Raw genomic sequence first — 57,049 nt, forward strand, 5'->3', positions numbered from 1 at the left:
CCACCATCGCGTCCACGATTCCAGCACCCGTATCGAGTTCGTCCCCCGCCGTCGAAGGCGGAGGACGAACTCGATACGGGTGCTGGAATCGTGGACGCGATGGTGGATGCCATGGAGGAGGAGAAATCGCCGATCGTTCCGCCGATATTGCCGGGGTGGAAATCGCCGGAGTACCAGACCGGCGCATAGGCTGCCGCTGCCGCGCCCGCAGCGGTGGCAAGCCATGCCTCGAAGGCACTCGACCAGGGCTTTTCGACGCCGAGCGCGACTGCATAGGGCAGCAGCTTTTCGAAATGCTGCGGCGACATCTGCGGTGCGCCCTGCATGTTCATCCGGTCGCGTTCGGCCAATGTCAGATATTGCCGCAGGCCATCGATACCATCCGTCATCTTGCGTCCGAGCGGCGTCGGCGCGCCCATCAGGAAGAAGAAGACAACATTCAGGGCGAAGATGCCGACGATGCCGGCCACCAGCGGCAGCAAGCCCGCCTCCCATAGTGGCACGACCGCGGCGGCAAAGCCGCTGACGCCAACGGATACGAAGACGAAGCCGAAAAAGGCGAAGATCAAGACCGAAAGAATGCGCCGAGCGAGGCCGGCATCGCGTCTGCGGAACCTGCGACCTATCGAACTGGCGAAGAGCGTCACGAAAATCGACAGCAATCCCGGCACGATGATGAGCGGCAGGGCATTCTCATGCAGGCGCCCGAAGATGACGATGGCAGCCAGGATCAGGATCGACAAGGCGATGCCGGCAATGACGTAGAGTGAATTCGCTTTGTAATATTCACCGCGATGGTCGCGCTCGATCGCGCTACGGAATTTCGAGCCGAGTGTCTGCACCGCCTCGCCGTTTTCCTTGTCGATGACAAGCGGGGAGAATGGCCCGACGGCCTGCATGAGCACTTTGTCGCCGCCGCTGAGATCACTGCCTGCCTTACCGGTTGGGCGGATGACCACTTTTTCCTTCAGGTTGTCGAGAATGACATAGCCGCGCACCGCAAGATCGATCGCCGTCGCCGACAGCGCCGTCCATCCGGAGCGGACGAAACCCCGGTTGTCGATATAATTGACCAGCGCCGGCGAAATACCTTCTGGCGGATCCCAGCGCGGGACCATGACGCCGGGTGGAGGGTCGCGGCCGACTGCAATCCAGCTCCGCATGTAATAGGCAAACAGCAGGATCAACCCGCCAATGGCGATGGTCGTATCGAGATGATCCCGAAAGAACCAGCCCCATTGCTGGCTGGCACTCGGCGGCTCGATCGCCCCCTTCGCGAGCTTGATGGCGATCGTCAGGCCTTCGGCTATGGCAAGCGGCCGGGTCGTGACGAAGGTGACGATGTTGGCCTGCGCGCTGGTGCTGGCGTTCTTGCCGTTGGCGCCGAGCGGCCCGGTGAAGACGGCTAGCTGCTGAGGCTCCACGCCATCGGGCAATGTGACGATCGCCTTGGCATTGAGGATCTGGAACTGCCAGCCATTGCCGGTGACGTTCCAATAAAGCTCGTCATGATCGTCAAAATAGCGCATCTGACGATTGGTATCATACGTGATGCGGAACGTGTGCGGACCTGGGTTAAGGCTTTGGTCGGCCTTGCCGATATAGATGCGCTCGCCGCCCTTGATGCGCTCGCTGTGCCAATCCTCCGGCTGCCCGTCGCGCTCGACGGAAACGACCTTGAAATCCACCTCGTTCTCGCGACCGTTGGCATCGGTGAATGTCAGCGGAAAATCCCGGAAGATGCCACGGCGGATGGCACGGCCTTCCGCATTCACCGAAATCGTCTCGACGACCCGCATGGAGCCGTCGCGGTGCAGGGCGATTGCCTGATCGAAATTGGTGATGAGTTCGGCCGCCGTTACTGTCGTTGCGCAAAGCAGCAGGCACAAAGCCAGGAAAAACCCGCAAAGCCGTGTCATCACTCCCCCAAGAGATACCTGCAGCGCCGTTACCGGCGCCGCTTCGCGTCAAGAATGTTTCCGCGCCCAGGCCTCTCTTGAGATGGCAGAGCGTCAGTCTTCGTAGGCAACACCCAGCGAAGCCAGCACGTTCCAATAGGACGGGAAGGTCTTGGCGACGCAATCGGGGTCGAGAATGGTGATGCCGCCGATTTTCAGACCGGCCAGGGCGAAGCTCATGGCGATGCGGTGATCCGCGAAGCTGTCGATCTCGGCCGGCAGGACTTTACCGACCAGGCTTGGATCGGAAGCGACGATAAGATCGTCCCCCTCTTCCGTGCCGAGATTCGGAACGATACGCGACAGGCCGCTCGACAGCGCCCGGATACGGTCGCATTCCTTGACGCGCAGGTTCTCGATGCCGACGAACCGCACCGGCGTCTCGTTGAAGGCGGCGAGAACGGCGAGCGTCGGGATAGCGTCCTGCATCTGCGAGCCGTCGATGACGGCAGGAAGATGCGGGAACTTCGAAATCAGATCATAGGCACGCGCATCCGGCTGCGAGAACTCCGTCGCCGGCGTGCCGAGATCGATCTTGCCGCCGCTCAGCACTTCGGCTGCCCAGAGATAGGTTGCGGCGGAGGCATCCGGCTCGATCAGGAAATCGGCCGCATGATAGCCGGTGGGCTCGACGCGCCAGGCGACCGGGCTGACACGCTCCACCTTGGCGCCGAAGGCGCGCATGGCTGCAACCGTCAGATCGATATAGCCGAGAGCGCCGATATGTTCGCCAAGCAGCTCGACATCGACCGGACGGTCGCCGCCGGCGGCCATCATCAGCAGCGCCGAGACATATTGGCTGGACAGGCCGCCATCGATCTCAACACGGCTCGCCTCGAAGCGGCCGGTGCCGTTGATGGTCACGGGTGGGCAGCCGGTTTCCGCCGAAGCATCGATACCGAGAGAGCGGAGCGCATCGACCAGCGGGCCGATCGGTCGTTTGCGCATGTGGGCGTCACCATCGACGACAACCTTGCCGTCGACCAACGCAGCAGCAGCCGTCAGGAAGCGTGTCGCCGTGCCGGCATTGCCGAGGAAAAGCGGTGCAGCCGGCGGCTGGAGCTTGCCGCTGCCGGTGACGATGAAAGTCGTGTCGTCGGGCTCATCGATCGTCACGCCCATGGCACGAAGCGCTTCGGCCATATAGCGCGTGTCGTCGCTCTTGAGCGCACCGGTCAGCCGGCTGGTTCCCTTGGCGAGGCCGGCGAGCAGCAGCGCCCGGTTGGTGATCGACTTCGATCCCGGAGGCATGGCACGTCCGGTCAAAGGCTTGCCCGGCGGGATAATCGTGAGTTTGGCTCTACCCATCATCAATCTCTTTGGTCAGTCCAGAAAGCGGCCAACGGCCTGCGGTCGGCTTCCTTTACCGCCTGGAATGCAAAACCGATAGGAGGAATTTTAGAACTTGACGGACGGAACGGCGCGATCCGCCTCGTTGGTGATTTCGAAGAAGGCGCGCTTGCTGAAACCGAAGGGGCCGGCGAGCAGATTGTTGGGAAAGCTCTCGACCTTGACGTTGAGATCGCGGGCCGCACCGTTGTAGTAGCGCCGCGACATCTGGATTTCGCCTTCGATACCTTCGAGAGAGCGCTGTAATTCGAGGAAATTCGTGTTGGCCTTCAGATCGGGATAGGCTTCGGCAAGCGCGATCACACGGCCAAGGGCCTGTGAAAGCAGGCCTTCCACCTGGCCGCGGGCTGCAATATCGCCCGACGGCACCGCCTGCGCCTTGTTGCGCAGCTCCACGACCTCATCCAACGTCTGACGCTCATGGGCGGCATAGCCCTTCACGGTTTCGATCAGATTGGGGATCAGATCGGCGCGGCGCTTCAACTGCACGTCGATACCAGACCACGCCTCCTCGGCCACCTGTCGGGCACGAACGAGGCCGTTATAAACGAAAATAGCGTAAAGTGCGGCCAGTATGATGACCGCCAAAATAATATACATGGCGAACCCCCGCTGGGACTACAATCGAGGGTACACTATGCGGCTTCGCGGATGTTGTCATCCGCTTTCGCTATTCCGCCAATGTCTTACGCTGCCTGCTTGCCCCAGTTCGCACCGCCGGCATCCGTGAGCAGGAAGGCTTCCCCACAGGCTTTCGCCAAGGTGCGGACGCGCAGGATATAGCTCTGGCGTTCGGTGACAGAGATCACGCCGCGCGCATCGAGCAGATTGAAGACGTGGCTGGCCTTGATGCACTGGTCGTAAGCCGGGAAGACACATTTGTGCAGGAGCTGATTGGCATTGTCGCCCGGCGCACCGGCAGCGAGCAGCGCCTGGCATTCCTTCTCGGCGTCGATGAAATGGCGGTGCAGCATTTCCGTGTTGGCATATTCGAAGTTATGCCGGGAGTATTCCTGCTCGGCCTGCAGGAAGACATCGCCATAGGTGATCTTCTCGTCACCTTCGAGACCGTTGAAATTCAGGTCGTAGACGCTGTCGACGCCCTGGACATAAGTGGCAAGACGCTCAAGCCCATAGGTCAGCTCGCCGGCAACCGGCGCGCATTCGATCCCGCAAATCTGCTGGAAATAGGTGAACTGCGACACTTCCATGCCATCGCACCAGCATTCCCAGCCGAGGCCCCAGGCACCGAGCGTCGGACTTTCCCAATCGTCTTCCACGAAACGGATGTCATGCAGAAGCGGATCGAGACCAATCGCCGCCAGCGAGCCGAGATAGAGCTCCTGCAGGTTCGGCGGATTGGGCTTCAGGATGACCTGATATTGGTAATAGTGCTGCATCCGGTTGGGATTTTCGCCGTAGCGTCCATCGGACGGACGGCGCGACGGCTGCACATAGGCAGCTTTCCACGGCTTCGGGCCGAGCGCGCGCAGGGTAGTCGCCGGATGAAACGTGCCGGCACCGACTTCCATGTCGTAGGGCTGCAGAACCGCACAACCCTTGTCGGCCCAATAATTGTGCAGCGTCAGGATCAACGCCTGGAACGAGCGCTTCGGATTCATGTTATCGGGCGGGGTCGCGGTCATGGAGATCAGCTACTATCTGCTTGGTGTACGTTGGCGCGACAGGTGCCACGATGGAAGACAAGGGTCAAGAGATGACGTATCGATAGGAAGTTTGCGTCCGAATGATTTCGGTTTCGCTATCATTCATCTTCCCGCTTCACCCGATACTCGCCCGTCTTCGGGTCCTTCACCAGCGTTCCGATGGCGCCCGTGCGCCGTTCGCTTTCGGCGCGGCGTGATTTCTCGGTGAGTTTTCGGGCGTCGCGCAGGAAGCGTCGATAAAGAAGCCAAATACCGCCGACAGCAACGATGAAGAAGATGATCTGCGGCATCACGCAGCGCTCCCGATTACAATCCGTACCGCCCCCACAATGCCTTTTCCTCTGCCACCTCTGCAAGTCCGGAGGCAAGGCCGGCGCCGATGCCGTCCATGCCTGAAAGGGAAATGCCCGGTGCGCGACGGCCGAAGAGGCTGCGAGGCGTGGTGACCAGCTCGAGCTTGATCTTGTCGCCGAAACGCTTCTTCAGCTCCTGGCGCATATCACCGAGCCCGTCGATGAGGCCGAGTTCCAGACCGCGACCGCCGGTCCAGAAGAGGCCGGAGAATACGACCTCATCCGCCGCCAGCTTACTTGCCCGGCGTTCGCGCACCATGTCGATGAAGACCTTGTGAATCTCCAATTGCAGGCTCTTCAGATACTCGATGTCCTTTTCCTTCTCCGGCTGGAACGGATCGAGGATCACCTTGTTTTCGCCGGCTGTATAGACGCGGCGCTCGACACCGAGCTTCTTCAAAAGCTCCGGAAAACCGAAGCCGCCGGAGACGACGCCGATGGAACCAACGATGGAGGTGGCATCGGCAATGATCTCATCGCCGGCGAGCGCGATCATATAGCCGCCGGATGCCGCCACATCCTCGACGAAAACCAGCACCTTCTTCTCTTTCTCGCGGGCAAGATCGCGGATGCGGTTATAGATCATCCGCGATTGCACCGGCGAACCGCCGGGAGAATTGATGACGAGCGCGACGGCCGGGGCTGCCTTCATGCCGAAGGCCTTTTCCAGCGCCTGAGACACGCCCGCAAGATTGAGCGATTGCCGGAGGGGGCCGCCGGAGGCGATGACACCACTCAGCCGGACGACAGGAATGACCACCTTTTCCTTGCGAAACCGCTTCGGAAGCATGCGCCTAAAAAATCCAGCCATTCGTCATCCCTGATTCATGATGTTTGCTGCAGGTGATGTATGCATGGAAACGGCAAACGCAACATCCATCATTGCATTTCGCGCCCGGTTCCCTGCCTGGCCGCCATGTTTTTTTGCCGATCAGCAGAGGGACGAAGGAAGAGAGGACGGGCTTTCGCTGCAAGAACGGCAGCCGGGAAAAACATTTCTCCGTGTCCGTCAAGATTGGGCGCCGCTCCCTCTACATTAGTCGATCAAAAAAATAGATTTATGGGACTGTGATCAGGAGTTCCGTATGTCCGGCCAGGCTGCCAACGTCATCGATTTCCAAGCTTATCGCGATGCCCGCGCCAAAAGTGCGCCGATACAGCAGGTTCCCGTTTCCGCATGGCCCGCGCAGCCTTTCCTGATGTGGATTCCTTTCATGGGTTTCGTCCCGGTGATGCCGCTTGGTAATCCAAGCTATGGCGCTTGAATCGGTCGAACCCCTGCATGTGGTCTCAAGAGCCGAGACAGTCGACGAAATCTCGGCATTGACCGGCCAGAATCTTCGCCGGTTGCGCACGCGCCGCGGCTATTCGCTGGATCGGCTGGCAAAAATCTCCGGCGTCAGCCGCGCCATGCTTGGTCAGATCGAAACCGGCAAAAGCAGCCCGACGATCAGCATCCTCTGGAAGATTGCCGCAGCGCTGGATGTCCCCTGCGGCTTCCTGATCGCTGAGCCGCACGACACCACCTCGCTGCAGGTGCTGACCCACGCCAAGACGAAGGTCCTGTCCGCCTCCGAAGGCAAATTCCAGACGCGGGCGCTCTTTCCCTATGAAAGCGAACGCAAGGTCGAATTTTACGAGCTGCGTATCGCGCCCTATCATACGGAGACCGCCGAGGCGCATCATCATGGCACGATCGAGAACCTTGTCGTCTCGCGCGGCACGGTGGAAATCGTCGCGGGCAAACACCCGCCGCAACTCCTTGGCGAAGGCGACGCCGCAATCTTCGACGCCGATGTCGCCCATAGCTACCGCAATATGACCAGCAGCGAAGCCGTGCTCTATCTTGTCACCACCTATGTCGAGGAAGTCCGGGGCTAAGATGCCGCGAATAAAAAGAGGCCGCCCTTGCGGACGGCCGGAGGCAGATGGAGGTCTGCTTGTTATTCCTGGTTGCGACCGGATGAATCAGGCCGCTTCCATCGTGCAGCACATCATCATGTTGCCGCACATCATCATCATCGGCATGCCCGACGACATCATGGACATCATGCGCTTGCAGCATTCCATGAACATGTCCTTGTCCATGCCTTCCATCGGCATCATCTCGCAAACCATGCCCTTCGGCGTCATTTTGCACGTCATCTTGCTCATCATCATCTGCATCATGGGCATCATCATGCCATTCATCATCGGCATGCCGCCCATCATGGGGTTCATCATCGGCATCATCATGCCGTTCATCATCGGGTTCATCATGCCACCCATCATCGGATTCATCATCGGCATCATGTTCATGGCGGGGTTCATATCGGTCATCTCCGGTGCTCAGCCGCGTTTCGGCTCTCGATGAGAGTTTGGATAGAAGAACCAAAAATAGCGTTCAATATAAAAAATTGTTCCTATTATCTTTCCTCCAACAGAATGGAGATGCATCCGCCGCAATATGAAACAATCGTCACTATCGCGGATTTTTCTCCGCTATTACGGATTGCAGGAATGCCACAGCCGAGGCGAATGCGAGCGGGAATGGTTTTTCCTGTTGCGAATGAATTGCATTATCATTCTAAACCGCATACCTCTCGCAGTATCGAAGCCTGCGGAAGCCCCATGGATCTTATGAAACCCAAGCCCGATGCCGGCTGGCGCCATGACCGACAAGAGGCCACTCTTTCCGATGTTTATCGCTCGGTCGAAACCGCCAAGGGCGGCTCGGTGCTGCGTCGCGTCGCCGCTTTCGCAGGTCCGGGCTATCTTGTCGCGGTCGGCTATATGGACCCCGGCAACTGGGCGACCTCGCTCGCCGGCGGATCGAAATTCGGCTATGCCCTGCTGACCGTCGCATTGCTGTCCAACATCATGGCCGTTGTGCTGCAGGCGCTCTGTGCGCGTCTCGCAATCGCCACCGGCCGCGATCTGGCTCAAGCCTGCCGGGACGCCTATCCGCGCTACGTCTCAGTGCCGCTGTGGGCAATGGCGGAGATTGCCATCATCGCGACGGATATCGCAGAAGTCGTCGGCACCGCCATCGGCCTCAATCTCGTTTTCGGCCTGCCGCTCGAACTCGGCGTGCTGGTCACCGCCTTCGACGTGTTTCTCATTCTTTTCCTTCAGCGGCTGGGCTTTCGCTGGGTAGAGGCGCTGATCATCACCCTGCTCGGCGTCATCGCCTTCTGTTTCGGCATCCAGCTCTTCCTTGCCGATCCCAATTGGGGCGAGGTCATCAAGGGCTTCTTCCCGACGACCGAGATCGTCCGGGATCCGAACATGCTCTATCTCGCGCTCGGCATCCTCGGCGCGACGGTCATGCCGCACAATCTCTATCTGCATTCCGGCATTGTGCAGACGCGTGCCTTCGGCCATACGCTGCCGGAAAAGAAAGAGGCGCTGACCTATGCCACGATCGATTCGACCGTTGCACTAACCTTCGCCCTGCTCATCAACGCTTCCATCCTCATTCTCGCCGGCGCGGCGTTTCACGCGCATGGCCACACCGATGTCGTGGAACTCGCTCAGGCGGAATCGCTGCTGGCTCCGCTTCTCGGCCTGGCGATCGCGCCGACACTGTTCGGGATCGCGCTTCTCTGTTGCGGCCTCAACTCCACGGTGACGGCAACGCTTGCCGGGCAGATCGTCATGGAAGGTTTTCTGCGGCTCAAGGTGAAACCGTGGCTGCGCCGCATCGTGACGCGCGGACTGGCGATCGCTCCGGCCGGGGTCGTCACCATATGGTACGGCGATTCCGGTACGGCGGATCTGCTGATCTTGACCCAGGTCGTGCTCAGCCTGCAACTTTCCTTTGCCGTCTTCCCGTTGGTCATGTTCACCGCCGACAAGACCAAAATGGGCGATCTCGTCGCGCCGCGCTGGCTAAGCACCGTCGCCTATATCATCGCCTTCGCCATCGCGGTCCTGAACGTCAAGCTGATCTTCGATGCGTTCCAAGGCATGGCCTGATTTCCGACGACCTGGTCGAAAACCGCGTCATGCTTGCGGGACGGCACACTACTTTCGGGAATAGGCGGCGCGGCCATTGTTGAGGTCGTCGACGAAGTCGGAGAATTTGTGCGTCCCCTCGCCATGCATGATCAGCGGCGCCCGCAGCGCCAGCCGCGCCCGTGAGCCCTTGATCGCCGTCACCAGGATGCGAACGGCGTTTTCACCGTCCCGCGGATGGATGGGCGTGATCTCGATACCGCCGAACCGACGGCCGCAAGCGGCGATGATCTCGCCGATCGATTGTGGCCGGGCGATCAACGACAGTTGACCGCCGGGAATCATGATCGCGCCTGCCGTTCGCACCCATCTTTCGAACAGGCCATCGGTCATGGCATGCGCCTGCGCTTTCAACGCATCCGGTGTCAGCCTGTCGCTGGCATCGTTGAAGGGCGGGTTCATAATGACATGATGGAAGCTGTCATCGATCAGGCCGGCGTCGTTGCGGGCCTTCGCGGTCAGGGTCACATCGGCCTCGACAACAGCGACACGGCCGGCGAAGCGGGCATTTTCCGAAAGCGCCAGGCTCTTGCGGGCGAACTCGGCCATTTCCGGCGAGCGCTCGAACAGCACCACCTCCGCCCGTTCAAGCCGGGAGGCCACGGCCATGCCGGCTGCGCCCGCCCCCGCACCGAGATCGGCCACCCTTATGCTGCGGTCATCGGCCACGAGAGCAGCGAGCAACATGGCGTCCATGCCGGAGCGATGGCCCCTGCCCTTCGGCTGGACGATATGGAACCCGCCGCGATGGAAGGCGTCGATGGTTTCGGAAAGGTCATCGGCCATGACGAACCTCAGCCGCGCGCTGGGCGCAGCTCGTCGCCGAGGCCGGCATCGATGAGAATGCGCCGGGCCTGATCGGCGCGCTCATCCTCGACCATGAAACGACGCGGCAGCATGCCGAGCGAGCCCTCGAGAACACTCATGGCCTGATCTGCGACGAAGCAATGAATCCCGGCGTCCTTCATCAGGCTCTCGGCGAAGGAGAGTAAAACGGGATCATTGGTGCGTATCAGCTCGTGCATAAGCCTTGGGTTTCCTGTCAAATTTGCGAGACGAGACAAATCGCCTCTTGCCGCCTCTTTCGCCCCTTCTTATTGTGCTTTGCAGAAAATGAACAGGAGTCCGGATCGTTGGGCGTCGTGATACCGCTTGAAGAAAGCAAGAATAAACTGGCCTCCATCAAGCCATTGGTGGACCTGACCAAGGCGGATATGGAACGCGTCAACCAGCTCATCCTGTCGAAAGCCGGCTCCGATGTGCAGATGATCCCCGAAGTTGCCGAGCACCTGATCTCTTCCGGCGGCAAGCGCCTGCGGCCGATGCTGACCATCGCCTCGGCCGCGCTCTATGGCTACCAGGGCGACAATCACATCAAGCTCGCCACCTCAGTCGAATTCCTGCACACGGCGACATTGTTGCACGATGACGTGGTGGACGAAAGCGATCTGCGCCGCGGCAAGTCCACCGCCCGCATGATCTGGGGCAACCAGGCAAGCGTCCTTGTCGGTGATTTCCTGCTCGGCCAGGCTTTCCGCATGATGGTCGAGGTCGGCTCGCTCGATGCTCTCGACGTCCTGTCCTCGGCTGCCTGCGTCATCGCCGAAGGCGAAGTGCTGCAGCTCTCCGTTTCCAAGAACATGGAAACGACGGAAGACGATTATCTCTCCGTCATCCGCGCCAAGACGGCGGCGCTGTTTGCCGCCGCCGCCGAAGTCGGACCGATCGTCGCCAATGCCGGCAAGGCCGAGCGCAATGCGCTGAAGTCCTACGGCACCAATCTCGGCCTCGCCTTCCAACTGGTCGACGACGCGCTGGACTACGGCGGCAAGGCCGCCGATCTCGGCAAGAATGTCGGCGACGATTTCCGCGAGGGCAAGATCACGCTTCCGGTCATTCTCGCCTATCGCCGCGGCACCGAAAAAGAGCGCGCTTTCTGGCGCGACGCGATCGAGACCGGCAACAACAGCGACGAGAACCTGGAAAAGGCGTTGGGTCTGATCACCAAATATGGTGCGCTCACCGACACCATCGCCCGTGCCGTTCATTACGGCACCATCGCCCGCGACGCCCTAGCGCCGCTACCGGAAACGCCGTGGAAATCCGCGCTCATGGAAGTGATCGATTTCTGCATCGAACGCGTGAACTAATCGCCGCCGGCCGAATTTCTTGCAGGAGCGCTTCAAAAAAGCCATCCTGTTGTGAATCAATTGACACGAACGCGTGCCGCCGGCGCTCTCACCGGCAAATCCCTTGATGAAAGGCTTACTAATGCGGCAGAGACTTGCCATTCGTTTCCTCTCGGGCGCAGCCCTGGCGGCGATCCTCTCGATGGCCGCGTTGAACAGCGCGCGCGCGGTGGATGCCCCGGCAACGCCGGAGGCCAGCGCCCCGGTGACCTTCGATGCGGAAAATGTCGATACCTTCGCAGGCGCCTTCCTTGCTGCCCGTACCGCCGATGTAGACCATGACTATGAGACCGCGATTTCGCTTTATAAAAAGGCGCTGATGATCGAACCGGGTAACCCGGAGATCCGCCAGCGGCTGATGATCTCTTTGCTGCTCAACGGTAATCTCGAAGAGGGTGTGAAGTACGCCAACGAACTGAAGAACGATCCCTCAGTCGAACGTGTCACCACGATCGTACGCGGCATGGATGCCATCCGCCGGCATGACTACAAGGCTGCGCAGGACATTCTCAAATATGACGGCCCGAACGATCTCGACCGCATGATGGCCGGTCTTCTGCTGGCCTGGGCCCGCGCCGGTTCCAACCATGGCAAGGAAGCGATTGCCATGATCGACAAGATGAAGGGGCCGGATTGGTTCAACATCTTCAAGAACTACCATGCCGGTGCCATTGCCATCACCATTGGCGATACGAAGTCCGCCCGCTCGCACCTGAACGACGCCATTCTCGACAAGGCGGGCGGCGCAACGGCCCCCGACACATTCATGCGCGCCGTGATGGCGCTTGCCGCGCTTGAAGCCAAAGCCGGCGACAAGCAGAAGGCGTTGGATGCCGTTTCGGTCGGCGACAATCTCATCAACAATTACGCGCCACTGAACGCGCTGCGCGACAGCATCAACAAGGGCCAAACGCCGGACCAGCAAGTGACCGACAGCACGCAGGGTGCAGCCTCGGTTCTCTTTACCGTCGGCGCGGCGCTCAACCGCGACGGCGCTGAAGATGTCGTTTCGCTTTATCTGCAGATCGCCAATACGCTCGATCCCAAGAGTGCCGACACGCTGGTTCTGCTTGGCGGACTTGCGGAAAAGCAGGAGCAGATGGACCGCGCCATCTCCTTCTACAAGAAGGTGCCCAATAACTCGCCGATGGCCCGCATCTCCGAACTGCAGCTCGGCCTTGCGCTCGCCCAGTCCGGCAAGGTCGACGATGCGCGCAAGCATCTGAAGGCGCTGATCGATTCCGACCCCAACGATATCCGCAGCTATCTCGCCTATGGCAGCGTCCTCTCGGACGCCAAGGATTTCCAGGGCATGGCGGATAATTACGATAAGGCCGCGGAAGTCATCGGCGCCGTGCCGAATCGCGGCGACTGGGCCGTGTTCTTCCAGCGCGGCATCGCCTATGAGCGGCTGAAGAAGTGGGACAAGGCCGAGCCGAATTTCAAGAAGGCGCTGGAGCTGAACCCCGACCAGCCGCAGGTTCTGAACTATCTCGGCTACTCCTGGGTCGATATGAACATGAACCTCGACCAGGGTCTGAACATGATCAAGAAGGCTGTCGATCTGAAGCCGGATGACGGCTACATCGTCGATTCGCTCGGCTGGGCCTATTTCCGCCTCAACCGCTTCGACGATGCGGTGAACGAGCTGGAGCGTGCCGCGCAGTTGAAGGCCGGCGATCCCACGATCAACGACCACCTGGGCGATGCCTATTGGCGCGTCAACCGCAAGCTGGAGGCGGTTTATCAGTGGAACCGCGCTCTGGCCTCCAAGCCCGAGGACGTGGATATTCCGAGGATCAAGGAGAAGATCGCCAACGGTCTGCCGGCGCTCGACAACGATCCAAGGACGGTCGACAAGACCAAGCAGCCTGATCCGGCTCCGGCGGTCACCCCATCGCCCAACACGACAACGCCACCACCGGCCGATAAGAAGTCCTAAGACGTTCGATGACGGTGATCTTTGCGGCTGACGATTTCGACGTCACGGAAGAGGCGCCCGCCAAAATCAATCTGGCCCTGCATGTGACGGGCCGGCGGGCCGATGGGTATCATCTGCTCGACATGCTCGTTACTTTTGCGCGGCATGGCGATTGTTTAGGTTTTCGCGCAAGCGAGCGTGACGAATTCAGCCTGTCCGGGCGCTTCTCCCCTCTTCTTACCGATGGGGATGCCGGCGGCAATCTGGTGCTGAAGGCACGCGATCTGCTGCGGCAGGCGGCTCGTGCCGCGGGTTTCGAAGCGCCGCCCGTCCACATCCATCTCGAAAAGAACCTTCCCGTCGCCTCCGGCATCGGCGGTGGCTCGGCGGATGCGGCGGCGACCCTGCGTGGGCTGATGCGGCTCTGGGGGCTCGCCTTGCCTTCCGATGAGGTGACGGCGATTGCACTGAAGCTCGGCGCCGATGTGCCAATGTGCCTGGCCAGCCGCCCGCTGATCGCACGCGGCATCGGCGAAGTGATCGAACTTCTGCCGGACTTTCCATCTTTTGCTATGGTGCTCGGCAATCCCCTCGTCGGCGTTTCGACGCCGGAGGTGTTTCGCATGCTGGCCCGAAAGGACAATCCGCCATTCGTACTCCCCTTGCAGGCAACAAATGGCCGCATGCAATGGATCGAGACCATTGAGGGGTTGCGCAACGATCTGGAGCCGCCGGCACGAATGCTCTGCAACGAAATCGCCACGCTCTCGCAATTGATCGAGAGCCAAGGGGCGCTCGCCACACGCATGTCCGGCTCAGGCGCCACCTGCTTCGGCCTGTTCGATAACCTCGAGCGGGCGACAGCGGCGGCGGCATCGCTTCACAGCTTAAGGCCGGACTGGTATTTCCAGGCGACGGAAACGATCAAGGGAGGCGCGTGATGACCGGTTCAAGTGAAGCAAGGTCCTTCATCCCCGTCGGCATCGCGGTGCTGACCGTTTCCGATACGCGCACGCTCGCCGACGACAAGTCCGGCGATACGCTGGTTGCCCGTATCGCGGAAGCCGGTCATAGGTTGGCTGCGCGCGCCATCGTTCCCGACGACAAGAAGCGTATTCGAAGCCAGGTGGAGGCCTGGACGCAGGACGAAACCATCGACGTCGTCATCACCACCGGCGGCACCGGCTTTACCGGCCGCGATGTCACGCCCGAAGCGCTGGAGCCCTTGTTCGAAAAGCGGATGGACGGGTTTTCCGAGGTGTTCCATCGCATCTCCTACGACAAGATCGGCACGGCGACGATCCAGTCGCGTGCAACCGGCGGCGTTGCCAACGCCACCTTCATCTTCGTGCTGCCGGGCTCCCCTGGCGCCTGCAAGGATGCCTGGGACGGCATTTTAAAGGCGCAACTCGACTACCGCCATATGCCCTGCAATTTCGTGGAGATCATGCCGCGGCTCGATGAACATCTAAAGCGCGGTGCCGGCTCAAAATAAGCTGGCGCTTTATGCCTTCGATCCAGGCAAGGCAGGAATTGATTCCCAATTCTGACCCGTGAGGATCACGCAGCTTCGGCCGGAGACACCGGTGATCATCATTGTCCAACTGCCGCTTTCAGCAGCGAAGACCTCGATAATATTCCTCGGATCGAGCTGACCAATGGCCGAGAGCTTTTCGGAATAGTGCGCTTCCAGGAAAGCGACCATATCGGCGCGCTCAGCGCATGCGAACATCGCTTGCGAAGCTGCAGTACTCGGATGAAGGATTGTCGTTGCCACAAGGGCCGTTCCGATGAGGCGGCAGAGCATCGTGCGTCCCATGACGCACCTCCTTTCGCCGGAAATCCGGCGGAAGAGGAGAGTTCCGCTGACCTGCTCTGCCGCATACCGGCATCTTCATGGTCGGCCGCCTGACGCGACACGCGAGACGTGCCGCCATATGAAAATTATGACAGAAATTCTCTTATTTTCAAATGGAATCTGGATTGATTACAATGCGCTACCGTGCCGCGCGTGCGACCCAAGAGGGAATCAGCTCGCTCGACAGTTGGCGGCTCTTTTGCCCCCTGGCGAATTCGGCAAGCCGCATGCCCGTTTTGGCGGCGGCGATGGCCTGTCGCTTGGAGAGGAGCAAACCCAGTTCCAGAGGCGGCAGGCTGCGACCGATGCGCTGGAACAAAGGCCGTCGATAACCCCGCGAGGCGGTGAAGCGCGCCGGCACCTTATTCAGCGAGACATATTCGGCAATCTCATCGATCCAGCCGGCTTGCGGGCGGGCGCCGGGCTCGACGAAAAGCAGCCATTCGCCGCGCGCCGAATGCAGTATGTCTTTGATATCCCACTGGGAATAGAAACGGCAGCCGGCAGCGTCGGCCACATGCGAGGTGCCATCACGCGAGCCATGATCGAGCACGACGACGTCGCACACCAAACCTTCGATCGCGCCCGCTACCAGGGCCGCCAATGTCTGCGCCAGCTCAGGTTCTTGATCCTGGCATTCGATGATTACTGTCAACATTGCCCATTTATAGAGCGCCGCACAATTTATTGCCAGCACATAACCCGTTAAACCCGAAGGTTTAGACAAGGCTTATGTGCAGGTTCACAATGCCACCGGGACCTCTGCTCGTCGGCATGGACACGCTGCGCGGCGGAGCGTAATCGCGCATTTTGTTCTTGCAATGTTCTCGTTTGTCGGATAGGAATTTAATCATCTTAGACGCGGCATGCGATGCCATGAACCGCCCCGGAGTTACCGATGAACGAGCAGTCCCTTGCAGGGCAGGTCGCATTTGCGCCTGCCAATACGGCAGATGTTGCCAATGCTTTGATCGCCGACACCGGTCTCAGAGTCGAGATCGACCGCCGGCGCGGTCGCGGCGCCGGGCTGAACCCGAGCGGCCGATTCGAACCGCTGCGACGTGAGACATTCGATGACGGCTGGCAAACACTCGAAGAACTGCCGCCCTTCAAAACCGAAGTCCAGGTGGAGAAGCCGCGTACGGCAATCACACGCAACGAATCGCCCGATATATCCTTCGATCGTTCCATCAATCCCTATCGTGGCTGCGAGCATGGCTGCATCTATTGTTTCGCACGGCCGACGCATGCCTATATGGGCCTGTCGGCGGGACTCGATTTCGAATCGAAGCTCTTCGCCAAGCCGGACGCGGCGCGGCTTCTGGAACGGGAGCTGGCCAAGCCCGGCTACAAGCCGCGCGTCATCGCCATCGGCACCAATACTGATCCCTATCAGCCGATCGAGAAGGAATGGCGCATCATGCGGCAGATTCTCGAAGTGCTGAACAAGGCAAACCATCCGGTTGCGATCGTCACCAAGTCAGCGCTGATCATGCGCGATATCGATATTCTCCAAGAGATGGCCGCCAAGAACCTGGTTCGGGTCGGTATTTCCGTGACCACGCTCGACCGCAAGCTGGCGCGCACCATGGAACCGCGCGCGGCGACGCCGCAGCGGCGGCTGGAGGCGATACGGGTGCTCAGCGAAGCCGGTATCCAGACTGCAGTCATGGTGGCGCCGATCATTCCGGCGCTCAACGACCACGAAATCGAACGCATTCTCGACGCCAGCAAGGCCGCCGGCGCCATGGAAGCAACCTATGTCATCCTGCGCCTGCCGCTGGAGGTCAGCCCGCTCTTCCGCGACTGGCTGCTGCAGAACTATCCGGATCGCTACCGCCATGTCATGTCGCTGATCCGCTCAATGCGCGGCGGCAAGGATTACGATGCCGAGTTCGGCAAACGCATGAAGGGCGCAGGCCCCTATGCCTGGCAGATCAGCCGCCGTTTCGAAATGGCGACCAAGCGGCTGGAGCTCACCCGCCGCAGTATCGCATTGCGAGACGACCTGTTTGTGCCGCCGGATGGCAGCGGCGTGCAGCTATCGCTGCTTTGAGCGGTTCAGCTTTCGCGGAATCTTAGAACCGCTCTATCTTTTTGTTTTTTCGCAATTCCGGACGGAAAGCGGCTCACGCACTTTTCCTGGAATTGCTCTGACCCTTTCCCGCGGGTTTCCCTGCCCGCCGGAAGAGCCCCCTGGTTCGCCGCCTTGATCCACCGGGGGCTTGCAGGAGATCGGATGGTGTGCGAGCTTGCCGCATGCCACGCAGCACACCATCCGATTCTCCCATGCTTTTCGACGAGGGCCCGATCGTTCCAACCTTCGAGTTGGAGCTGATTGCCCGCCGCGCTGGACACTGGCCTGTCGCAGGTGCCGATGAAGCCGGGCGCGGGCCTCTTGCAGGTCCAGTCGTCGCGGCCGCAGTCATTCTCGATCCGGAACGCATTCCCGAGGGATTGAACGATTCCAAGCAGCTTTCGGCCATCAGGCGCGAGGCGCTGTTTGTCGAAATCCTCTCGACCGCGACCGTCTCCATTGCTTCTTCGAGTGCGGCCCGTATCGATATCACTGATATTCGCAAGGCGAGCCTTGATGCCATGCGTCGTGCCATATGCAGCCTGGCCATACCGGCAAGCTACGTCCTGACGGATGGGCTGGACGTGCCTGGCGGCCTCGCTTGCCCGGGAAAAGCCGTGGTCAAGGGCGATGCCCGCTCCTTTTCCATTGCCGCAGCCTCGATCGTCGCCAAGGTGACGCGCGACCGGATGATGGCCCGCGCCGGAGATGTCTTCCCCGCATACGGCTTTGCCGCCCATGTCGGCTACGGGACGCCTGAGCACCGCGCCGGCATCGAGAAGCACGGCCCCTGCTCGCTACATCGCATGAGTTTCCGGCCGCTCCGACGGGATGAAGCCTGACAGCCGCGAGTTCTCGTTATCCTGCGAGGCAGGCCATGATCTCGCTTCGGTGCTCGCTGATATAGGCAACATCGCGCCGGTAGATATCAGCATGGCCCTCTTCAATGTTGCGGCGATATCTTTCCACACCATTGGCCGCCTCGCTTTCCATGAAGCCGACCAAGGCATTCAGACGGTCAATGATCATGCCCGGCAAGACCGATCGTTGCTCCGATGGCAAGCCGTAGGCATCAAGAAAACTGCAAGCGCGGAGGATTTGCGTATCGAGCCCGCTGAGATCTTTGACCGCGACACCGGCGGACAGAGGCGCCCAGCGATAGATGGCGTAAGCGAGATCCCAGCAACGCGGGCCGGGATGGGCCGTCTCGAAGTCGATGATACCCGTCGCCTCGCTGCCGGTGAGAACAACATTATAGGGCGCGAAATCGCCATGGCAGATCACCTCGAACGGCGGCCGCGGCGACAATTGCCATTTCTGGTCCTCCAGCATCGGCCGCATCAACAGAGCGGTGCAATCGTGATAGCGCCGCAGCAGGCGCGCCGCCGACAGCAGAGCTTCCATCGACCTCATATTCTCATTGTCGTCCAGATCACCCGTCTCTCCCGGAAGAAAGCTCACCCTCTCCCACGCCGCGTCATGTCCGGCTGATAATGGCGCATTGGTAAAGCCATGGGTTTGAAGTGCAGTGAGCAGGGCGTGAACACTCGCTGTCCACGGGCGGGTGGGCCGATAGATGAGATCACCCTGGCGAAATGGTCCCTCGCCGCTCTCCCCGTTCGGTATCACCATTTCTCCCCTAAAACGAGGTCGAAATCTAATTTAGATCCGGAGCCGCCGTCAAATGTCACCGTCGCCGAGCGATGCCTTTAAAAACAAAAAGCCCAGCCGAAGCCGGGCTTTTCCAAAGATCGATTGCTTGCGCGCTCAGTTCAACCGCGACTTCACTTCGCCAACGGCGTTGCTGAAGAGTTCGGATTGAACCTGGCCGTCGGCCTTCTTGGCGAGCACGGATTCAGCAGCAGCGATGGCCAGATCGACGGCGGCGGAACGGACCGCCTTCATCGCATCGGCTTCCGCCTGCTTGATCTTCTGCTCGGAAAGCGCCGTACGGTTGGCGACGAATTCCTCCGTCTTCTTGCGAGCTTCCGTCGTCAGCATTTCAGCTTCGCGTTCGGCGGCCGCAACGATATGGGCTGCCTCGGCTTCGGCTTCCTTCCGCTTGCGCTGGTATTCAGCCAGAAGATGCTGGGCTTCTTCACGCAGGCGCTTGGCTTCAGCCAGATCGTTACGGATCTGATCGGCGCGGTCGTCCAGCGACTTGGCCATCATGCCCGGCACCTTCAGATAGACGATGAGGCCGAGGAAGATGATGAGAGCGACGAATGCAAAGAAAGTTTCGTCGAGACCGAATTCCATGGATCAACCCTCCCGCTTGGCGGATGCTTCGGCGACAGCCGAAGCGACGTCTGCCTGGCCGGCGACGTTGCCGACGAGCTGCTCGACAACGGCAGCGGCCGTTTCTTCAGCAATGGCGCCGACATCGCCGAAGGCTTTCGCCTTGATCTCGCTGATACGGACCTCAGCGGCCTTCAGCTTTTCCGAAAGGCTTGCTTCGATCGCCTTGCGATCTTCCTCAGCCTTTGCCTTGGCGGCGTCGCGGGCGGTGGCGCCGATCGAATTTGCCTTGGCGCGCGCTGCGGCCAATTCGCTTTCGTAGGTCGCAACGGCAGCATCGGCTTCGGCCTTCAGACGCGAGGCTTCGTCGATATCCTGGGCGATGCGATCGTGCCGGCTTTCCAGAATGCCGCCGACGCGCGGAATAACGATCTTCTGCATGGCCACGTAGAAGATGACGAAGGTGATCACCAGCCAAAGGAGCTGTGACGGATACGTCGTATGGTCAAACGGCGGGAATACGCCTGCGTGATGGCCCTGATCGGGCGCACCCGTCTCCGTATGCACCGCGCCGGCTGCCGGCGGTGCTTCTTCAGCATATGCCGGGGTCACAAACATGCTCACCTCCAGGTGGTCTGCAAATACAAAGAATCACGGCCCGCTGTCCCGCGAACCGTGATCTATCATGCCGTTGATATCAGACGGCGAAGAGCAGGAGGAGAGCGATGAGCAGCGAGAAGATGCCCAGAGCTTCCGTAACGGCGAAGCCGAATACCAGACGGCCGAACTGGCTGTCAGCGGCAGACGGATTGCGAAGTGCGCCGGACAGGTAGCTGCCGAAGATGTTGCCGAGGCCGAGAGCCGTACCGGCCATACCAAAGCAAGCCAGACCTGCGCCGATGAACTTTGCTGCTTCCGCTTCCATGTTGAACTCCTTTGAAATGGTTGTTGCGGCGAATGACTGACGCCCTGCAGACGTCAATGTCGGTAATCCTTAGTGGCCACCCGGATGGATTGCGTCATTGAGGTACATGCAAGTCAGCACCGCAAAGACGTAAGCCTGGAGGAAGGCGACGAGGAACTCGAGACCGGTCAGGGCGACGGTCATGATCAGGGGAAGAATGGCGCCGCCGATGCCAAGCGCACCAAGGGCTCCGAGCGAGGCAACGAAGCCTGCGAACACCTTAAGCGTGATATGGCCTGCCAGCATGTTGGCGAAAAGACGAACAGAGAGTGAAATGGGCCGCGACAGGAAGGAGATGATTTCGATGATCACCACCAGCGGCAGAAGAATGCCGGGAACGCCCTGCGGCACGAAGAGCTTGAAAAAGCCGAAGCCATGCTTGATGACGCCGTAGAGAATGACCGTCAGGATGACCAGAAGCGCCAGTGCAAACGTGACGATGATTTGGCTGGTGACGGTGAAGAAATAGGGAACCATGCCAAGCAGGTTCGCCGTCAGCACGAACATGAAGAGTGAGAAGACCAGCGGGAAGAACTTCATCCCCTTGGTTCCCGCCCCTTCTTTCAGCATCGAGGCGATGAACTCATAAGACATCTCCGCCACCGACTGGGCGCGGCTCGGAATGACGCTGCGATGCGAGGTGGCGAAATAGAGGAAGCCGGCAGAGATAACTGCCGAGGCAACCATGAACAGCGAAGCATTGGTGAACGAAAAATCAATTCCGCCGATATCGATCGGGATAATCTTGAAGATCAGGAACTGATGGGTAGGTCCGTTTGCCACCGCTTGTTCTCTTTCATTTTCCCGCTCGTCAAAGCGGATGCCTCTCACCAGGAAACTGCACCGTAGCGCCGCTTCCGCCTCATTTCTTATCTAGCCCGTGCTTTTCAAGCATCGGTGTCGCCACCTTGCCTGCAGAGCGCAGAACATTCAGAACGCCGGCACAAAATCCGAGAAGCAGAAGAATAATCATGCCCCACGGCGTCGTGCCGACAAAACGGTCGAAGAAATAGCCCAGAACAGCGCCAACGATGATGGCAGCGATGAATTCACTAGAAAGCTTCATCGCCTCGGCATAGCCTTTGCGGCTCTCCTCGGCGCGAACCTCCCCTCGTTCATCCTCTCCCAACGCAGAACGCTTGCTCGCCAGCTCGGCTTCCAATTGCTCTCGTCGCTTTTCCAGACCTTCGTCGCGGTCATCCACCATGGTGATGTCCTCCCATTTTCGTTGCGCGCTATCCCATTACCCCGGTCAACGCATAAACGAACGGCAGGTTTCGCCACCTTTTCGGCCCGTTTGAAGTCGCGCGCAACATAGTTTTAGGAAAAAGCATAGTCAAGGCGTAGACGTCATCTGTCCAGCCATAAATTAGCCGAATTAAATCATAATCTTAGGGCGAATATGCGATGCCGGCGTAAAACTGAGCCGAAGAATCCTCTTCAGGCCGGGTTTTTCTGTGGCCTTTTTATCGCTCACTGGGCCGGATCAGTCCCGCCGCGCAATCGACCGTCAGCTCCAGCCGCCGCCATAGGTCCGATAGAAGATGTGCATGCCGATGCGGCCGACTTTCACCATCTCGGCCGCCCATTTCGGCCGGACGTAGACGGCGTGATAGTGCGTGGCGGAACCGACTTCCGGCAGCCAGATTTTGCCAGCGGTCACCGCCATGGCGACCTGGCGGGCGACTTTCCAATGTTCGGGCGAATTGACCCGATCCTTGACGTTGTCGCAGGCAAAGGAGAACTGGCATGCATTACGCCAATCGTCGTTCTGATAGACGACGCCGCAAATGGTTTTCGGATAGGCTGGGTTGCGGACGCGGTTGAGGATGACCTGCGCGACGGCCGCCTGCCCCTTCACCGATTCCCCACGCGCTTCAAAATAGATGCCGGTGGCAAGGCATTGCTGTTCGTCCGAGGAAAAGACCGAGGGCGGCAGAACATTCGCGGCCCAGGCGTGATCCTGAGGACCGATCTGCGGTACGAAACGGCCTGCGTTGTCCTGATCCTTGGCAAGAATCGAATCAAAGGGCGAGACACGGGCGTAGTCCGGTGGCGGCGACGCATAGGCGGCAGCGAGCACATCGGCATCCTGGCTTGTTACCAGGCTCGCAAGATAGGACGGCACGCTATGGTCCGGCTTCTGCGGCTCCTTTCGATAGAAGGCCGTCGCGATCTGAATTTCCTTGCCGCCGATCTTCGGCTTCAGGAAAGCGGTCTTGTCCTTGGTATCCAGTTCGGGCCGCAACAGCATGCTTTCACGCTGCAGCACGGAACCAGCGGAAAAATCCTTGGGCGGCTGCATCGGCGCGACGGCGACTATCCTGCCCTTCTTGTCCTGGCGATTGATGCGGTCTTCGTCCGGCCTGGGATCGCTGCCCTTTTCTTCCGACCGGAACGCAACGCGGCGGCCATCGGGCAGGACGAGACCGGCGTCGCCAATGGCAGCAGCGGTCGAGGCGTCGCCGAAGGCAAGCTCGGCCTGATGAGTCGAACCTGCCGGTGAATTGGTAATGACCATCCGCCAGTTGCTGCTCCCCCTGTCGATGCCCGCCAGCAGACCGGCAAGATCGGCATAGGCCGCCGTCGACGGAAAGATCAGCCATGCGCAAAGCCCGAAGACGGCTGGCGAAGTCCAGTTTTTCGGCACGAGGCCATACTTGCGGGGGACACGACTCGGACGAGACAATACCGGACTCCAAACGGCACTCGGGATAGGAGCCGAAATAATCTCGCATTAACCTTGATGGATGGTTAATTCTGACCGCCGCTCGGTGATGCATCTATTCATGAACCTACAAGCAAAAGGCCCCGCGGATATCCACGGGGCCTTCGATGCAAGCAAGCTGACTGATCCGCGTCAGATGATAACGTGCGAGCCCAATTCGACGACGCGGTTGGCCGGCAGGCGGAAATAGTCCGAGGGGTCGGTCGCGGCATTGGCGAGGGCGATGTAGAGCCGGTCCTGCCAATGCGGCATGCCCGACTTGGCGTCCGGAACCAGCTTGCGGCGGCCGAGATAGAAGGAGGTCGACATGATATCGAACTTCAATCCGGTCTTGCGCAGGGTCGCCAGCGCCTGCGAAACATTTTGCGATTCCATGAAGCCGAAGCGCAGCTCGACGCGCGAGAAGCGGTCGGAGACTTTCTCGACCGAGTAGCGGTCCTCCTGTACGACGCGCGGCTTGTTGATGGTCCGGATCGTCAGGATGACGTTCTTGTCGTGCAGGACGTGATTGTGCTTCAGATTGTGCAACAGCGCCGCCGGTGCCGATTCCGGATCGCTGGTGAGGAAGATCGCCGTTCCCGGGACATGTGCCGGCGAGTGGTCGCTCTTGCGCTCGATCGAGCTGACGAAGGACGACAACGGAATATCCGTATGTCGCGTCTTCTCCATCAGGATCGCCGTACCGCGGCGCCAGGTCCACATGATCACTGTGAAGGCGGTCGCGATCAGCACCGGAACATAGCCGCCGTCGTGAATCTTCAAAAGGTTGGCGCCCAGGAAGACGAATTCCAGCAACAGCAGCGGCGCCAGCACGCCCACCGCCATTGGCAGCGTCCAGTTCCAGCGAACACGCACGAATTCGAAGGCCATGATCGAGGTGACGACCATCGCACCGGTCACCGAGATGCCGTAGGCCGTCGCCAGCGCATCCGAGGTCTTGAAGCTCAACACCAGGAAGATGACGCCGAAGAATAGGACGGTGTTAACCGACGGCAGGAAAATCTGGCCAGTATTGGTCTCGGAGGTGATGAGGATTTCCATGCGCGGCAGGAAGCCGAGGTGAATGGCCTGCCGCGTGAGCGAGAAGGCGCCGGTGATGACAGCCTGACTGGCGATGATCGTCGCCAGGGTGGCGAGAATGACCACTGGCAGGATCGCCCAATGCGGATACATCAAGAAGAACGGGTCGGACATGGCGAGCGGCTGGCGCAGCACCAAGGCACCCTGCCCCAGATAATTCAGCGTCAACGACGGAAACACCAGGGCAAACCAGGCCCATTGGATCGGACGGCGGCCGAAATGCCCTAGATCGGCGTAAAGTGCCTCCGCGCCGGTGACGGTCAGGAAGACCGCGCCAAGCACGACGACACCGAGAAAACCCTCGTTGATCAGGAAGTTGATCGCATACCAGGGATTCAAAGCGGCCAGAATGCCGAAATCATCCGAGATATGCATGATGCCGACAGCGCCCATGACGATGAACCAGAGCGCCGTGATCGGACCGAAGAAGCGCGCGACCGCGCCGGTGCCATGCGACTGGATCGCGAAGAGCAACGCCAGGATCGCGACCGAGATCGGCACGATGTAGTCCGCCAGCCTTGGCGTCACCAATTTCAGACCTTCGACAGCCGAAAGAACCGACAGCGCCGGCGTGATCATTGCGTCGCCAAGGAAGAGCGCCGCCCCCAGCAGGCCCAACAGCATCAGAACGGCGGTGTGGCCATTCGCCGTCTTCATCAGCAGCGCCAAGAGCGACAGCGTGCCGCCTTCGCCATCATTGTCCGCTCGCAGCAGAAAAAGGACATATTTGATGGTGACGATGATGGTGAGCGCCCAGAACATCAGCGAAACGAGGCTGATGACTTCGCCGCGCGTCAGGCCATCGGCGGCTACCGGTTTCAGCGCCTCGCGAAAGGCGTAAAGCGGGCTCGTACCGATATCACCATAGACTACGCCAACCGACCCCAAGGCGAGGTAGAAGAGTTTGCGTGGATTCATTTTCCCGTCGGGAGAATGATGGGTTTCGTCAGACATTCAGGATCACTAGACTCTCAGAGCCAGCCTTTCCAGCGAAAAAAGAAAAATGGAACGACGGCAGACACCACCATCAAAAACAATGATGCCGGATACCCATAGGCAAAATGCAACTCCGGTATGAACTCGAAGTTCATGCCGTAGACCGAGGCTACAAGCGTCGGCGGCAAGAAGACTACGGAGGCAATCGAGAAAATCTTGATGATGGCGTTCTGCTCGATATTGATCAGGCCGAGCGATGCATCCAGCAGGAAGGTAATGTTACCCGCGACGAAGGACGCATGTTCGGATAGAGATTGCACATCCCGCGAGACATTGCGGCACAATTCCTTGGCCTCTCGGTCCTGCTGCATGGCGGGGATGGTTTGGAGGAAAGTCAAAACCCGCGACAATGAACTCAGGCTGTCGCGCACCTTGCTGACCGCGCGGTGATAGCCTGCAATGTCTTTCAGCTTCTCTTCCAGATAGTTCGACGGACGACGGATTTTTTTCACACGGTCGCCGAACACATGCACTGACAATATATCGATGCTGGAAACCGTCTGTTCAAGGACCTCGGCCGTGCGGTCGACAATGGTTTCCAGAAGTTTCGCCAGAAGCGCGACACCGGTGCGCCGCTCCTGCGGAATGCGCTGCAGCGCTGCAATGAACAGTGCAAAGGATTTCGGCCGCGCGTAGCGGATGGTGATGAGGCGATGACCCGTCAAAATGAAAGCGACATCGGTCAGCGTCGGCAGGTTGGTATCGGCCTTCCACAGCAGCGAAGCCGTCAGGAAAACCGCGCCATCGTCGACATAGAGCCTGCTTGAGGGCTCTATGTCCTTCATATCCTCGCGCGTCGGCACCTCGAGCCCCAGCAGGCGCTCGATGTTCGTCTCTTCTTCACGCGACGGTTCGACCATATCGATCCAGATGGCGTTGTCCGGCAATTGGGCAACGGTCGAAAGATCTGCCAATTCGAAGGACTTGCAATCGGAGCAATAGGCCGTGATCAACGGATCGTCCTCGGCACACAGGCAAAGCTATAACCACGGCGCCTTGTGCGCTCTCGCCGCAATTTTGCCGATGGCCCTTGAAAAAAATTCATAAAACTCCGGCCGTATCCCGCCGGTCCGGCCGGGAATGCGTGTCCATGCTCCATTGCGCTGCTGTACCAATCCTTCGTCCGTCATGACAAAGCCGATTGCTCAGGCGAGACGAAGTCACCATTTGGCAGATGGCCGTCATCGGATATGGCCGACCAAATTCTCACCGGCGGCGCATATGCAGCAAAGCTCGCAAAGAATCAAGTCACAACCCCTCTAATGCGCGCTTTCACCGCAGATTCACGATCCCGCGAAGTCATAGCACACGGCGCGGCCAAGGCAATCGTGCCGATCGCCGCACAGGTCACGCCATTGTGAATTATTCGAAGACGATGGAGGGTGCTGCGCGCTGAGGCGTACTGCTGACCTGCGCCCAGACTTTGGCGGCGATATCGCGATAGATGCCGGCGATCGTGCCATTGGGGTCGGAAGCAACCAGCGGCGTGCCGGCATCGGACGTCTCGCGGATGCCCATGGTCAGCGGCACTTCGCCGAGGAAGGGTACACCGATGCGCTCCGCCTCCTTGCGCGCCCCACCATGACCGAAGATATCATAACGGGTGCCGGTGTCCGGAGCGATGAAATAGCTCATGTTCTCGACAATGCCGAGAACGGGTACTTCCACCTTCCGGAACATGTTGAGGCCCTTGCGCGCGTCGATCAGCGCCAGATCCTGCGGTGTCGAAACGATGATGGCGCCGGCGAGCGGCACCTGCTGCGCCATGGTAAGCTGCGCGTCGCCGGTACCCGGCGGCATATCGACGACGAGAACGTCAAGCTCGCCCCAGGCGACTTCTCGCAGCATCTGCAGCAGCGCCGACTGTACCATCGGCCCGCGCCAGATCATCGCCGTCTCTTCTTCGACGAGGAAGCCCATGGACATGACCTTGAGGCCGTAATTCTCCATGGGGTTGATGATGCGGCCGTCGATCTGGGTCGGCCGGCCGGAAATCTTCAACAGGCGCGGCATGGAGGGGCCGTAGATATCGGCATCCAGAATACCGACGCGCAGACCATTGGCGAGCAGACCGAGCGCGAGGTTGACGGCCGTCGTCGACTTGCCGACGCCGCCCTTGCCAGAGGCGACCGCAATGATGGCGCCAATGCCGGGCACGCCGATCTTGCCGGCGCGAGGCGGTTGCTGCGGCGCATGGGCGTGGGAATGGGCATGCGGCTGAGCGGGAGCCGGGCGTGCCGGAGGCGCACCAGCGGCATTGGCCTTCTTGTCCGCGGTCAGCGCGACTAGGGCGCCTTTGACGCCGGGCAATTCCTTGATCACACGCTCGGCCGCAAGTCGCATCGGTTCCAGTTCCTTGGCACGCTCTGCAGGAACCGTGATCGAGAAATAGACCTTGTTGTCGGAGATGAAGACGTCCGACACCATGCCGAGCTCAACGATATTGTGCTCTAGGTCCGGGCCGCGAACGGTCCTCAGCGTCTCCAGAACCTGTTCCTTGGTGATGTCTGCCATTCCATCCTCACTGCACGATTTCCATCCGGATGGCGGCGCATGGGCGCCCACGCAGCAAACGCTCCGGATCTCTTGAGGCTTAAATAGTGGAGTGAGAGAACTTCGCCAAACGAAATTAAAGGGAATATCGACGCAATACTGCCGTTGCGGCCGGCAGGTCCGCCGGGCTTTATAGCCCTACCAGCCGCAACGCTCCCTTGGAGACCAAAATGTCAGCGGCCGCACATAACGCAAAGCTTTGAAAGGAGTAGGGCGAGCGCACGAAAAATCGCTCCTTAAACCCCGTTGATTTTGCGGACGTGCCAAATAAGCAACAGCCGCCACCGATACTGCCGCTGGGAGAAGCAACGACTAAAATATCAGCAGCGGCTGCCCGATCCGCGCGCGTTTATCGGCGCTGTTATCAAAGTCCCCTCTGGACCTCTTCCTATGGAAATGCAGAAAGCGTGCCAGTTTCGCGAAATTAGAAAAATTGTTATTTTTCAGTTCGTTATAGGTTTTCGCAGTCACAGCCTGAAGTCAGTGCGGGATATATCGGCAAATTTTATGTGCAGCGCACAAAATTCACGCAGAAAATTGCCTGGATTTCGCTCGCACCAGCTGCCTGGACTGAACCTCAGCCTAAGACCGCTGCGGACCGGGATGGTGTCTATTTTATCAGCCCGACACGCAGCGCCTTGGCGACTGCCTGGGTACGGTTGACGGTATCCAGCTTCTTGGTGGCTCGGTTCAGGTAGTGATTCACCGTATGTTCGGAGAGGCTCAGGATTTCCGCGATTTCGGCGCTGGTCTTGCCGGCCGCCGTCCAGTTCAGGCAATCGATCTCCCGGTCGGTCAGCGCGTCGATGACGCGCACGTCCATATTGCGGATTTCGGCGAGCCTATCGAAGACGTAGATTGCGACATAGCTGAGATCCTTGATCTCTTCCTGGGTAAATGTCTCGCGGTCGCCAGCGAGCGATATCGCGCCACGAAGACCGGATGCGTCATGGGTGGGCAGATAGACGCAGCGCGTCATACGAAAGCGTTCGAACAGGGCCGCGATGAGTTGCGCCCTGCTATCGTCGCGATTGGTGCCCACCGTTGTCTCGTGAACGAAAGGCAGCGTGGAGCTGCGCAGGCGTCGCAGCACAGGGCTGTTCGCCATCAATCCTTCCTGGTCGTAGGTCGCCAGGAGTTCGGCAGGCCAGTTGTTGATGACCGAATTGCTCTGCAGTTCGAAGGATGTCACCGGCGGCAGGTTCAAAACCATGAAAGCCCGGCAGCGATAGGCTTCAGTCAGCCGCTTCATGAAACGAAAAACATCAAACTGTGTTTTCAGACCGCTAATTTCATTAATGTAATCTTCCCCCCGAGGGGGCTTTCCCGCCTGCACCAATGCTGCCATCATTAGTCTTCTTTACATAAGGGAGGGGCACAACGCGAAAACGCCGCCTCCAGGCCTCCGGGTCACCACATGAACGCCGACAAACCGGCGTTTGATCAATATAATTTTTTAAAATCTCGCCTGCTGCGACACCATCTACTACGGCGCCGGGTGATCGGGCCGCCATTCTCCTCCGGGCATAGCAGCAGGTACCAGGGAGAACGGCAGTTGGTCCGCGATTCTCACAAGCTTCTCAGAATAAACGTGTAAGTTGGCCAAGGTCCAGCGCACGAAAGGCCAAATTGGTGAATTTCACATGACAGCCGAGAAAAACAGGCGCTTTTAGCGTCTTGGACCGAGCCGACTGTGCATGTCCTGCATGATCGCGGCCGCCGCTGCTTTTACCAAGGGCGCCCATTCCTGCAATTTTTCCGGCGTAACGCGGTAGGCCGGACCGGTCACCGAGACGCCAGCCAGCATTTCATAATCGTCCGAGTGAATCGGGGCGGCGACGCAGCATATGCCGCTCTCGTGCTCTTCTCGATCAAAAGCACAACCGCACCTCCTGATGGCATCGATATCGGCCCGGAGATCTGCCACGCTGCGATGGGTATGCTCGGTGTAAGCGTGAAACTCGAGCCCGGCGACCCGTTCTTCGAAGCTGACATCGTCGAGCGCGGACAAAGCCGCCTTGCCGACGCCGGTGCAATAAGCCGGCGAGGCATTGCCGATCTGCGAATACATCCGCACGGACTGCCGGCCTTCGACCTTGTCGAGATAGATGACTTCGGTGCCGCGCAAGACGCCGAGATGCACCGTTTCCCCGGTCTGCGCCTGCAGCAGACGTAGATGCGGTTCGGCGACAGTCCGAAATTCATTGCGCGCCCAACTGCGCGAGGCCAGGCTCAGGAGCCTGATGCCGGGCAGATAGCATCCGTCGCGATCGGTCTCCAGCAGCCCTTCTTCGACGAGGTGAGACAATTGCCTATGCAGCGTACCGCGCGGCTGATCGGAGAGAGACAGGATGTCGGTGAAACGCATTGGACGATCGGCCAGCGCCACGAGATCGATGAGCGCCATCAGTTTGCCGAGCGTGCCGGTCTCCCGGCCGCGACGGATTTCCCCCATCTCGCCCTGTCTCGAATTCATGACTGCCTCGCCCACCATTGATGTACCCTCACGTCCTTGACACGACCGCAGGGTAATCGGATAATTCCACATAGTCAAATTAAGTTCCAAATAATGGAACAAACGGCATTTTTCAATTCCGGGAGGGAAAGAACTTGACCGAGGCACAGGCACAATTTCCCGATCTTAGGGATCGCACCGTTCTCATCACCGGCGGCGGTTCCGGCATCGGCGCTGCACTCGTCGAAGGTTTTGCGCAACAGGGCGCCAAGGTCGCCTTCATCGACATAGCCGAGGAGCCGAGCAAGGCGCTTGCCGACCGGCTTTCGGTGCAATCGGCCCATCCCGTCTCCTTCTATCATGCCGATCTGCGCGACGTCGGCGCCATCAAGAGTACGGTCGCCGCCGTCGAATCCGATCTCGGCGCCATTCGCGTCCTCGTCAACAATGCTGCCTGGGACGACCGGCACGAGATCGACACCACGACCGAGGAATATTGGGACAACAACCAGGCGATCAACCTCAAGCAGGTTTTCTTCGTCTCGCAGGCGGCAGCGCCGGGCATGCGCGCGGCCGGTGGCGGGGCGATCATCAATTTCTCGTCGATCGTCTTCAAGATGAATCCGCCGCTTCTTTCCGCGTACGCGACCGCAAAGGCAGGTGTCATCGGCCTGACCAAGAGCCTTGCCGGCCGCTTTGGACCGGAAAACATCCGCGTCAACGCCGTTTTGCCGGGCATGGTCGTCACCGAACGGCAGATGGAGCTTTGGCTGACGGAAGAAGGCATCGCCAAAACGGTCGAGCGCCAATGCCTCAAGCATGTTCTCAAGGCCGCCGATCTGGTCGGCCCGACGCTTTTTCTTGCATCCAACTGCTCGGGCAGCATCACCGCACAGACCATCATTGTCGACGGAGGTATTCTCTAGTGAAAAACCAGGGGTATTTCGATTGAAAAATCAGAGGAATTTTTAAATGGCGCGGCCCGCATACATAGCAGTCGATTGGGGCACCAGCAGTTTCCGGCTGTGGCTGATCGGCGAAGATGACAGCATTCTCGGCGAGCGCCGCAGCGGCGAAGGCATGACTTCGGCGGCTCAGACGGGCTTTGCCAAGGTGCTGCAGTCGCATCTCGATGCCCTTGCGGCGCCGGAAGACCTTCCGGTCATCGTCTGCGGCATGGCCGGAGCGCGCCAGGGCTGGGTGGAAGCCGGCTATATCGATACGCCGACATCACTCTCCGCCATCCTGACCGGCGCCGTCTCCGTACCCGGTCAATCGCGCGACGTCCGCATTCTGCCGGGCCTTGCGCAACGCGACAGGCAAGCGCCCGACGTCATGCGCGGCGAAGAGACTCAATTGCTCGGCGCGATCGCTGCCGACGTCAAGGGCGAGCAAGTCGCCTGCATGCCCGGCACACATTCGAAATGGGTGCGTGTCGCCGACGGCCAAGTCACCGGTTTTTCGACCTTCATGACCGGCGAGCTCTTCGACGTCATCACCAAACACAGCATCCTGTCCCACGCCGTTGCCGGTGCGACCGACATGCCCGCGGACAGCGCCGCCTTCGCCTCCGCCATCAAAGCTGCCTTCGACAAGCCGGCCCTCGCCACGAACCTTTTGTTTACCGCCCGCGCCGGCCAGCTTCTGCATGGCCTGACGGCGGCCGGGTCGCAAGCGTTGATCTCGGGCACGCTGATCGGCGCCGAAATCGCCGGCGCTTTGTCGTCTGCTGGGCAAGGGGCCGCGATCACTCTGGTCGCCTCCGGACGCCTGCAGGCGCTTTATGAAGACGCATTCCGGATCCTCTCCCTCACCTATACGACTGTTGATGCCGATGCCGCCGTCCGCCGCGGACTCTCCGCCGCCGCGAAGGCGATCTGGCCGAATGATGAAAGAAAAAGCTGATGACGACCCGCATCCCCTTCCCTGCCATGAAGCGCCCGCTCATCGCCATTCTCCGCGGCATCAAGCCCGAGGAGACGGCTGACATTGTCGGCGCACTGATCGACGCCGGTTTGACGGCGATCGAAATCCCGCTGAACTCGCCGGAACCCTTCCGCTCCATCGAGATCGCCGCCAAAATGGCGCCCGCCGACTGCCTGATCGGCGCCGGCACGGTGCTGACCGTTGAAGATGTCGATCGGCTGGATGCCGCCGGCGGCAAGCTGCTTGTGACGCCGAATGTCGAGCCCGCCGTCATCAGCCGCGCCCGCGACAAGGGCATGGTGACAATGCCGGGCGTGTTCACCGCGACGGAAGCGCTTTCGGCCGCGCGCGCCGGTGCGACGGGGCTTAAATTTTTCCCGGCCGGCGTGCTTGGCGCCTCTGGTATCACCGCCATCCGCGCCGTCTTGCCGCCCGAACTCGTCATCGCGGCGGTCGGCGGCGTTTCGGACAAGAATTTCGCCGATTACACCAAAGCCGGCATCCTGGCTTTCGGTCTCGGCACCAGCCTTTACAAGCCGGGAATGACGACAGCAGAGGTTGCCGAACGCGCCAAGGTGACCATTTACGCCTATGATGCTGCCGTAGGAGCCTGACCATATGACCGACATTCATGATTTCCAGGGCAATATTCTCTGCAACACCGCATCTGTCCTGGGCGAAGGGCCCACCTATGATCCCGATACGGATACGGTCTGGTGGTTCAATATCCTCGGCAAGGAGCTGCATGAACTGCATTTGTCGTCGGGCAAGAAGGAAGTTCACCCTCTGCCGATGATGGCGAGCGTGCTCGCCCGCGTCGATGCAGAACGGCAATTGATCGCCACCGAAGAGGGGTTGTTTCTTCGCGATATCAAATCCGGAGAATTGACCTTTTATGCTGCGATAGAGGCGGACAAGCCGGAGAACCGCTCCAATGACGGGCGCACGCATATCTCCGGTTCGTTATGGATCAGCACGATGGGCAAGCGCGCCGAATTGCAGGCCGGCGCGATCTATCACGTCGCTGGCGGCAAGGTGACGAAGATCTTCGATCAGCTTAGCATTCCGAACTCCATCTGCTTTTCACCCGACGGCACGATCGGCTATTTCACCGATACCCGCCTCAGCCAGTTGATGCGGGTGCTGGTCGATCCGCAGACCGGACTTCCGGTCGGCGAACCGATCGTCATGGTCGACAGCATGGACGACCCAGGCGGTCTCGACGGCTCCGTCTGCGATGCCGACGGCTATATCTGGAACGCCCGCTGGGGCTCCGGTTTCGTCGATCGCTACAGCCCCGACGGCTTGCGCATCGAGCGCTACCGTGTGCCTGCCATGCAGCCCTCCTGCCCGGCCTTCATCGGTCAGAACGGTGATCGCCTCGCCGTGACCACGGCTTGGGAAGGTCTCGACGAAGACGCCCGCTCGATGCAGCCGCAAGCCGGTGCGCTTCTCGAACTTGGCCCCACGGTCAAGGGCGTCTTCGATCCGGTCTACAAGATCTGATTGTATTTTATTTTCTTCCCGCTCCGAGGGAGATAATGCGGCCGGCAAAACTCTGCCGGCCTGCTTGGAATCACGCCGTCGTCCTGCGTTGAATGCCGCCCGTTCGTCGCTGTAACCGATCTGCAGGATCAATGGCTTCGGTTGCACAAGGCGGCGTCTCCTCCCTTAATTTTTCGCGTTATTTTGGCCCGACCAAAGGCGATATGCAGCCGTTTCCCGCAACTCTTGCCGGAACTAAACCCTCGTTCGACCATTTTCCTTAACGAACCGGCACGGTGATGGTCAGCCAAAGGAGTGGCGCCGCCCGGGCTGGTGAACATGCCCATCAGAATGGAAGGTAGGTTCACGATGACCGGCAAATTGTTCACTTCCGCTGCTGTTGGCGCAATCTTTGCCACAGCATCGGTTCTTTCGCCGATGGCTTTCGCTCAACAGCAGCCGTCAACCGACAATAATACTGCGCCGATGACGAAGACCGCTCCGGCAACGCCTGACACCACCAAGCCGGCTGTCAAGACGCCGGAAAACGAAGCTAAGGCCCCGGCCCCGGCACCAACGACAAATACGGCTCAGGCCGGATATCTGACCGAGCAGTCGGCCGATCAGATGAGTGCCAAGACCTATATAGGCCAATCGGTCTATAACGGTGAGAATAAAAGCATCGGTAGCATCGACGACCTTATCCTGCAGAAGCAGGGCGGTGTTGTCGCTGCGATCGTTGGCGTGGGCGGTTTCCTTGGCCTCGGCCAGAAGAATGTAGCCGTTCCCTTCGACAAGATCACCGCGACGCAGAACGCCCAGGACGGCAGCATGAAGCTGACGACCACGGAAACGGCTGACTCGCTGAAGGCCGCGCCTGAGTTCAAGACGCTTGCTATGCAGGCTTCTGAGAAGGCCGCAAAGACCCCGGCAACGGCCGCGGTGCCTGGAACGGACACCACGACGACCTCGTCGACGACCAACAAATAACGAAGCTTATCGAGCAACCTTAAAAAAACGGCGGTCTTTACAGGCCGCCGTTTTCGTATCCGTCGCGGCGGTCACGTTCAGACGTGTTCGCGCTCACCGGCAAGTTCATAGTCGTTCTCGTGGAGATATCGCAGCGTCGCGAGACTGTCGGCGGGTTTGCCGTAGTAATAGCCCTGCCCCATGGCGCAACCGAGCGACCGAAGCTTCGCCGCCTCGGCATACTCCTCGATCCCCTCGGCAACCACCTGCAGATCAAGCCCTTCGCACATCGCAAGGATCGCCTTGATGATGTGTTCGGAGGCCCGGTCGGAATTGATGCGCGAGACGAAGGCGCGATCGATCTTCACCTTGTCGAAGATGAAATCGCGCAGGCGGCCGAGGCTGGATTGGCCGGTGCCGAAATCATCCAGCGAGATGCGCACGCCGGCCGCTCTGAGATCGGCGATGATGCGGTTTGCCGTGTCGGCGGAACTCATAACCGCCGTCTCGGTGATTTCCAGTTCCAGGCGATGCGGATCGAAGCCGACGCGGCCGAGAATGGCGAGAATGCTGCTGCTCGTGCCGGGATCCATCAATTGCACGGATGAGAGATTGAAAGAGAGGAAAAGCTCGCGCGGCCACGAGAGCGCGGCCTCCGCCGCCTTTCGCAGCAAGGTCTCGGAGAGCGCATCGATGAAACCGCGCTCCTCGGCGAGCGGCACGAAGACCGCGGGCGAGACGAAGCCGAGATCGGCGTCGTTCCAGCGCGCCAACGCTTCGAAACCGACGATCGCATTGCTGGTGAGCGAGACGATCGGCTGGAAATGCACGTCGATGGCATTGGAAATGATGGCATTGCGCAGCGCCTGTTCAAGCTGCGTCGCACGCTTCATCTCCTGGTCGATTTCCTTGGAATAGACGGTGATCTGGCCACGCCCGCGCCGCTTGGAACGATAAAGCGCCGTCTCGGCGCTTTTCAGCAGATCTTCGAATTCCTCGCCGGCGAAGGGATAGATGGCGAAGCCGAAGGAGGCGGAAAGGCGGACGTTGCGGTCGCCGAGATCATAGGGCGCCGACAGCACTTCGCGGATCATCTGCCCGAACTTTTCCGCACCGACGCGCTCAAAGACGAGCGGCAGCACGAAGGCAAATTCGTCACCGTCATGGCGGGTGACGGTGGCGCCGTCGGGAATGCAGGCCTTCAGGCGGTGTGCGACCTGGCAAAGGATCTCGTCGCCGGCTTCGACGCCGAAGAGGTCATTGATTGGCTTGAAGGAATCGAGATTGGCGATACCGATGGTGAAGGGTGCAGGATCGCTCGCGCGCTCGGCGGAAAGCACGCGCGCGCGGTCGCGCATGCGATAGCGGTTCCCCAAGCCGGTCAGCGGATCGGTATAGGCCATCGCCTGCAATTCATTGTGACTGACTGGCGCAAGCGGTATTTCAGCCGATTTCATATTCAGTCCCGACACCTTCCTCCACCCGTGAAAGAGAATGACGGCGAAGTCTTAACAAAGGATGGCGGGACGACAGTCATTCGATGGGAGGAAAATCTATTCATTAGAAGTTATACAAGTATGAAATTTATTTGATTTGAGCTTTGCGGCTGCCGCGCATGTATTTCTGAAACACAGTCTCAAGAATATCCGGGCTGACAGGCTTCATGATGATATCGTCCATACCGGCATCGAAGCATTGGTTGCGGTCACGCTCGAAAGCCTGGGTGAGCACGCCGATGATCGGGGTGTGCGATCCGCCCCCTTTCTCCGTGCGGCGGATCAGTCTTGCTGCTTCGAAGCCGTTGAGGCCCGGCAGGGAAATATCCATCAGGATCAGTTGCGGGCGGTATTCGCTCCACAGCCGCACCGCCTCGTCGCCGCTGGTGGCGATCATATAGCGATAACCGAGCCCTTCCAGGATCTGCGAGAAGACGATCTGATTGATATCATTGTCTTCGGCAACTAGGATCTGGAAGCCGCGATCCTCACCGCCGGTCGCGATCTGCCAATCCTCCGCGCTGCCTTCGAGGGGTTCGCCCGGCTTGCCGAGGATATTGCGGTTGAAGTGCCGTGCGATCAGGAAGGTGAGTTCGGTGGCAAGCTGCGAGCCGTCCAGCGACAGAGCCGGCACATTCTGCCGCTCGGCCAATTCCAGGCCACGGTTTCCAAGCTGGTTGTCGATGATGACAAGATCGATCTTTATGCCGAGTGAGCTTGCGACATCCAGAAATGCCGCCTCCTCGCTTTCATTGTGGACCGAACATGCCTCGAAGCCGTATTTGGCGAGCATCTTCAACGCCGCCGATTCCGCGGCAACATCGCTGGTGACCACGAGAATTTTCCTGCCGGAGAAATTCTCGGGAACGAAGGTCTCCATTGTCGGTGCACGACGCGAGGCGGTCTGAAGTGCTGCCATCGGGACGTAGGCGCGCCGATAGGACCGATTGCTGTTTTCCTTGATCTCCGAGACAAGAGCGAATTCGTCGAAATCCGCGCCGTCTTTCGGCAGGTCCTGGATGGTGGCGACCAGGAAATAGCGGCCGGGCTTACCGATACGCTGTTTCCTGGTGACCACATCGCGCTCTATGCCATCGCGAGCGACCTGCCGCTGGCGCGAGATCGATATTTCGCCGGTGTCAATGACATGCCGGTCGTTCTCCTCGAAGCGGTTGGCAATATCCGTGGGGAAGAGATCGATACCCTTGCGGCCCAGCACTTCATCCGCCGAAGTCTGGTATTTATCGCAGAACGCCTTGTTGACCGCGACGTATGCCATGTTGCGGTCTTTGACGAAGAGTGGAAACGGCAGGTTATCGAGAATATCCTCGGTGAGTTGCACGCGCTCCATGTCGAGGCGCCATTGCTCCTCCCGCTTCTTCACCTCCGAAATATCCGAGAGGATGCAGACGCCGAGACCCGACGGCAGCCGGCGCTTGACGAAGCGGACCCAACGATCCGCGCCGAAATGTTCCGTCGTCTCAAAACGCTCGCGCCAATGCGAGGCAATCCGCTGCGAGATCCAATCGTCGCGTGTTGATGCCGATTTCGTACGAACATCGTGATGCCGGACGCCGCTGTCGAACACAGCGCCGAGAAAATCGCGGAGCCGTGTCGACGGCTGCAGAAATTGCGGCGGAATCGGATAGAAATTCAGGACCTGGCGGCTGGCGAACAGCAGCAGATCGTTCTTGTCATAGATAAGGAAGGCACTGGAGAGCCCATCGCAGACGGCATCGAACAGCGCCGCCTGCAGATTGCCATCAGACGGCACATCTTCGGTCATTGCTGCAAAAGCTGCCTTGTCAATCTCGGCAGTCATTCGTCCGATTCCTACATCTATCCGGTGCTGCGGCACACGGGGCTTGAGAGCGGCGACAGCTCTCGCGGTAAATTTATGGAAATATCATGCTGGCCTGAACACTTGAAACAGGCGGAAGCCGGCTCCTGTACATGACGGCCGCCTGCCTGCCGCCAAAAGCCGAGACGTACGCCGAGCGCGCCACCTGCAATCATTTCAAGTTTTGTGAATGCAACCTGTCATCATTCCCTTAAGCTTTGATTAAATTTCTAAACAAAGTCCTGCTGAATCGGGTGGATGACGAAAGGCAGGCTGCGTTTTCTCTTTCCACCCGGTCACGAATCCACGAAAATGCAGATATGGCCATCAAGCAACTCTCCGAAACCCTGATCAACCAGATCGCCGCCGGCGAAGTCATCGAGCGACCGGCGAGTGCTGCCAAGGAACTGATCGAGAATGCTTTGGACGCCGGCGCGACACGAATTGAGATTGCGACCGCCGGCGGCGGCAAAGCGCTGTTGCGGGTCAGCGACAACGGCGCCGGCATGGAGCAGGCGGATCTGGAGCTGGCAGTCAGGCGGCACTGCACCTCGAAGATATCGGACACGCTGGAGGATATCCGCACGCTCGGTTTCCGCGGCGAGGCCCTGCCCTCTATCGGCTCGGTGGCGAAGTTATCGATCGCCAGCCGGAAGCCCGGCAGCGATGGCGGCGCCGAGATTGCGGTCGCCGGCGGCAGGGTCCTGCACCTGCGTCCGGTAGCGGCCAATCCCGGCACGATCGTCGAGGTGCGCGACCTGTTTTTCGCAACGCCGGCGCGGTTGAAATTCCTGAAGACGGAGAAGGCCGAGGCTGCCGCGATCAGCGAAGTCGCCAAACGTATGGCGATCGCCTTTCCGCAGGTGCGTTTCGTGCTCTCCGGCAGCGACCGTTCGACACTGGAATTTCCGGCCACCGGCGACGATCACCTCGCCCGCATGGCGCAGGTGCTCGGTCACGAGTTCAAGGACAACGCCATCGAGCTCGACGCCCTGCGCGAAGATGTGAGCTTGACCGGCTTTATCGGCGTGCCAACCTTCAATCGCGGCAACTCGGCGCATCAATATGCCTTCGTCAACGGCAGGCCGGTGCAGGACAAGCTGATCCTGTCAGCGATCCGCGGCGCCTATGCCGAGACAATACCTTCCGGGCGCTATCCCGTCGCCGTTCTTTCCATCAGGCTCGACCCGGCTCTGGTCGACGTCAACGTGCATCCGGCGAAATCCGATGTCCGCTTCCGCGATCCGGGCCTGGTGCGCGGCCTGATCGTCGGCGCCATCCGCGAGGCTTTGGCGCGTGAAGGCGATCGGGCCGCAACGACGGGCGCCGACGGCATGCTTCGAGCCTTCAGCCCCGGTCGTTCAGGCTTCCAGCCCGCATGGCGGGCGTCGACACCATCAGCACCATGGACGCCAGAGGCTTCGCCTTCGCGGCCCTATCAGCCCGCGGCAACGAACGGACATGGATTCGGCGAGCGACCTCAGACCGCCTTCGATGGCCTCGCCATGCCGACCGCACGCGCCGAAACCGCCGCACCCATCGAGCCTGCACGGGCGGAGGAGCCGGCTCGGTTCCCCCTCGGTGCGGCCCGGGCGCAATTGCATGAGAACTACATCGTCGCCCAGACCGACGACGGCCTCGTCATTGTCGACCAGCATGCAGCGCATGAGCGGCTGGTGTTCGAGGAAATGCGCAAAGCGCTGCATTCCAAGCGGCTGTCTTCGCAGGTCTTGCTGATCCCGGAGATCGTCGATCTGCCGGAAGAGGATTGCGACCGGCTGATGGTGTTTGCCGACGAGCTTGGCGAACTTGGCCTTGCCATAGAGCGGTTTGGTCCCGGAGCCATTGCGGTGCGTGAGACGCCGGCGATGCTCGGCGAGGTGGATGCTCAAGGGCTGATCCGACAGTTGGCTGATGAGATTGCCGAGTGGGAGACCGCCTCGGGCCTTGCCGCCAAGCTGGAATATGTCGCCGCCACCATGGCCTGCCACGGTTCGGTGCGCTCCGGCCGAAGGCTGAGGCCGGAGGAAATGAACGCGCTGCTCCGTCAAATGGAGGCAACGCCCGGCTCGGGGCAGTGCAATCACGGCCGGCCGACCTATATAGAGTTGAAGCTCTCGGACATCGAACGGTTGTTCGGACGAAGCTGAGAGCAGATACGATCGAAAGAGCTGGAAAAGTCCAGCCTGCCGGGGTATGGCAAACAGATGACAGAGATCGGGGACGGCATCAGATGAATCTTTTTGAGGGACATGGAAACCGCGAGGCGAAGATTCGCTATCTCGACGGCGACTTCCAAATCCTCATGCCCGGCTCCTATGTCGTCTGCGCCATGACCGGCAAGCACATCGCGCTCGATGAGCTGCGCTACTGGAGCGTCGCCCGGCAGGAACCCTATGCCGACGTGATATCTTCGCTGGAAGCCGAAAAGCGCGCTGGCGCGCTTCCGAACCAGAAGCGCTGATCGCTACGATCGCTATTTCAGTTTCCGTCCTTCCCGTAACCGCCGTTCGCGGGCGGCTGCGATCGCGCGGTCGATGATCAAAGCCGGCGCGCGGCGATCGTCGAAGACCATGTCGATCTCGATGACACGGCTCGCCTGTAACAGCTCGTCGGCCCGGCCGTGATGGCCGATCAGGCGGACATAATCCTTGGAGGTGGTGACGATCTCCAGGCCTTCCCGGGCGGCGATATCGAGAATATCGGCTATCTCGTCTTCGCCCAGATGTTCATGATCGCCGAAGGTGCGACTAACGGCGATGCTGCCCCCCAGCGACTCGACCGTGCGGAAAAACTTGGTGGGGTCGGCAATGCCGGCAAAGGCGAGGACATTGCGCCCGCTCAGATCCTCCTGGCCGCGCACCTTGACCGATGCCGCGAAAAACGGCTTTCCAGCCCTCGCCGCCATGCGCACGAGCCGGTCGGCGGCATTGCCTTGGCCGACTTTCAGCAGCGCCGAGGCATAGCGCAACTGTGTCCTCAACGGCGCACGCACCGGCCCACCGGGAACGAGATGGCCATTGCCGATGCCTCTTGTGGCGTCGATGACGACCAGAGCATAGTCGATGGCAAGTTGCGCGCTCTGGAAACCGTCGTCCATGATGATGAGATCGGCGCCTTCGCGCACCAGCCGCTCCGCCCCGTCCGAACGGCGGCGGGAGATCACCGTCAATGCCTCACGGGCAAGCAGCAGCGGCTCGTCGCCGACCGCGGTGGCGTGATGGTGGTCTGGATCGACCACCGTCGTGACATCCAGCGAGCCGCCATAACCACGGCTGAGGAAGCCCGGCTTCAATCCCTTTGCCTTGGCGGCACGGGCTATCGCCAGCGCTGTCGGCGTCTTGCCGGCGCCGCCCACCGTGAAATTGCCAACGCAGATGACGGGTACGGGTACGGAAGCGCGGCGACCATGCGCCATGCGATAGCCGGCGATGCGGCCGTATACAAAGGAAAAGGGCGAAAGCCCCCAAGCGCGCCAATCCGGCTTCCGCCACCAGAACGGCGGTGCTTCCGATACCATAATCTAATCCCGCCTCGCGCCTCTTATGCCCATGCGATATCAGCAAGGCGGCAAGAAAAGGCAGATCGGATGAAAAAGCAAGCCTTCGCCTTGGTTAGACCGGCTGGGCAACGGGCAACAGGCTTTCCAGCTCGGTAATGTCATTGAGGCAATAATCGGAGGCGGCAGCAAGCGATTCACGCGAACCGGTGCCGGTCAACACCCCGATCCTCAAACCCGCACCGGCATTGTGCCCCATGTGCAGATCGTGATTATTGTCGCCGACGACGGCGATTTGCGCGGGGGAAAGCCCCGTCGCCTCGCAGAAACCGAGCACCATGCCGGGCTCTGGCTTGGTTCCGAAACCGCTGTCGTAACCAGCAATATAATCGAGATAATCGAGAAAGCCGAAGCGGCGTGCCGTCTGGCGAATAGAGCGCTCATTGTCGCTGGAGGCAACACCGAGCCTGTAGCCGCGCCCGTGCAGGCGATGGAAGAAACCGGCGAGATCGGTGACCGGCGCGGAGAAGTCGGCGGCGTGCGAAAACAGCGCATCGAGTTTTTCCGTCAGCTCCACCACGTCCATCGCAGAGCCGGCGGCGACAAGGCCTTCCGAAATCTGGCGAGTATTGCCGGCGGCAAGCAGGCTGTCAGGCACGATATGGCCGGTGACCGGGTCCATGCCGCAGGCCAAAAGCAAATGATCGGCAAGTAGGAGGTCACCCTGGGCCGCAATGCTGGCAAGTTCGCGATTAACCGGCAACCAGCTCGCGTCATAGTCGAGCAGCGTGCCGTCCTTGTCAAAGAGAATGCCCTCGATCGCGTCTAGTTTGAGTGACGTCATGTAGTGCCCTTATCCCTGCGCCATCGTCTTCGGCAGCAACCGTGCCTTTACCGTCAGTGGGTTGATGTAGGGTTCCAATCCCTTGATGGTCGCCGCCAGCGCCCCGCGCATCTCGTGCACGGCGGCGTAACCGGCGTCGATCATGCCGCGCCGCGCCGGATCGTTGGTCAGCAGGTAATGCACGCCCCTCGCCAGCATTTCGGTGTCGCGCACCATGCGGGCGCTGCCGCGGCGGGCGAGCAATTGATAGGAGTCGCGGAAATTCTGGACATGACCGCCGGTCAGGATAGCGCAACCCAGCATGGCCGGTTCCAGAGGGTTTTGTCCGCCCTCATTGTACAGCGACTTGCCCATGAAGGCGACTTCGGTCATGCGCAGATAGAGGCCCATTTCGCCGATCGTGTCGCCGAGGAAGACATCGACATCGGGCGACAGCACATCGTTGCGGGTGCGGCGCGCCACTTTCAGTCCCTGCTCGACGAGCATTGCTTCGATCGCGTCGCAACGTTCGGGATGGCGCGGCACTATGATGGTCAATTGGCCGTTATGCTCCTTCAGCGTCTTATGGACGATGGCGGCAGCATTCTCTTCGCCCTCGAAGGTGGAGACGGCAGCCCAGGTCTTGCGCCCGCCGATCTGCTTCATGTAGCGGGCAAGGGTCGGCGCGTCGTAGGGCGGGGCGTCGGTATCCACCTTGAGATTGCCGGACTTGAGCACCTGCCGCGCACCGAGATCGCGATAACGCTCGGCATCAAGATCGGATTGCGCGACGACCAGCGCCAGGTTTTCGAACAGCGCTTCCGAGAGCGACGGATGCTGGCTCCAGCGGGCAAAAGAGCGATCCGACAAGCGGGCATTCACGAGGATCTGCGGGATGCGCCGGCGGCCGAGCTCCATGATGGTCATCGGCCAGATCTCGGATTCGGCGATGATGGTGCAATCAGGCTGCCAATAATCGAGGAAGCGGCTGACGGACGGCTTCAGGTCGAGCGGCACATATTGGTGGATGACCTCGTCGCCAAGGCGCTCCTGGGTCACCTTGGCCGAGGTGATGGTTCCCGTGGTCAGAATAACGTGGATGTCGCGACGGCGAATTTCGCGGATCAGCGGAACGACCGCCGAGGTCTCGCCGACGCTTGCGGCATGAAACCAGACGAGCGGCCCTTGTGGACGATTGGCGCTGGCATAGCCGAAACGCTCCAGCCGACGGGAGCGGTCTTCCTTGCCCTTGGCGGCGCGGACGGTAAGGTAAGTCCCGACAAGGGGATAGACCGCAATCCCGCCAAAGCGGTAGGCACCCAAAGCGAGGCGCGCCCTAGCGCTACTCATCTCGATTGCCTCCGATCCAAGGTGATCGTCATCGATGCCAAATCCCAATTATTTCACGGCCGAATGTTCGGCCGATTCTTCGTTCTGATTGCGTCAAAAATACTACGCCATAGCCGGATTAAAAAACGACGATGCCCGTCCGGACGGGAATATCAAATATTAAATGCGACCTCAGGAGGAAGCCTTGTCCTGCGGATCGAGCAAACGATGCAGATGGACGATGAAATAACGCATGTGAGCGTTGTCGACGGTCTGCTGCGCCTTCGACTTCCAAGCGGTCAGCGCACTCGCATAATCGGGATACATGCCGACAATGTCGAGTTCGTTCAGATTGCGGAATTGTACTTCCTCGAGGTTTTCCAATTCCCCGCCGAAGACGAGGTGCAAGAGCTGCTTTTTGTCGCTGGTATCAGTCATTTTCGTCTCTTTCTGCTGTCGTCCCCCTCCACTCTTCCTGTGCGGGATTTTGACCAAAAGGTCAACCGTTTCGTCTGTGGGAGAGCTGGCGTAGGAATTGCGGCAGCCGTGCCGCCGGAGCGCCGCAGAGTTCGTCATGCGAGACCTCCGCGCGATTGTAGTTGAGCGGATGGCCGAAGAGATCGACCAGCGCCCCGCCTGCCCGCTCCAAAATGAGGTCGGCGGCTGCGAGATCCCAATCATGGGAGTTGCGTTTGACGATCGTCCCTTCCAGCCGGCCGTCGGCCACCATGGCGAGGCGATAGGCGAGCGACGGCACATGCTTTGCCCGTTCGATCGTCTTGCGGAAATCCGGATCGAAGCCGCTCAACATATCCTCACCGGCGGCGAGCCTGTGGATATCGTGTTCCGGCCTGACGGAAACCGCGATCGGTTCGCCGTTCTTCAGCGCCGGGCCATCGGCCGTTGCAACGAACAGCTCCTCCAATGCCGGCGCGTAGAGGACGCCCGCGGTCGGGCGCCCGGCGGTCACCACGGCAACACTGATGCACCAAAGCTCAAGCCCCGACAGAAACCCGCGTGTGCCGTCGATCGGATCGACAACGAAGACGGTCGAATGCGACAGCCGCTCGGCATCGTCGTCGGTCTCTTCCGAAAGCCAGCCATAGTCCGGTCGCGCGGGACGCAGGATGGAGGCAAGCTTCTCGTTGGCCGCGAAATCGGCGGCGCTGACGGGGGAGCGCCCCTCGTTCTTCCACCAGACCTCAGGCGATTGGCGGAAGAAGCTGAGAGCGATATTGCCTGCCTGGCGTGCCGCTTCAACGATCAGATCGAGATCGCTCAATTGGCCGACTGCGTCTCTATCGCTCATTCCGAATTCCAATCTCCGCCTCAGCGCCCAGCCAGCGTCATGCCCTCGATGGCGAGCGTCGGAGCCGCGACGCCGAAATCGCGGTCAATATCGTTTGCCGGCGTCAGGCGCATGAACATGTCCTTGAGGTTGGAGGCGATCGTCACCTCCGACACCGGAAACGTCAATTCGCCATTCTCGATCCAGAAACCGGTAGCGCCCCGGCTGTATTCGCCAGTGATCATATTGACGCCGTGGCCGATCAGTTCGGTGACGTAGAAACCATTGCCGACATTGCGGATCAGCTCTTCCGGCGAAATATCACCAGGCTCCAGCGCCAGATTGGTGGAGGACGGAGAAACGGCCGTGCCGCCACGGGCACCGCGCCCATTCGTTCTGAGACCGCCGATCTCGCGTGCAGCCGACGTGGACAGGAACCAATGCTTCAGCACGCCATCTTCGATCATCACCAGGCGCTTGCCCGAAACGCCTTCGCCATCGAAGGGACGCGAGGCCGGGCCGCGCACGATCAAGGGATCGTCCGTAATCGACAGGCCGGCCTTCAGCACCTGCTCGCCCATCTTGTCGCGCAGGAAACTGGTCTTGCGTGCGACGGATGCGCCGTTGATCGCGCCGGCGATATGACCGACGAAGCCGCGCGCCACGCGCGGATCGAAAACGACCGTCACATCCTTGCCGGTCGGCACCTGGCGCGGATTGATGCGCTTGACCACCCGCTCGCCGGCGCGGCGACCGATATCCTCGGCTGCGTCCAACTCGGCGAAATAAAGGCGGCTGTCGAAATCGTAATCACGCTCCATGCCGGTGCCTTCACCGGCGATGACACTGACGGAGCGGCTGAAGCGCGAACCCATATAATGGCCGGCGAAACCATGGGACGTGGCAAGCACCATGCCGCCCATGCCGGCGGATGCGCCTGCGCCCGAGGAATTGCTCACGCCGGGAACGGCGAGCGCTGCCTCTTCCATCGCAAGGGCTGCCTCGCGCAGTTGAACCGACGAGACCTCGGTCGGATCGAAAAGTTCGAGATCGGGATAGGTCTTGGCAAGATCGGCTTCATCGGCAAGGCAGGCGAACGGATCTTCCGGCGAGACCTTTGCCATGGCGACGGCGCGTTCAGCCAGCGCCTGGAGGTCGAAGCCGGGATTGGCCGAGACGTTGGCGACACGGTTGCCGACAAACACCCTCAGTGAAAAATCGTCGCTTTCGGAGGATTCGGTGCCTTCGACCTTGCCGAGGCGGACGCTGACGGATTGCGCCCGCGAGCGCACGACGACGGCATCGGCCGCATCCGCACCGGCTTTCCGGGCGAGGTCGATCAACTGGCTGGCGCGGGAAAGCAGAGTGGCGGAATCGATTTCTGAAGACATGATTTGGCCTTTCCTTCGCGTTCCATTTATTGTGCACTACATAAAGCATCAAGGGCGGCCACGCCGATTCTTGTCCGAATGTCTTCACGCATGGTTGTTTCTGATGACTATGCGCTGCAACACCGCCTGCCCACAGGAAGAAACAGACGATGTCCGCGCCGAATGCCCTCTTTACCGAAACCCTGATGCTGCTCGGAGGCGCCGTCGTCACGGCGCCGATCTTCAAGAAATTGGGGCTTGGCACCGTACTCGGCTATCTCGCCGCCGGCGTCGTCATCGGGCCAGTGCTGCACGGCATCGGCGATGGCGAATCCGTGTTTGCCGTCGCCGAACTCGGCGTCGTCTTCCTACTGTTCATCATCGGCCTGGAGTTGAAACCATCGCGCCTGTGGCAGATGCGGCGCGACATTTTTGGCCTCGGCACGGCGCAGGTGGTCCTGAGCGGACTGGCGCTGACGCTCGCCGCTTATCTCGCTCACATTGCCGGCTGGCGCGGCAGCATCATCGTCGGCTTCGGCTTGGCGCTCTCCTCCACGGCCTTTGCCATGCAGATCCTCGAGCAGGAAGGCGACGTCAACACCAAATACGGCCAGCGTTCCTTTTCCATGCTGTTGCTGCAGGATCTGGCGATCGTGCCGCTGCTTGCCCTGGTCACGGTTCTTGGCGGGCCGACGCAGGCTTCCAATCCGGTCCTGGACCTTGCCATCGCCGTCGGCGCCGTCGCGGCAATGATCATTGCCGGACGTTACCTGCTGACGCCGCTGTTCCAGGTCATTGCCCGCACCGGCGCACGCGAGGCGATGATTGCCGCCGCCCTGCTCGTCGTCATGGGATCGGCGACGCTGATGCAGCTTGCCGGCCTCTCCATGGCGATGGGGGCCTTTCTCTCCGGCGTGATGCTCGCCGAATCCTCCTATCGCCATGAGCTGGAGGCCGATATCGAGCCTTTCCGCGGCGTGCTGCTCGCCATCTTCTTCATCGCCGTCGGCCTGTCGCTCAAACTGGATGTCATCGCCGACAATTGGGCGCTGATCGTGCTTGCCGTGCCGGTCGTCATGGTCATCAAGGGCGTGATCATCTATGCGCTCTGCCGTGTGACCGGTTCGTCGCATGACGATGCCATCCGCATCGCCTGCCTGCTTCCCCAGGGGGGTGAATTCGGTTTCGTGCTGTTTAGTGCAGCCAGCGTTGGCGGCGGGCTCTTCTCCGCCAGCACGGCCTCATTGCTAATCGCGATCGTAACGCTCTCCATGGCGCTGACGCCGCTCGGTGCAGCGCTTTCGAAGCGCATGCTGACCGGCGATGGGCATGAGGAGCTGGACGAGGATTTCGAGGGTGCCGGCTCCGACGTGCTGATGATCGGCTTCTCGCGTTTCGGCCAAATCGCCGCGCAGATCCTGCTGGCCGGCGGCCGCGATGTCACCGTCATCGACTTTTCCGCCGATCGCATCCGCCAGGCCTCCAACTTCGGCTTCCGCATCTATTTCGGCGACGGCACCCGCAAGGACGTGTTGCGTTCGGCCGGCATCGACCGCGCCAAGCTGGTCGTCGTCAGCACGCATCAGCGCGAAATCACCGACAAGATCGTCGAACTCGTGCAGACGGATTATCCGCATGCCCGCATCTTCGTCCGTTCCTACGACCGTATTCACTCGATCGCGCTGCGCAACAAGGGCGTCGATTTCGAGCTGCGCGAAACGCTGGAATCCGGCCTGCTCTTCGGCCGCCGCACGCTGGAAGCCCTCGGTGTCAGCGAAGCCGACGCCTTCGAGATCGGTGAGGATATCCGCAAGCGTGACGAACAGCGGCTGGTGCTGCAGGTCAGCGAAGGATTGCAGGCCGGGCGCGACATGCTCTATTCACGGCCGGTCAGGCCGGAACCGCTGGTCAAACCAAAACGCAGCGCCGATGTTTTCAGCGACGACGACGATCTCTCCATGCCGGCGGAGGAGCCGGAACGAGCTTAGTTCTTTGCAGTGATCACCCGATCGAGGGCGAATTTGAGCTCTTCCTTGACGCTGGCGGACATGGCGAGGATATCGCGGGCCTTCAAAAAATCGAGCACGCCGGTGCGGCCGATTGGCGGGCGCAGGAATATCTGCGGTGAAAGCAGCCGCAGCTTCAGCGCGATATTGGACTGCATCGTCAGTTGCCCGGCACCGAACAGGCTCTCGATACGGTTCGGAATATGGGTGCCGTCGCCATCCGGCCCGCCTACAACGTCGATGCCGATGATGATGTCGGCAAGTCCGGCCAGATGCTCGTAGGGCACCGGATTCATGATGCCGCCATCGATCATGACGCGGTCGCCGACCTTGACCGGCATGAAGACGGCGGGAATGGCGGCGGAGGCAGCCAGGACCGGGAAAAGCTCGCCTTTTTCGGTCACCACCTCGGTCTGATCATAATAATCCGTCGTCACCACCTTTAGCGGGATATGCAGCTCGGAGAAATCTTCCGGAAAGGTTGAAGGCAAGAAAGCGCGCAGGATGCGTTCGAGATTGAACTGGCCGATCCGGAAGCTACGCATGTTCGGGGGCCGCAGACTCCACATCTTGTTCAGCACAGCCGGGCGGTTGCCCACCGTGGCGAGCGTATAGTCGCGGATTTCCGCACCGCTCATGCCAGCCGCCATGGCAGCGCCCATGATCGAGCCGATAGAGGCGCCGGCGATCGCGACCGGTCGGATGCCGAGTTCATCTAGCGCCTCGATGATATGAATATGGGCAAGGCCACGGGCACCGCCGCAGCCAAAGGCGACCGCGACGCTCGGCGTGCTGGATGTCGCGAGCGTATAATCGCTCCCAACAAAATCGGCATAGTCGCCCATGATCCTCTCCTTCCGCCACTAGGCCTGTCGAGGCTGATAACGGAAGAAATGCATCTTGCTGTCGCCGAAGGTCCGCTCTTCCAGGAAGAGAAAATCCGGCGCGACGGAAACCGTGACGTCGGCGCGTTCCTCGAGGATTGCCAAGGCTCCCGGTACCAGCCAGCCGCCGGCAGCGGCAGCGGCGAAGGCCTTCTCGCCCAGACCCTTGCCATAGGGCGGGTCGGCGAAGAGAAAATCGAAAGGCTCCAGATTGCCGACGCTGCCGAGATCGGTGGCGTCCCGCCGCAGCATGCGCGTGCGGCCGTGCAGGCCAAGCGCGTCGATATTTTCCCAAAGCAGGCCACGGCCTTCGACGCTGCTTTCGACGAAAAGCACATGGCGGCAACCGCGCGAAGCGGCTTCGAGCCCGACCGCGCCGGTGCCGGCAAAGACATCCATCATCCGCGTGCCATCGATGGCCTCGGGATAGGCATGGCTCAAGATATTGAAAAGGCTCTCGCGCGTGCGGTCCGCCGTCGGACGAATGTCGTTCGACTTCGGCACCGCAAGCGACCGACCGCGAAATTCACCGCCGACGATCCGCACCGCGCGTCAACCTCTTCCGCCCTTGGGGCCACCCCTGCCGGGGCCGCCACGACCGGGACCGCCGCGACCCGGGCCGCCAGACGGACGGCCTGTGCCACCGGGTTTACCGCCAAAGCCGCGCGAGCCGCCTTTTCCACCCGGTTTGCCGCCAAAGGACTTGCCGCCGCCCGGCTTCTTGCCGAAGGGCTTGCCGGCCGGCCGGTCCCCGTAGGAACGCTCGCCCTGCGGACGGTCACCCATGGGCCGATCACCGCGCGTGGGCCGATCACCACGCGGCGGGCGATCGCCGCGAGGACGTTCGGAGCGCTGTTCGCCGCCGAAAGACTTGGCCCGCGGACGCTCGTCTCCCTCAGCACGCGGCCGCCGGTCGCCGCGGGGTTTATCGCCATATGGACGATCGCCACGCGGTTTGTCGCCGAAAGAACGCTCTCCACGGGGCGGACGATCTCCGAAGGAGCGTTCGGAACGGCCTTCTCCCTGGAAGGATTTCGTACGGGGGCGATCACCGCCCTCGGGACGCGAGCCGCGTTCACCGCGCGGACGATCGCTAAACGGGCGCTCGCCGCGAGGACGGTCGCCAAACGAACGATCCCCGCGGGCGGGACGGTCGCCCTGCGGCCGATCACCTCGGGGACGATCACCAAAGGTTCGGTCATCCCGGGAGCGCTTGCGATCAAAGCCCTCGTCGTCGCGCGACTTGCGTGGTGCGACCTCGCTCGAACGGATCCACTCGCCATCCCCCTCGTCGACGCGGTTGATCCGAACGCGTGGGCCTTCGTCCGGGCGATCGAAGCCGCTACGCTGCGGGCGTTCCACTTCGCCGCGCTTTGCGGCGGTCCTTGCATTCTTGGCAGCCTTTGCAGCAGCCTTTTCGCCGAGCGGACGGGCACCAGGCGCCATCCAGACATTCGCGCTCCGACGCGGACCCAGCGGCTGGCGCTTCGGCCGGTCGTCGTCCTTGTGGCCGGCTTCGCGGCGCCCCTCATCCCGGCGGTCATCGCGCTTGGTGTCGAGACGGCTCAGGGCGCGCTCGCGCTTATCCTCGGGGCGCTCGCGACGCGGGCGCTCTTCCTTGGCCGCGCGAGCAGGCTTCGCCTCCGGCTCATCCTCGGCGGCAACGGCCGAGCTATTGTAAAGCGGCGCGTCGAAATTCGCCTTGGCGTCTTCCACCAGGCGGGGACCGAGCTGATCGCGCAGCGTGCGGCCACGCACTTCCAACACCCGGCCTTCCGGAAGCTCGCCGAGCTGGAAAGGGCCGTAGGAGATACGGATCAGGCGGTTGACCTCGAGGCCGAGCGCGCCGAGCACATTCTTGATTTCGCGGTTCTTGCCTTCGCGCAAGCCCATCGTGATCCAGACGTTGGACCCTTGCGTGCGGTCGAGCGTCGCCTCGATCGAGCCGTAGAGCACGCCGTCGACGGCGATGCCTTCCCGCAGCTTGTCCAGCGCTTCCTGATCGATCTCGCCGTGGGCGCGCACGCGATAGCGACGCAACCAGCCGGTGGTCGGCAGTTCCAGCACGCGGGCAAGGCCGCCGTCGTTGGTCAGCAGCAGCAGGCCTTCGGTGTTGATGTCGAGGCGGCCGATCGACATGACGCGCGGCAGCTCTTCCGGCAGGTTGTCGAAGACGGTCGGACGTCCTTCCGGATCGGCATTGGTGGTCACGAGGCCCGCCGGCTTGTGATAGAGCCACAGGCGCGTGCGCTCGATGCCGCGGATCGGCACGCCATCAACTTCGATCTTGTCGGCGAGCGTCACGTTGACCACCGGCGTATCCAGCAGCACGCCGTTCAGCTTCACACGGCCGTCCATGATCATGCGCTCGATGTCACGGCGCGACGCCACGCCGGCGCGCGCCATTACCTTGGAAATGCGTTCCGCTTTTCCATCCCCGCCTTCTGCCTCTGCCGCCACTTTGGCGGACACAGCCTTCGTCGGCTTGGCGTCATCGCGCGTCTTCGTCTGCTTGTCGCGGGTAAAGGGTTTGGACCCAGGCCGCTTGGGCTTGTCATTCATTGTCATTTGTTGTTTGCCTGAATTTTTAAGGCGTGTTCCTATCAGGTCACGCCCCCGCGGTTAAGTGGAAAATCTTAAATGGTGAATACAAATCACTTCATGGAGCTGGCGCTCGCCGAAGCGCGAAGCGCCGGCGCGCGCGGTGAAGTGCCTATCGGAGCCGTCCTCGTGGTCGACAATGCCGTTGTCGCCAAGGCCGGCAACCGCACCCGAGAGCTCAACGACGTCACCGCGCATGCCGAAATCGCCGTGATCCGCATGGCCTGCGAGGCACTCGGCCAAGAGCGGCTGACGGGTGCAGATCTCTATGTAACGCTGGAGCCGTGTACCATGTGCGCGGCCGCCATCTCGTTTGCCCGCATCCGCCGCCTTTATTACGGCGCGGAAGATCCGAAAGGCGGCGGCGTCGACAACGGCGTGCGCTTCTATCGCCAGCCAACCTGTCATCACGCGCCGGAAGTCTATTCGGGCATGGCCGAGCGGGATGCGGCCGATATTCTCAGGGAATTCTTCCAACAAAAACGCGTGGAAGACTAAAAAGCGGCTGATTTAACCGCCGCTTCAGCTAGAAAGACTTATTGGAAAGGCTTCCACCAACTGCTGTTGCTGGACTGCTGAGCGGCCTCGGCGTCCTTCTTGCGCTGCTTTTCCTTCTTGCTCTCGGGGGTGCCGAGATCGTTGAGAGCAGCCTCGTCGGAGACCTGGCGGTATTGCTGCGGCGGATCGATCAGGTAGCGGCGCTGATCGATATAGGTGCCGTCCTGATCCTGGCGCGCGGCCCGATAGGCGGCGGTCTGCTGCGCTTCGCTCACGCGGTTGCGGCCACTGTCGGCCTGAGCGAGCGGAGAGCGATAGTTAACATTGTTCTTGTTCTGATCGGCTTCCTCCGCCAGGCGCTTGCGCGAATCTTCCGGCGATTCCAGCCAGGCCGGATTATCCTTGCTGGCCAGCGACTGCTGCGGCGAGGTCAGGTTTTCCCTGTCGTTCTGGGCCGGAAGCACCAGGCCCGGGCGGTTCGGATATTTTACGCCCTTGTCCTTCGGCGTGGCCGCCGAAACGGATGCGATGTCGCTGATATCATCGAAGAGCTGTTCGCCGGCGGTCTTGTCCGTGCCGTAGCGCGGGCCGCTCATGCAGCCGGACATCAGACCGCAGCCAATCACGAGTGCCGCCAAGCTGACGCCGACACGAATCCTATGTATCGCTCTCATGAATACCCTTCCCAGCTACGCCGGTGCAACTATCGCAGAACCCCATTTCACGGCAACTGCCGCAAAAATCGGGCCATTTTCAGGCAGCTTTTACCGGATGAACGCCTCAAAGGCAATTCACCCGGTAATTTTCTTCAGTTGACAGCCATCAATTCGCGCAGAGCGGCCGCATCACGCGCAGAGACGTCGGGATATTCCGGATCGGAACCGACATCGGTGGTGATGCGCCAGGAGCGGGCGCACTTGCGGCCTTCGGCCAGCTTCGGCACGACACTTACCTTGGCGGCATCATCCAGGCGGAAGGCATCGGCGGGGCCTTCGCCGCCATTGATGGCGATATCGGAGGTGATGCAGATTTCCGAGAAATCCTGTCCTTCCAGCACCTTCAGTAGCTCCGGATCGGCGATATAGACGACGGGCGCGGCTTCCAGCGAGGAGCCGATGCGCTTGTCCTTGCGCTCGATTTCGAGAGCTCCGGTGACGACGCTGCGCACTGCGCGGATCTTTCTCCACTTCTCGGCCAGCGCCTCGTTCTTCCATTCGCCGGGAACGGTGACGAACTGTTCGAGATGCACCGAGACCGCCTGTGGATTACGCGACAGCCATGCTTCTTCCGTCGTGAACGGCAGCATCGGCGCCAGCCAAGTCACCATGCAATCGAAGATCGTGCGGATGACGGCAAGCGCTGCGCGGCGGCGCAGGCTCGACGGCGCATCGCAATAAAGCGCATCCTTGCGGACATCGAAATAGAAAGCCGAAAGCTCGACATTCGAGAAATCGATGAGGGCGCGGGCGATCCGCTTGAAGTCGAAGGCATCATAGCTTTCGCGCACGAGCTCATCGAGTTCCGCAAGACGGTGCAGCATGAGCTGCTCGAGCTCCGGCATCTCGGCACGGGCGATCACCTCGCCCTTGTCATGCGCGAGCGTGCCGAGCATCCAGCGGATGGTGTTGCGCAGCTTGCGATAGGCATCAATATTGGTCTGGATGATCGTCTTGCCGACGCGCAGATCCTCGGCATAATCCGACGTCATGACCCATAGACGCAGGATGTCGGCGCCGGCGTCCTTCATCACCTCCTGCGGCGAGGTGACATTGCCCTTGGACTTCGACATCTTCTCGCCCTTCTCGTCCATGGTGAAACCATGGGTAAGAACGGTATCGTAAGGCGCGCGGCCGCGCGTCGCGGCGCTTTCGAGCAGCGACGAATGGAACCAGCCGCGATGCTGGTCCGAGCCTTCCAGATAAAGGTCCGCCGGCCATTTCAGGTCCGGACGGTCTTCCAGCGTGAAGGTATGGGTCGAGCCCGAGTCGAACCAGACGTCGAGGATGTCCATGACCTGCGTCCAGGGCTCGTTGGCCTTTTCGCCGAGGAAGCGCTCGCGCGCGCCTTCGGCGAACCAGGCATCGGCGCCTTCCTTTTCGAAAGCATCGAGGATGCGGGCATCGACGCCCTCGTCTTGCAGGATTTGGCCCTCGTCATCGACGAAGATGCAGATCGGCACGCCCCAGGCGCGCTGGCGCGACAGAACCCAGTCCGGCCGCTGCTCGATCATGGCGCGCAAGCGGTTCTGGCCCGCGGCGGGCACGAAACGCGTATCGTCGATCGCTTTCAGGGCGCGCGAACGCAGCGTCGTGCCGTCAGCAAGGTCCTTGTCCATATAGACGAACCATTGCGGCGTGTTGCGGAAGATGACCGGCTTCTTCGAGCGCCAGGAATGCGGATAGGAATGCTTCAGCCGTCCGCGCGCAAAGAGCGTGTTCGTCTCGATCAGTGCCTTGATGACCAGATCGTTGGCATTGCCCTTCTTGCCGTTGTCGTCCATGACGCGGCCGCCGTCGAAGCCGGGGGCGTCGGCCGTGTAGAAGCCGGCATCATCGACCGGGAACGGGATGCGGGAGGAGATCCCACGCGCTTCAATCTGGCGGGCATGGCTCGTCCAGGCGTCGAAGTCCTCGCGGCCATGGCTTGGGGCGGTGTGCACGAAGCCGGTACCGGCATCGTCGGTCACATGATCGCCATCGAGCAACGGAACCTTGAAGTCGTAGCCGAGCGACGCCAACGGATGGGCGCAGATGCTCGCACCAAGCTCATCAGCGGTCACATCGCGCAGGCGCTTGAACTGCAGCTTCGCCTTGGCGAAGGATTCCTCGGCAAGCTTGTCGGCAAAGATCAGCTTTTCGCCTGGGCGCGGACCGAAATCATTGGCGGCTTCCGTCACCTCGTACAGGCCGTAGGAAACCCGCGACGAATAGGAGATCGCCCGGTTGCCGGGGATCGTCCAGGGCGTCGTGGTCCAGATGACGACGAAGGCATCGGCGAGCGCCGCCGGACCTTCGACGACCGGGAACTTCACCCAGATCGTATCGCTCTCGACATCGGCATATTCGACTTCGGCTTCCGCCAGTGCCGTACGCTCGACCACCGACCACATGATCGGCTTGGAGCCGCGATAGAGCTGACCGCTGCGGGCGATCTTCAAGAGCTCGCCGGCGATGCGGGATTCGGCGTGGAAGTTCATCGTCAGATAGGGATTGTCGAAATCACCGACGATGCCGAGACGGCGGAATTCCTCGGACTGGATCTTGATCCAGCCTGAGGCGAAGTCACGGCATTCCTGGCGGAATTCGTTGACCGGGACTTCGTCCTTGTTCTTGCCCTTCTCGCGGTATTTTTCCTCGATCTTCCATTCGATCGGCAGACCGTGGCAGTCCCAACCCGGAACATAATTGCTATCATAGCCGCGCATCTGGAACGAGCGGGTGATGACGTCCTTGAGGATCTTGTTCAGCGCGTGGCCGATATGGATGTTGCCGTTGGCATAGGGCGGACCGTCATGCAGCACGAATTTTTCGCGGCCGGCGGCGGAAGCGCGCAGCTTCTTGTAGAGGTTCATTTCCTGCCAGCGCTTGACGAGCTCCGGCTCCTTCTGCGGCAGGCCGGCGCGCATCGGGAAGTCGGTCTCGGGCAGGTAAAGGGTTTTCGAATAGTCGATCTTTTCAGCGGTATCGGTCATTGTTCTGACAATTGCCTCGGCGTCTCGGGCGTTTCGCGCCGGAAAGGCGCAGCCATATGGGGATTTTTCGGCGGCGGAAAGCGCCTCGGGAACAGGCGCCCAAAACCCGGACCTTCCGGCCGCTTAAAGCGCGCGGAAGGCCGGGCCAATAATTCGTATCGATAGGCTCAGCCGAAATTGGGTCATGGTTGGCGGTTCATAGGCGTTTTTTGCATGGAAAGAAAGAGGGATCAGCCGCCGCAGGGCATAGAAACCCGCTGATGCTTCCACCCGCGGCCAATCGGAGCCCGCCCAATCAGGCCCGTGCCGCGTGACAATCAAGAAAAGGCGATGAACCGGTCGATATCCCCGAGCGGGCGGACGCCGGCGAGCAGCGCCCTCGCCTCCTCTTCATCCTTCCTGATCTGCGCCACCAGCGGGTCGAGGCCGTCGAACTTCAGTTCGGGCCGGAGATAACCGAAGAAAGAGACGGAACAGATCTGACCATAGAGATCGCCGCTGAAGTCGAAAACGAAGGTTTCGAGCAGCGGCGCCCCGTTGTCGGTCACCGTCGGGCGCCGGCCATAGCTGGCGACACCATCGCGAATGACGCCATCGGCGGCGCGAAAGCGCACGGCATAGATACCAGCCTTCAGCTCCGCTTCCGGTGGCAGCCGCATATTGGCGGTTGGGAAGCCCAGCGAGCGGCCGAGTTTTTCGCCGCCAATGACCTCTGCCTCGACCGTATAGCGATAGCCGAGCAGACCCGCAGCCTCCGCCACCTCGCCTTCCACCAGCAATGCCCGAATGCGGCTTGACGAAACCACTTCGGCATTTTCATCGCGAAAGGCGTCGATCAGCGTCACGCCGAAGCCGTTCTTGCTGCCGGCATTCATCAGGAAGGCCGGACCGCCCTGGCGATCATGGCCGAAATGGAAATCGAAGCCGGTGACCACTTCGGAAGCATGCAGCCAGTCGATCA

Annotated in this window: 56 protein-coding genes (1 of these 56 cut by a window edge); 19 read left to right on the plus strand and 37 right to left on the minus strand. The window is 60.6% G+C overall.

The features are described 5' to 3' along the window. The 6 genes from PH547_RS24080 to PH547_RS24105 all read right to left on the minus strand — a co-directional run. A partial coding sequence (locus PH547_RS24080; RefSeq protein ID WP_285169612.1) for a DUF2207 domain-containing protein occupies window positions 1-1,919 on the minus strand: 1,919 nt, incomplete at its 3' end. Window positions 1,920-2,012: 93 nt separating this feature from the next. Beyond that, entirely contained in the window at window positions 2,013-3,269 is a 1,257-nt protein-coding gene (locus PH547_RS24085) for a 3-phosphoshikimate 1-carboxyvinyltransferase (RefSeq protein WP_104822176.1), read from the minus strand. An 87-nt stretch (window positions 3,270-3,356) separates the two neighbouring features. Beyond that, window positions 3,357-3,908 carry a LemA family protein gene (locus tag PH547_RS24090; RefSeq protein WP_104822175.1) on the minus strand — a complete coding sequence of 184 codons (552 nt, stop codon included), beginning with the start codon at window positions 3,906-3,908 and terminating at the stop codon, window positions 3,357-3,359. Between the two features lie 86 nt (window positions 3,909-3,994). Then, on the minus strand, window positions 3,995-4,954 hold the full coding sequence (locus PH547_RS24095) for a glycine--tRNA ligase subunit alpha (protein ID WP_104822174.1): 960 nt from the start codon (window positions 4,952-4,954) through the stop codon (window positions 3,995-3,997). Between the two features lie 119 nt (window positions 4,955-5,073). Next, window positions 5,074-5,265, minus strand: a complete 192-nt coding sequence (locus PH547_RS24100) for a hypothetical protein (RefSeq protein ID WP_104822173.1) — start codon at window positions 5,263-5,265, stop codon at window positions 5,074-5,076. Between the two features lie 16 nt (window positions 5,266-5,281). Then, window positions 5,282-6,139, minus strand: coding sequence for a S49 family peptidase (locus PH547_RS24105; RefSeq protein WP_104822172.1), 858 nt, complete (start codon window positions 6,137-6,139; stop codon window positions 5,282-5,284). A gap of 274 nt (window positions 6,140-6,413) precedes the next feature. Here PH547_RS24105 and PH547_RS24110 point away from each other — a divergent pair, with 274 nt between their 5' ends. The 4 genes from PH547_RS24110 to PH547_RS24125 all read left to right on the plus strand — a co-directional run bounded on the left by PH547_RS24110 (window position 6,414) and on the right by PH547_RS24125 (window position 9,285). After that, window positions 6,414-6,593, plus strand: coding sequence for a hypothetical protein (locus tag PH547_RS24110; protein WP_104822171.1), 180 nt, complete (start codon window positions 6,414-6,416; stop codon window positions 6,591-6,593). Beyond that, complete coding sequence (locus PH547_RS24115) at window positions 6,583-7,209, plus strand: helix-turn-helix domain-containing protein (protein ID WP_104822170.1); 627 nt, start codon at window positions 6,583-6,585, stop codon at window positions 7,207-7,209. The genes PH547_RS24110 and PH547_RS24115 overlap by 11 nt, the downstream gene beginning before the upstream one ends. 82 nt (window positions 7,210-7,291) lie before the next feature. After that, complete coding sequence (locus PH547_RS24120; RefSeq protein ID WP_104822169.1) at window positions 7,292-7,681, plus strand: hypothetical protein; 390 nt, start codon at window positions 7,292-7,294, stop codon at window positions 7,679-7,681. 257 nt (window positions 7,682-7,938) lie between these two features. Then, window positions 7,939-9,285 (plus strand): Nramp family divalent metal transporter, encoded by a 1,347-nt coding sequence (locus tag PH547_RS24125; protein WP_283049389.1) that lies wholly within the window; start codon window positions 7,939-7,941, stop codon window positions 9,283-9,285. 48 nt (window positions 9,286-9,333) lie between these two features. Here the strand turns inward: PH547_RS24125 and PH547_RS24130 are convergent, their stop codons facing one another. Both PH547_RS24130 and PH547_RS24135 read right to left on the minus strand, forming a co-directional pair. Further along, window positions 9,334-10,110 (minus strand): tRNA1(Val) (adenine(37)-N6)-methyltransferase, encoded by a 777-nt coding sequence (locus PH547_RS24130; protein ID WP_104822167.1) that lies wholly within the window; start codon window positions 10,108-10,110, stop codon window positions 9,334-9,336. Between the two features lie 8 nt (window positions 10,111-10,118). After that, window positions 10,119-10,349 carry a putative signal transducing protein gene (locus PH547_RS24135; RefSeq protein ID WP_104822166.1) on the minus strand — a complete coding sequence of 77 codons (231 nt, stop codon included), beginning with the start codon at window positions 10,347-10,349 and terminating at the stop codon, window positions 10,119-10,121. A gap of 108 nt (window positions 10,350-10,457) precedes the next feature. On the opposite strand from PH547_RS24135, the gene PH547_RS24140 reads away from it, so the two are divergent. The 4 genes from PH547_RS24140 to moaB all read left to right on the plus strand — a co-directional run bounded on the left by PH547_RS24140 (window position 10,458) and on the right by moaB (window position 14,929). Further along, entirely contained in the window at window positions 10,458-11,474 is a 1,017-nt protein-coding gene (locus tag PH547_RS24140) for a polyprenyl synthetase family protein (protein WP_028750582.1), read from the plus strand. Window positions 11,475-11,595: 121 nt separating this feature from the next. Beyond that, window positions 11,596-13,455 carry a tetratricopeptide repeat protein gene (locus PH547_RS24145; RefSeq protein ID WP_285169613.1) on the plus strand — a complete coding sequence of 620 codons (1,860 nt, stop codon included), beginning with the start codon at window positions 11,596-11,598 and terminating at the stop codon, window positions 13,453-13,455. An 8-nt stretch (window positions 13,456-13,463) separates the two neighbouring features. Then, window positions 13,464-14,375, plus strand: coding sequence for a 4-(cytidine 5'-diphospho)-2-C-methyl-D-erythritol kinase (locus PH547_RS24150; RefSeq protein WP_283049383.1), 912 nt, complete (start codon window positions 13,464-13,466; stop codon window positions 14,373-14,375). Beyond that, window positions 14,375-14,929: a molybdenum cofactor biosynthesis protein B gene (gene moaB, locus PH547_RS24155; protein ID WP_104822163.1), complete on the plus strand. Its 555-nt coding sequence runs from the start codon at window positions 14,375-14,377 to the stop codon at window positions 14,927-14,929. The genes PH547_RS24150 and moaB overlap by 1 nt, the downstream gene beginning before the upstream one ends. 9 nt (window positions 14,930-14,938) lie before the next feature. Here moaB and PH547_RS24160 read toward each other — a convergent pair whose 3' ends face one another. Together PH547_RS24160 and PH547_RS24165 are read right to left on the minus strand one after the other, a co-directional pair. Beyond that, on the minus strand, window positions 14,939-15,253 hold the full coding sequence (locus PH547_RS24160) for a hypothetical protein (RefSeq protein ID WP_285169614.1): 315 nt from the start codon (window positions 15,251-15,253) through the stop codon (window positions 14,939-14,941). A 178-nt stretch (window positions 15,254-15,431) separates the two neighbouring features. After that, window positions 15,432-15,950, minus strand: a complete 519-nt coding sequence (locus tag PH547_RS24165; RefSeq protein WP_104822161.1) for a glycosyltransferase family protein — start codon at window positions 15,948-15,950, stop codon at window positions 15,432-15,434. A 240-nt stretch (window positions 15,951-16,190) separates the two neighbouring features. Between PH547_RS24165 and PH547_RS24170 the strand changes: the two genes are divergently transcribed. Together PH547_RS24170 and PH547_RS24175 are read left to right on the plus strand one after the other, a co-directional pair. Beyond that, window positions 16,191-17,348, plus strand: coding sequence for a PA0069 family radical SAM protein (locus tag PH547_RS24170; RefSeq protein WP_285169615.1), 1,158 nt, complete (start codon window positions 16,191-16,193; stop codon window positions 17,346-17,348). 203 nt (window positions 17,349-17,551) lie between these two features. Then, window positions 17,552-18,211 (plus strand): ribonuclease HII, encoded by a 660-nt coding sequence (locus PH547_RS24175; protein ID WP_285169616.1) that lies wholly within the window; start codon window positions 17,552-17,554, stop codon window positions 18,209-18,211. A 16-nt stretch (window positions 18,212-18,227) separates the two neighbouring features. On the opposite strand, the gene PH547_RS24180 is transcribed toward PH547_RS24175, so the two are convergent. From PH547_RS24180 to PH547_RS24235, 12 genes are all read right to left on the minus strand, one after another. Further along, on the minus strand, window positions 18,228-19,001 hold the full coding sequence (locus PH547_RS24180) for a phosphotransferase enzyme family protein (protein ID WP_285169617.1): 774 nt from the start codon (window positions 18,999-19,001) through the stop codon (window positions 18,228-18,230). 135 nt (window positions 19,002-19,136) lie between these two features. Beyond that, the gene (locus PH547_RS24185; RefSeq protein ID WP_283049373.1) at window positions 19,137-19,628 is read right to left on the minus strand and encodes a F0F1 ATP synthase subunit B; all 492 of its coding nucleotides are present in this window, start codon (window positions 19,626-19,628) and stop codon (window positions 19,137-19,139) included. A 3-nt stretch (window positions 19,629-19,631) separates the two neighbouring features. After that, window positions 19,632-20,225 (minus strand): F0F1 ATP synthase subunit B, encoded by a 594-nt coding sequence (locus PH547_RS24190; RefSeq protein ID WP_104822156.1) that lies wholly within the window; start codon window positions 20,223-20,225, stop codon window positions 19,632-19,634. A 79-nt stretch (window positions 20,226-20,304) separates the two neighbouring features. Beyond that, window positions 20,305-20,532, minus strand: coding sequence for a F0F1 ATP synthase subunit C (locus PH547_RS24195; RefSeq protein ID WP_028750571.1), 228 nt, complete (start codon window positions 20,530-20,532; stop codon window positions 20,305-20,307). Window positions 20,533-20,601: 69 nt separating this feature from the next. Then, a complete protein-coding gene (locus PH547_RS24200) occupies window positions 20,602-21,354 on the minus strand; it encodes a F0F1 ATP synthase subunit A (protein WP_104822155.1) in 753 nt (250 codons plus the stop codon). 79 nt (window positions 21,355-21,433) lie between these two features. Further along, window positions 21,434-21,778, minus strand: coding sequence for an AtpZ/AtpI family protein (locus PH547_RS24205; protein WP_283049371.1), 345 nt, complete (start codon window positions 21,776-21,778; stop codon window positions 21,434-21,436). A gap of 303 nt (window positions 21,779-22,081) precedes the next feature. After that, window positions 22,082-23,260, minus strand: coding sequence for a cell wall hydrolase (locus PH547_RS24210; RefSeq protein WP_260303373.1), 1,179 nt, complete (start codon window positions 23,258-23,260; stop codon window positions 22,082-22,084). A gap of 171 nt (window positions 23,261-23,431) precedes the next feature. After that, entirely contained in the window at window positions 23,432-25,297 is a 1,866-nt protein-coding gene (locus PH547_RS24215; protein ID WP_483315577.1) for a potassium transporter Kup, read from the minus strand. 53 nt (window positions 25,298-25,350) lie between these two features. After that, window positions 25,351-26,328 carry a magnesium transporter CorA family protein gene (locus PH547_RS24220; protein ID WP_283049368.1) on the minus strand — a complete coding sequence of 326 codons (978 nt, stop codon included), beginning with the start codon at window positions 26,326-26,328 and terminating at the stop codon, window positions 25,351-25,353. Window positions 26,329-26,737: 409 nt separating this feature from the next. Continuing rightward, complete coding sequence (locus tag PH547_RS24225; protein ID WP_285169618.1) at window positions 26,738-27,889, minus strand: Mrp/NBP35 family ATP-binding protein; 1,152 nt, start codon at window positions 27,887-27,889, stop codon at window positions 26,738-26,740. Window positions 27,890-28,538: 649 nt separating this feature from the next. Then, window positions 28,539-29,279, minus strand: a complete 741-nt coding sequence (locus PH547_RS24230; protein ID WP_445944977.1) for a helix-turn-helix transcriptional regulator — start codon at window positions 29,277-29,279, stop codon at window positions 28,539-28,541. 318 nt (window positions 29,280-29,597) lie between these two features. After that, entirely contained in the window at window positions 29,598-30,404 is an 807-nt protein-coding gene (locus PH547_RS24235) for an IclR family transcriptional regulator (RefSeq protein WP_104824997.1), read from the minus strand. 134 nt (window positions 30,405-30,538) lie between these two features. On the opposite strand from PH547_RS24235, the gene PH547_RS24240 reads away from it, so the two are divergent. The 4 genes from PH547_RS24240 to PH547_RS24255 are packed head-to-tail and all read left to right on the plus strand — an operon-like array spanning window position 30,539 to window position 33,815. Next, entirely contained in the window at window positions 30,539-31,309 is a 771-nt protein-coding gene (locus PH547_RS24240) for an SDR family NAD(P)-dependent oxidoreductase (protein ID WP_104822149.1), read from the plus strand. Between the two features lie 46 nt (window positions 31,310-31,355). Beyond that, entirely contained in the window at window positions 31,356-32,288 is a 933-nt protein-coding gene (locus tag PH547_RS24245) for a 2-dehydro-3-deoxygalactonokinase (protein ID WP_104822148.1), read from the plus strand. Next, window positions 32,288-32,923, plus strand: a complete 636-nt coding sequence (locus PH547_RS24250) for a 2-dehydro-3-deoxy-6-phosphogalactonate aldolase (protein ID WP_104822147.1) — start codon at window positions 32,288-32,290, stop codon at window positions 32,921-32,923. The genes PH547_RS24245 and PH547_RS24250 overlap by 1 nt, the downstream gene beginning before the upstream one ends. Before the next feature lie 4 nt (window positions 32,924-32,927). Further along, window positions 32,928-33,815 (plus strand): SMP-30/gluconolactonase/LRE family protein, encoded by an 888-nt coding sequence (locus PH547_RS24255; RefSeq protein WP_104822146.1) that lies wholly within the window; start codon window positions 32,928-32,930, stop codon window positions 33,813-33,815. Between the two features lie 128 nt (window positions 33,816-33,943). On the opposite strand, the gene PH547_RS24260 is transcribed toward PH547_RS24255, so the two are convergent. Continuing rightward, complete coding sequence (locus PH547_RS24260) at window positions 33,944-34,213, minus strand: hypothetical protein (protein ID WP_285169665.1); 270 nt, start codon at window positions 34,211-34,213, stop codon at window positions 33,944-33,946. On the opposite strand from PH547_RS24260, the gene PH547_RS24265 reads away from it, so the two are divergent. Continuing rightward, on the plus strand, window positions 34,164-34,784 hold the full coding sequence (locus PH547_RS24265; protein ID WP_104822145.1) for a PRC-barrel domain-containing protein: 621 nt from the start codon (window positions 34,164-34,166) through the stop codon (window positions 34,782-34,784). The two genes, PH547_RS24260 and PH547_RS24265, sit on opposite strands and share 50 nt — an antisense overlap. A 77-nt stretch (window positions 34,785-34,861) precedes the next feature. On the opposite strand, the gene PH547_RS24270 is transcribed toward PH547_RS24265, so the two are convergent. Both PH547_RS24270 and PH547_RS24275 read right to left on the minus strand, forming a co-directional pair. After that, entirely contained in the window at window positions 34,862-36,220 is a 1,359-nt protein-coding gene (locus tag PH547_RS24270; protein WP_104822144.1) for a putative bifunctional diguanylate cyclase/phosphodiesterase, read from the minus strand. Between the two features lie 127 nt (window positions 36,221-36,347). Then, entirely contained in the window at window positions 36,348-38,081 is a 1,734-nt protein-coding gene (locus tag PH547_RS24275) for a response regulator (protein ID WP_104822143.1), read from the minus strand. A 338-nt stretch (window positions 38,082-38,419) separates the two neighbouring features. Between PH547_RS24275 and mutL the strand changes: the two genes are divergently transcribed. Further along, window positions 38,420-40,249, plus strand: a complete 1,830-nt coding sequence (mutL, locus tag PH547_RS24280) for a DNA mismatch repair endonuclease MutL (protein WP_285169620.1) — start codon at window positions 38,420-38,422, stop codon at window positions 40,247-40,249. A gap of 83 nt (window positions 40,250-40,332) precedes the next feature. Continuing rightward, complete coding sequence (locus PH547_RS24285) at window positions 40,333-40,563, plus strand: DUF2093 domain-containing protein (RefSeq protein ID WP_104822141.1); 231 nt, start codon at window positions 40,333-40,335, stop codon at window positions 40,561-40,563. A 12-nt stretch (window positions 40,564-40,575) separates the two neighbouring features. Here PH547_RS24285 and lpxK read toward each other — a convergent pair whose 3' ends face one another. The 6 genes from lpxK to PH547_RS24315 form a co-directional block, all read right to left on the minus strand. Then, window positions 40,576-41,619: a tetraacyldisaccharide 4'-kinase gene (lpxK, locus tag PH547_RS24290; RefSeq protein WP_104822140.1), complete on the minus strand. Its 1,044-nt coding sequence runs from the start codon at window positions 41,617-41,619 to the stop codon at window positions 40,576-40,578. 94 nt (window positions 41,620-41,713) lie between these two features. Further along, a complete protein-coding gene (locus tag PH547_RS24295) occupies window positions 41,714-42,442 on the minus strand; it encodes an HAD family hydrolase (RefSeq protein ID WP_104822139.1) in 729 nt (242 codons plus the stop codon). A 9-nt stretch (window positions 42,443-42,451) separates the two neighbouring features. Continuing rightward, window positions 42,452-43,771 (minus strand): lipid IV(A) 3-deoxy-D-manno-octulosonic acid transferase, encoded by a 1,320-nt coding sequence (gene waaA, locus PH547_RS24300; RefSeq protein WP_104824996.1) that lies wholly within the window; start codon window positions 43,769-43,771, stop codon window positions 42,452-42,454. 171 nt (window positions 43,772-43,942) lie between these two features. Further along, complete coding sequence (locus PH547_RS24305) at window positions 43,943-44,188, minus strand: DUF4170 domain-containing protein (protein WP_104822138.1); 246 nt, start codon at window positions 44,186-44,188, stop codon at window positions 43,943-43,945. A 61-nt stretch (window positions 44,189-44,249) separates the two neighbouring features. Next, window positions 44,250-45,059 carry a 3'(2'),5'-bisphosphate nucleotidase CysQ gene (locus tag PH547_RS24310; RefSeq protein WP_104822137.1) on the minus strand — a complete coding sequence of 270 codons (810 nt, stop codon included), beginning with the start codon at window positions 45,057-45,059 and terminating at the stop codon, window positions 44,250-44,252. Window positions 45,060-45,079: 20 nt separating this feature from the next. Next, window positions 45,080-46,429: a TldD/PmbA family protein gene (locus PH547_RS24315; protein WP_104822136.1), complete on the minus strand. Its 1,350-nt coding sequence runs from the start codon at window positions 46,427-46,429 to the stop codon at window positions 45,080-45,082. Window positions 46,430-46,578: 149 nt separating this feature from the next. Here PH547_RS24315 and PH547_RS24320 point away from each other — a divergent pair, with 149 nt between their 5' ends. Next, complete coding sequence (locus PH547_RS24320) at window positions 46,579-48,396, plus strand: monovalent cation:proton antiporter-2 (CPA2) family protein (protein WP_104822135.1); 1,818 nt, start codon at window positions 46,579-46,581, stop codon at window positions 48,394-48,396. Here the strand turns inward: PH547_RS24320 and PH547_RS24325 are convergent. The 3 genes from PH547_RS24325 to PH547_RS24335 are packed head-to-tail and all read right to left on the minus strand — an operon-like array spanning window position 48,393 to window position 51,866. Continuing rightward, window positions 48,393-49,259, minus strand: coding sequence for a patatin-like phospholipase family protein (locus PH547_RS24325; protein ID WP_104822134.1), 867 nt, complete (start codon window positions 49,257-49,259; stop codon window positions 48,393-48,395). The genes PH547_RS24320 and PH547_RS24325 overlap by 4 nt on opposite strands. A gap of 18 nt (window positions 49,260-49,277) precedes the next feature. Continuing rightward, window positions 49,278-49,844 (minus strand): 16S rRNA (guanine(966)-N(2))-methyltransferase RsmD, encoded by a 567-nt coding sequence (gene rsmD, locus PH547_RS24330; protein WP_104822133.1) that lies wholly within the window; start codon window positions 49,842-49,844, stop codon window positions 49,278-49,280. A 6-nt stretch (window positions 49,845-49,850) separates the two neighbouring features. Continuing rightward, window positions 49,851-51,866, minus strand: a complete 2,016-nt coding sequence (locus PH547_RS24335; RefSeq protein WP_104822132.1) for a pseudouridine synthase — start codon at window positions 51,864-51,866, stop codon at window positions 49,851-49,853. 72 nt (window positions 51,867-51,938) lie between these two features. Here PH547_RS24335 and PH547_RS24340 point away from each other — a divergent pair, with 72 nt between their 5' ends. Beyond that, window positions 51,939-52,397, plus strand: a complete 459-nt coding sequence (locus PH547_RS24340) for a nucleoside deaminase (RefSeq protein ID WP_104822131.1) — start codon at window positions 51,939-51,941, stop codon at window positions 52,395-52,397. 38 nt (window positions 52,398-52,435) lie between these two features. Here PH547_RS24340 and PH547_RS24345 read toward each other — a convergent pair whose 3' ends face one another. The 3 genes from PH547_RS24345 to PH547_RS24355 form a co-directional block, all read right to left on the minus strand. Beyond that, window positions 52,436-53,071 carry a hypothetical protein gene (locus tag PH547_RS24345; RefSeq protein WP_104822130.1) on the minus strand — a complete coding sequence of 212 codons (636 nt, stop codon included), beginning with the start codon at window positions 53,069-53,071 and terminating at the stop codon, window positions 52,436-52,438. 134 nt (window positions 53,072-53,205) lie between these two features. Then, window positions 53,206-56,088: an isoleucine--tRNA ligase gene (gene ileS, locus PH547_RS24350; RefSeq protein ID WP_104822129.1), complete on the minus strand. Its 2,883-nt coding sequence runs from the start codon at window positions 56,086-56,088 to the stop codon at window positions 53,206-53,208. A gap of 317 nt (window positions 56,089-56,405) precedes the next feature. Further along, window positions 56,406-57,049 carry the 3' portion of a bifunctional riboflavin kinase/FAD synthetase gene (locus tag PH547_RS24355; RefSeq protein ID WP_283049336.1) on the minus strand. It continues 340 nt past the right edge of the window, so 644 of the gene's 984 nt are visible here — the last part of the coding sequence; its start codon lies off the right edge, out of view — the gene reads right to left on this strand; the stop codon is at window positions 56,406-56,408.

The sequence above is a fragment of the Rhizobium cerradonense genome, from assembly GCF_030182455.1.
GTDB lineage: Bacteria > Pseudomonadota > Alphaproteobacteria > Rhizobiales > Rhizobiaceae > Rhizobium.

Coding starts and splice junctions, on each gene's coding strand:
- PH547_RS24085 (WP_104822176.1), bottom strand. CDS start 3,269: ATGATGGGTAGAGCCAAACTCACGATTATCCCGCCGGGCAAGCCTTTG.
- PH547_RS24090 (WP_104822175.1), bottom strand. CDS start 3,908: ATGTATATTATTTTGGCGGTCATCATACTGGCCGCACTTTACGCTATT.
- PH547_RS24095 (WP_104822174.1), bottom strand. CDS start 4,954: ATGACCGCGACCCCGCCCGATAACATGAATCCGAAGCGCTCGTTCCAG.
- PH547_RS24100 (WP_104822173.1), bottom strand. CDS start 5,265: ATGCCGCAGATCATCTTCTTCATCGTTGCTGTCGGCGGTATTTGGCTT.
- PH547_RS24105 (WP_104822172.1), bottom strand. CDS start 6,139: ATGGCTGGATTTTTTAGGCGCATGCTTCCGAAGCGGTTTCGCAAGGAA.
- PH547_RS24110 (WP_104822171.1), top strand. CDS start 6,414: ATGTCCGGCCAGGCTGCCAACGTCATCGATTTCCAAGCTTATCGCGAT.
- PH547_RS24115 (WP_104822170.1), top strand. CDS start 6,583: ATGGCGCTTGAATCGGTCGAACCCCTGCATGTGGTCTCAAGAGCCGAG.
- PH547_RS24120 (WP_104822169.1), top strand. CDS start 7,292: ATGAATCAGGCCGCTTCCATCGTGCAGCACATCATCATGTTGCCGCAC.
- PH547_RS24125 (WP_283049389.1), top strand. CDS start 7,939: ATGGATCTTATGAAACCCAAGCCCGATGCCGGCTGGCGCCATGACCGA.
- PH547_RS24130 (WP_104822167.1), bottom strand. CDS start 10,110: ATGGCCGATGACCTTTCCGAAACCATCGACGCCTTCCATCGCGGCGGG.
- PH547_RS24135 (WP_104822166.1), bottom strand. CDS start 10,349: ATGCACGAGCTGATACGCACCAATGATCCCGTTTTACTCTCCTTCGCC.
- PH547_RS24145 (WP_285169613.1), top strand. CDS start 11,596: ATGCGGCAGAGACTTGCCATTCGTTTCCTCTCGGGCGCAGCCCTGGCG.
- PH547_RS24150 (WP_283049383.1), top strand. CDS start 13,464: ATGACGGTGATCTTTGCGGCTGACGATTTCGACGTCACGGAAGAGGCG.
- moaB (WP_104822163.1), top strand. CDS start 14,375: ATGACCGGTTCAAGTGAAGCAAGGTCCTTCATCCCCGTCGGCATCGCG.
- PH547_RS24160 (WP_285169614.1), bottom strand. CDS start 15,253: ATGGGACGCACGATGCTCTGCCGCCTCATCGGAACGGCCCTTGTGGCA.
- PH547_RS24165 (WP_104822161.1), bottom strand. CDS start 15,950: ATGTTGACAGTAATCATCGAATGCCAGGATCAAGAACCTGAGCTGGCG.
- PH547_RS24170 (WP_285169615.1), top strand. CDS start 16,191: ATGAACGAGCAGTCCCTTGCAGGGCAGGTCGCATTTGCGCCTGCCAAT.
- PH547_RS24175 (WP_285169616.1), top strand. CDS start 17,552: ATGCCACGCAGCACACCATCCGATTCTCCCATGCTTTTCGACGAGGGC.
- PH547_RS24180 (WP_285169617.1), bottom strand. CDS start 19,001: ATGGTGATACCGAACGGGGAGAGCGGCGAGGGACCATTTCGCCAGGGT.
- PH547_RS24185 (WP_283049373.1), bottom strand. CDS start 19,628: ATGGAATTCGGTCTCGACGAAACTTTCTTTGCATTCGTCGCTCTCATC.
- PH547_RS24190 (WP_104822156.1), bottom strand. CDS start 20,225: ATGTTTGTGACCCCGGCATATGCTGAAGAAGCACCGCCGGCAGCCGGC.
- PH547_RS24195 (WP_028750571.1), bottom strand. CDS start 20,532: ATGGAAGCGGAAGCAGCAAAGTTCATCGGCGCAGGTCTGGCTTGCTTT.
- PH547_RS24205 (WP_283049371.1), bottom strand. CDS start 21,778: ATGGTGGATGACCGCGACGAAGGTCTGGAAAAGCGACGAGAGCAATTG.
- PH547_RS24215 (WP_483315577.1), bottom strand. CDS start 25,297: ATGAATCCACGCAAACTCTTCTACCTCGCCTTGGGGTCGGTTGGCGTA.
- PH547_RS24225 (WP_285169618.1), bottom strand. CDS start 27,889: ATGGCAGACATCACCAAGGAACAGGTTCTGGAGACGCTGAGGACCGTT.
- PH547_RS24230 (WP_445944977.1), bottom strand. CDS start 29,279: ATGATGGCAGCATTGGTGCAGGCGGGAAAGCCCCCTCGGGGGGAAGAT.
- PH547_RS24235 (WP_104824997.1), bottom strand. CDS start 30,404: ATGAATTCGAGACAGGGCGAGATGGGGGAAATCCGTCGCGGCCGGGAG.
- PH547_RS24245 (WP_104822148.1), top strand. CDS start 31,356: ATGGCGCGGCCCGCATACATAGCAGTCGATTGGGGCACCAGCAGTTTC.
- PH547_RS24250 (WP_104822147.1), top strand. CDS start 32,288: ATGACGACCCGCATCCCCTTCCCTGCCATGAAGCGCCCGCTCATCGCC.
- PH547_RS24255 (WP_104822146.1), top strand. CDS start 32,928: ATGACCGACATTCATGATTTCCAGGGCAATATTCTCTGCAACACCGCA.
- PH547_RS24265 (WP_104822145.1), top strand. CDS start 34,164: ATGACCGGCAAATTGTTCACTTCCGCTGCTGTTGGCGCAATCTTTGCC.
- PH547_RS24270 (WP_104822144.1), bottom strand. CDS start 36,220: ATGAAATCGGCTGAAATACCGCTTGCGCCAGTCAGTCACAATGAATTG.
- PH547_RS24275 (WP_104822143.1), bottom strand. CDS start 38,081: ATGACTGCCGAGATTGACAAGGCAGCTTTTGCAGCAATGACCGAAGAT.
- mutL (WP_285169620.1), top strand. CDS start 38,420: ATGGCCATCAAGCAACTCTCCGAAACCCTGATCAACCAGATCGCCGCC.
- PH547_RS24285 (WP_104822141.1), top strand. CDS start 40,333: ATGAATCTTTTTGAGGGACATGGAAACCGCGAGGCGAAGATTCGCTAT.
- lpxK (WP_104822140.1), bottom strand. CDS start 41,619: ATGGTATCGGAAGCACCGCCGTTCTGGTGGCGGAAGCCGGATTGGCGC.
- PH547_RS24295 (WP_104822139.1), bottom strand. CDS start 42,442: ATGACGTCACTCAAACTAGACGCGATCGAGGGCATTCTCTTTGACAAG.
- waaA (WP_104824996.1), bottom strand. CDS start 43,771: ATGAGTAGCGCTAGGGCGCGCCTCGCTTTGGGTGCCTACCGCTTTGGC.
- PH547_RS24305 (WP_104822138.1), bottom strand. CDS start 44,188: ATGACTGATACCAGCGACAAAAAGCAGCTCTTGCACCTCGTCTTCGGC.
- PH547_RS24310 (WP_104822137.1), bottom strand. CDS start 45,059: ATGAGCGATAGAGACGCAGTCGGCCAATTGAGCGATCTCGATCTGATC.
- PH547_RS24315 (WP_104822136.1), bottom strand. CDS start 46,429: ATGTCTTCAGAAATCGATTCCGCCACTCTGCTTTCCCGCGCCAGCCAG.
- PH547_RS24320 (WP_104822135.1), top strand. CDS start 46,579: ATGTCCGCGCCGAATGCCCTCTTTACCGAAACCCTGATGCTGCTCGGA.
- PH547_RS24325 (WP_104822134.1), bottom strand. CDS start 49,259: ATGGGCGACTATGCCGATTTTGTTGGGAGCGATTATACGCTCGCGACA.
- PH547_RS24335 (WP_104822132.1), bottom strand. CDS start 51,866: ATGACAATGAATGACAAGCCCAAGCGGCCTGGGTCCAAACCCTTTACC.
- PH547_RS24340 (WP_104822131.1), top strand. CDS start 51,939: ATGGTGAATACAAATCACTTCATGGAGCTGGCGCTCGCCGAAGCGCGA.
- PH547_RS24345 (WP_104822130.1), bottom strand. CDS start 53,071: ATGAGAGCGATACATAGGATTCGTGTCGGCGTCAGCTTGGCGGCACTC.
- ileS (WP_104822129.1), bottom strand. CDS start 56,088: ATGACCGATACCGCTGAAAAGATCGACTATTCGAAAACCCTTTACCTG.